At 46.5% G+C, this 57,671-nt stretch carries 44 protein-coding genes; 16 read left to right on the top strand and 28 right to left on the bottom strand.

The features are described from left to right. Positions 1-327: 327 nt before the first annotated feature. The 3 genes from H6F77_RS25585 to H6F77_RS25575 all read right to left on the bottom strand — a co-directional run bounded on the left by H6F77_RS25585 (position 328) and on the right by H6F77_RS25575 (position 2,790). The gene (locus tag H6F77_RS25585; RefSeq protein WP_190491750.1) at positions 328-1,155 is read right to left on the bottom strand and encodes a cyanophycinase; all 828 of its coding nucleotides are present in this window, start codon (positions 1,153-1,155) and stop codon (positions 328-330) included. Between the two features lie 285 nt (positions 1,156-1,440). Continuing rightward, positions 1,441-2,286 (bottom strand): cyanophycinase, encoded by an 846-nt coding sequence (locus H6F77_RS25580; RefSeq protein ID WP_190491749.1) that lies wholly within the window; start codon positions 2,284-2,286, stop codon positions 1,441-1,443. Positions 2,287-2,592: 306 nt separating this feature from the next. Beyond that, positions 2,593-2,790, bottom strand: a complete 198-nt coding sequence (locus H6F77_RS25575; protein ID WP_190491748.1) for a hypothetical protein — start codon at positions 2,788-2,790, stop codon at positions 2,593-2,595. Positions 2,791-2,967: 177 nt separating this feature from the next. Here H6F77_RS25575 and H6F77_RS25570 point away from each other — a divergent pair, with 177 nt between their 5' ends. Further along, positions 2,968-4,884 (top strand): acetate--CoA ligase family protein, encoded by a 1,917-nt coding sequence (locus H6F77_RS25570; protein WP_190491747.1) that lies wholly within the window; start codon positions 2,968-2,970, stop codon positions 4,882-4,884. Positions 4,885-5,052: 168 nt separating this feature from the next. Here H6F77_RS25570 and H6F77_RS25565 read toward each other — a convergent pair whose 3' ends face one another. The 16 genes from H6F77_RS25565 to H6F77_RS25495 all read right to left on the bottom strand — a co-directional run bounded on the left by H6F77_RS25565 (position 5,053) and on the right by H6F77_RS25495 (position 18,066). Beyond that, on the bottom strand, positions 5,053-5,964 hold the full coding sequence (locus H6F77_RS25565) for a DUF4394 domain-containing protein (RefSeq protein WP_190491746.1): 912 nt from the start codon (positions 5,962-5,964) through the stop codon (positions 5,053-5,055). A gap of 130 nt (positions 5,965-6,094) precedes the next feature. Beyond that, a complete protein-coding gene (locus tag H6F77_RS28620) occupies positions 6,095-6,229 on the bottom strand; it encodes a hypothetical protein (protein ID WP_255515883.1) in 135 nt (44 codons plus the stop codon). Between the two features lie 44 nt (positions 6,230-6,273). Continuing rightward, on the bottom strand, positions 6,274-7,926 hold the full coding sequence (locus H6F77_RS25560; RefSeq protein ID WP_190491745.1) for an alpha-amylase family glycosyl hydrolase: 1,653 nt from the start codon (positions 7,924-7,926) through the stop codon (positions 6,274-6,276). A 321-nt stretch (positions 7,927-8,247) separates the two neighbouring features. After that, positions 8,248-8,871 carry a Holliday junction branch migration protein RuvA gene (gene ruvA / locus H6F77_RS25555; protein WP_190491744.1) on the bottom strand — a complete coding sequence of 208 codons (624 nt, stop codon included), beginning with the start codon at positions 8,869-8,871 and terminating at the stop codon, positions 8,248-8,250. Further along, positions 8,868-9,620, bottom strand: a complete 753-nt coding sequence (locus tag H6F77_RS25550; RefSeq protein ID WP_190491743.1) for a sucrose-phosphate phosphatase — start codon at positions 9,618-9,620, stop codon at positions 8,868-8,870. Before H6F77_RS25550 ends, ruvA begins: the two co-directional genes overlap by 4 nt. A 357-nt stretch (positions 9,621-9,977) precedes the next feature. Beyond that, the gene (locus H6F77_RS25545; protein ID WP_190491742.1) at positions 9,978-10,700 is read right to left on the bottom strand and encodes a rhomboid family intramembrane serine protease; all 723 of its coding nucleotides are present in this window, start codon (positions 10,698-10,700) and stop codon (positions 9,978-9,980) included. Between the two features lie 195 nt (positions 10,701-10,895). Then, positions 10,896-11,228, bottom strand: coding sequence for a cytochrome c6 PetJ (gene petJ / locus H6F77_RS25540; RefSeq protein WP_190491741.1), 333 nt, complete (start codon positions 11,226-11,228; stop codon positions 10,896-10,898). Positions 11,229-11,391: 163 nt separating this feature from the next. After that, on the bottom strand, positions 11,392-11,811 hold the full coding sequence (gene petE / locus H6F77_RS25535; RefSeq protein WP_190491740.1) for a plastocyanin: 420 nt from the start codon (positions 11,809-11,811) through the stop codon (positions 11,392-11,394). Positions 11,812-12,018: 207 nt separating this feature from the next. Further along, entirely contained in the window at positions 12,019-12,510 is a 492-nt protein-coding gene (gene psbV, locus H6F77_RS25530) for a photosystem II cytochrome c-550 (protein ID WP_190491739.1), read from the bottom strand. Positions 12,511-12,598: 88 nt separating this feature from the next. Then, positions 12,599-12,805 carry a translation initiation factor IF-2 gene (locus H6F77_RS25525; RefSeq protein WP_190491738.1) on the bottom strand — a complete coding sequence of 69 codons (207 nt, stop codon included), beginning with the start codon at positions 12,803-12,805 and terminating at the stop codon, positions 12,599-12,601. Positions 12,806-12,924: 119 nt separating this feature from the next. Continuing rightward, complete coding sequence (gene accD / locus H6F77_RS25520) at positions 12,925-13,836, bottom strand: acetyl-CoA carboxylase, carboxyltransferase subunit beta (protein ID WP_190491737.1); 912 nt, start codon at positions 13,834-13,836, stop codon at positions 12,925-12,927. 106 nt (positions 13,837-13,942) lie between these two features. Then, on the bottom strand, positions 13,943-14,170 hold the full coding sequence (locus tag H6F77_RS25515; RefSeq protein ID WP_190491736.1) for a hypothetical protein: 228 nt from the start codon (positions 14,168-14,170) through the stop codon (positions 13,943-13,945). A gap of 127 nt (positions 14,171-14,297) precedes the next feature. After that, positions 14,298-15,107 (bottom strand): prepilin peptidase, encoded by an 810-nt coding sequence (locus H6F77_RS25510; RefSeq protein ID WP_190491735.1) that lies wholly within the window; start codon positions 15,105-15,107, stop codon positions 14,298-14,300. A 162-nt stretch (positions 15,108-15,269) separates the two neighbouring features. Continuing rightward, positions 15,270-15,533, bottom strand: a complete 264-nt coding sequence (locus H6F77_RS25505; RefSeq protein WP_190491734.1) for a hypothetical protein — start codon at positions 15,531-15,533, stop codon at positions 15,270-15,272. Positions 15,534-15,625: 92 nt separating this feature from the next. After that, positions 15,626-16,711, bottom strand: coding sequence for a 3-isopropylmalate dehydrogenase (gene leuB / locus H6F77_RS25500; protein ID WP_190491733.1), 1,086 nt, complete (start codon positions 16,709-16,711; stop codon positions 15,626-15,628). Between the two features lie 491 nt (positions 16,712-17,202). After that, positions 17,203-18,066: a DUF4388 domain-containing protein gene (locus H6F77_RS25495; protein WP_190491732.1), complete on the bottom strand. Its 864-nt coding sequence runs from the start codon at positions 18,064-18,066 to the stop codon at positions 17,203-17,205. 403 nt (positions 18,067-18,469) lie between these two features. Here H6F77_RS25495 and H6F77_RS25490 point away from each other — a divergent pair, with 403 nt between their 5' ends. The 5 genes from H6F77_RS25490 (at position 18,470) to H6F77_RS25470 (ending at position 26,261) form a co-directional block, all read left to right on the top strand. Beyond that, positions 18,470-19,420 (top strand): ABC transporter ATP-binding protein, encoded by a 951-nt coding sequence (locus H6F77_RS25490; RefSeq protein ID WP_190491731.1) that lies wholly within the window; start codon positions 18,470-18,472, stop codon positions 19,418-19,420. Positions 19,421-19,502: 82 nt separating this feature from the next. Continuing rightward, positions 19,503-21,062, top strand: coding sequence for a hypothetical protein (locus tag H6F77_RS25485; protein WP_190491730.1), 1,560 nt, complete (start codon positions 19,503-19,505; stop codon positions 21,060-21,062). A gap of 59 nt (positions 21,063-21,121) precedes the next feature. Beyond that, positions 21,122-22,603, top strand: a complete 1,482-nt coding sequence (locus tag H6F77_RS25480; protein WP_190491729.1) for a hypothetical protein — start codon at positions 21,122-21,124, stop codon at positions 22,601-22,603. A gap of 137 nt (positions 22,604-22,740) precedes the next feature. Beyond that, positions 22,741-24,447, top strand: coding sequence for an ABC transporter permease (locus H6F77_RS25475; RefSeq protein ID WP_190491728.1), 1,707 nt, complete (start codon positions 22,741-22,743; stop codon positions 24,445-24,447). An 86-nt stretch (positions 24,448-24,533) separates the two neighbouring features. Then, positions 24,534-26,261, top strand: a complete 1,728-nt coding sequence (locus H6F77_RS25470) for an ABC transporter permease (RefSeq protein WP_190491727.1) — start codon at positions 24,534-24,536, stop codon at positions 26,259-26,261. Positions 26,262-26,328: 67 nt separating this feature from the next. On the opposite strand, the gene H6F77_RS25465 is transcribed toward H6F77_RS25470, so the two are convergent. The 3 genes from H6F77_RS25465 to H6F77_RS25455 form a co-directional block, all read right to left on the bottom strand. Beyond that, positions 26,329-27,222, bottom strand: coding sequence for a succinate--CoA ligase subunit alpha (locus tag H6F77_RS25465; protein WP_190491726.1), 894 nt, complete (start codon positions 27,220-27,222; stop codon positions 26,329-26,331). 97 nt (positions 27,223-27,319) lie between these two features. Next, positions 27,320-28,615, bottom strand: a complete 1,296-nt coding sequence (locus H6F77_RS25460; protein ID WP_190491725.1) for an ATP-grasp domain-containing protein — start codon at positions 28,613-28,615, stop codon at positions 27,320-27,322. A 185-nt stretch (positions 28,616-28,800) separates the two neighbouring features. Further along, positions 28,801-29,709, bottom strand: a complete 909-nt coding sequence (locus tag H6F77_RS25455) for an SDR family oxidoreductase (protein WP_190491724.1) — start codon at positions 29,707-29,709, stop codon at positions 28,801-28,803. 344 nt (positions 29,710-30,053) lie between these two features. Between H6F77_RS25455 and H6F77_RS25450 the strand changes: the two genes are divergently transcribed. After that, positions 30,054-31,883 carry a hypothetical protein gene (locus H6F77_RS25450; RefSeq protein WP_190491723.1) on the top strand — a complete coding sequence of 610 codons (1,830 nt, stop codon included), beginning with the start codon at positions 30,054-30,056 and terminating at the stop codon, positions 31,881-31,883. A gap of 238 nt (positions 31,884-32,121) precedes the next feature. Here the strand turns inward: H6F77_RS25450 and H6F77_RS25445 are convergent, their stop codons facing one another. Then, entirely contained in the window at positions 32,122-32,904 is a 783-nt protein-coding gene (locus tag H6F77_RS25445) for an ABC transporter permease (RefSeq protein ID WP_190491722.1), read from the bottom strand. A gap of 319 nt (positions 32,905-33,223) precedes the next feature. On the opposite strand from H6F77_RS25445, the gene H6F77_RS25440 reads away from it, so the two are divergent. Then, complete coding sequence (locus H6F77_RS25440; protein ID WP_190491721.1) at positions 33,224-34,399, top strand: DegT/DnrJ/EryC1/StrS family aminotransferase; 1,176 nt, start codon at positions 33,224-33,226, stop codon at positions 34,397-34,399. Positions 34,400-34,461: 62 nt separating this feature from the next. On the opposite strand, the gene H6F77_RS25435 is transcribed toward H6F77_RS25440, so the two are convergent. After that, a complete protein-coding gene (locus H6F77_RS25435) occupies positions 34,462-35,211 on the bottom strand; it encodes a DUF561 domain-containing protein (RefSeq protein WP_190491720.1) in 750 nt (249 codons plus the stop codon). A 301-nt stretch (positions 35,212-35,512) separates the two neighbouring features. On the opposite strand from H6F77_RS25435, the gene H6F77_RS25430 reads away from it, so the two are divergent. Further along, the gene (locus H6F77_RS25430) at positions 35,513-36,616 is read left to right on the top strand and encodes a serine/threonine-protein kinase (RefSeq protein WP_190491719.1); all 1,104 of its coding nucleotides are present in this window, start codon (positions 35,513-35,515) and stop codon (positions 36,614-36,616) included. 128 nt (positions 36,617-36,744) lie between these two features. Here H6F77_RS25430 and H6F77_RS25425 read toward each other — a convergent pair whose 3' ends face one another. After that, positions 36,745-38,349 carry a hypothetical protein gene (locus H6F77_RS25425; RefSeq protein ID WP_190491718.1) on the bottom strand — a complete coding sequence of 535 codons (1,605 nt, stop codon included), beginning with the start codon at positions 38,347-38,349 and terminating at the stop codon, positions 36,745-36,747. 278 nt (positions 38,350-38,627) lie between these two features. Further along, on the bottom strand, positions 38,628-39,386 hold the full coding sequence (locus H6F77_RS28125) for a hypothetical protein (RefSeq protein WP_190491717.1): 759 nt from the start codon (positions 39,384-39,386) through the stop codon (positions 38,628-38,630). A gap of 66 nt (positions 39,387-39,452) precedes the next feature. Here H6F77_RS28125 and H6F77_RS25415 point away from each other — a divergent pair, with 66 nt between their 5' ends. From H6F77_RS25415 to H6F77_RS25400, 4 genes are all read left to right on the top strand, one after another. Continuing rightward, positions 39,453-40,034, top strand: coding sequence for a hypothetical protein (locus tag H6F77_RS25415; RefSeq protein WP_190491716.1), 582 nt, complete (start codon positions 39,453-39,455; stop codon positions 40,032-40,034). A 15-nt stretch (positions 40,035-40,049) separates the two neighbouring features. Further along, positions 40,050-40,637 (top strand): Uma2 family endonuclease, encoded by a 588-nt coding sequence (locus tag H6F77_RS25410; protein WP_190491715.1) that lies wholly within the window; start codon positions 40,050-40,052, stop codon positions 40,635-40,637. Positions 40,638-40,891: 254 nt separating this feature from the next. Next, entirely contained in the window at positions 40,892-43,783 is a 2,892-nt protein-coding gene (locus H6F77_RS25405) for a CHAT domain-containing protein (RefSeq protein WP_190491714.1), read from the top strand. A 235-nt stretch (positions 43,784-44,018) separates the two neighbouring features. After that, positions 44,019-45,572 carry a DUF1565 domain-containing protein gene (locus tag H6F77_RS25400; protein ID WP_190491713.1) on the top strand — a complete coding sequence of 518 codons (1,554 nt, stop codon included), beginning with the start codon at positions 44,019-44,021 and terminating at the stop codon, positions 45,570-45,572. 198 nt (positions 45,573-45,770) lie between these two features. Here H6F77_RS25400 and ppc read toward each other — a convergent pair whose 3' ends face one another. Then, positions 45,771-48,893 carry a phosphoenolpyruvate carboxylase gene (ppc, locus tag H6F77_RS25395; protein WP_190491712.1) on the bottom strand — a complete coding sequence of 1,041 codons (3,123 nt, stop codon included), beginning with the start codon at positions 48,891-48,893 and terminating at the stop codon, positions 45,771-45,773. A gap of 218 nt (positions 48,894-49,111) precedes the next feature. Then, entirely contained in the window at positions 49,112-49,315 is a 204-nt protein-coding gene (locus H6F77_RS25390) for a hypothetical protein (RefSeq protein WP_190491711.1), read from the bottom strand. Between the two features lie 291 nt (positions 49,316-49,606). Here H6F77_RS25390 and H6F77_RS25385 point away from each other — a divergent pair, with 291 nt between their 5' ends. The 3 genes from H6F77_RS25385 (at position 49,607) to H6F77_RS25375 (ending at position 57,408) form a co-directional block, all read left to right on the top strand. Then, a complete protein-coding gene (locus H6F77_RS25385) occupies positions 49,607-52,747 on the top strand; it encodes a DUF1574 family protein (RefSeq protein WP_190491812.1) in 3,141 nt (1,046 codons plus the stop codon). A gap of 129 nt (positions 52,748-52,876) precedes the next feature. Beyond that, a complete protein-coding gene (locus H6F77_RS25380) occupies positions 52,877-54,448 on the top strand; it encodes an MBOAT family O-acyltransferase (protein WP_190491710.1) in 1,572 nt (523 codons plus the stop codon). Between the two features lie 11 nt (positions 54,449-54,459). Then, the gene (locus tag H6F77_RS25375; RefSeq protein WP_190491709.1) at positions 54,460-57,408 is read left to right on the top strand and encodes a glycerol-3-phosphate acyltransferase; all 2,949 of its coding nucleotides are present in this window, start codon (positions 54,460-54,462) and stop codon (positions 57,406-57,408) included. Positions 57,409-57,671 lie beyond the last annotated feature (263 nt).

Below are 57,671 nucleotides of genomic sequence, written 5' to 3'. Positions count from 1 at the left end.
TTAGGTGCAAGCCTAGATAGAGAAGATAAGAGAATACTTATCAAATATAAAGCAATAAAAAATGCTAGCAATATCACAATGGCTTCCTCTGCTATCTAGTGCTTGCCTTGGTGTAATGTTTATTATTCTTGCTTATTATTATGCTGCAAGTTTTGTATAGTCAACCAACTAGGCCAAATACATCGAATAAAATCCGATCAATTTAGATGAACGAGTTTAGCAAATTAGAAAAAAATGGCCGATGTGCGATCGCGATCGCACATCGGCCATTTATTCAGACATTGCCACATCTGCCTCTTACCCATAGCGATTTTCCCCGCTCATCATTTAAGCCGCTTGAACAGCGACCTTAGCAAGAATAGGCGATCGCGTTTCTAAATCAAATCGATATCCTTGTGGCAGAATGTGTAGCTTGGCGCCGCAAATTGCCATAGCCTCATCCTTTAATAATTGCTCCAAATTGCTATGAGTAATCTCTGCCACATCGATAACAGTAACAGCACCTTCCCCAATAACTTCAAACTCTTTACCATCAACAAGCACAGCCGTATTTTCATCAATGCCTAATCCCAATACGGCTGACTGAATAACCAAGGCTGAAATTAAGCGTCCCAATCTTCCGCACTGTGCGAAATGCTGATCCACTACCACTCCTGGGAGAAAACCCATACCAGGCTGCATTTCCACAACATTAACTCTGGGATTTGTCTCCGATTCACCTTCAACGATCATCATGTCTGGCATCACAGCAGCTCCAGCGCTTGTACCTGCTACTACCATGCCTTCAGAAAAGCGTTTGTGAATAGCAGCATCGATCTCTGTGTCCTTAATTATGCTAGCGATGCTAGCTTGGTTTCCTCCAGTAAAAAATACGCCTGTTGCGTTTTCAATTGCTAATAGCGCACTGGATGAGCTTGCATCTTCGCGGCACACAGTATCAACTATGCGAACATATGCAACCCCTAACTGCTCAAACACTTTGATATAGTTTTGTGCAACTTCGCGAGAGAGTTCTATAGCGGCTGTCATCACGACAATTCTGGCTTTCAGTCCTCCAGCACATCGAAGGAACTCCCGCAGGATCTTGCATTCCCCCGTTTTGTCTTCCGCACCGCCAATAATCATCAACTGTCCGCGTGTTTGACTCAACAGCATTTTTTAAATCTCCTGTTCGCTAGATGTTTATCAACCTGACAATCTCGGCACTTATCAGGAACGGCGGCTACCACCTCGCTTAAAAATTTGTTGGCTCTTCTCACTCAACACACAGAAGGGCGGTGGTGATATCGCCACTATTTATGTTAAGCGAGTATGTGAGAAACGATACAAAAAGTCTCTATAAGATCATTCTCAGGGCTTATATTTTTGTGATAAATAGGAAAAGCCCAAAGAGCGATCGCTCTTTGGGCTTCTACAATCAAATCAACCAATATTATTAGATTAGGCAGCAACAGTCGGTTGCATTGAACTTGGAGCTACGTTATCCAGGATAGGCTTTCGGGTTTGCAGGTCAAAGCGATATCCGTCGGGAAGAATATGCAGTTTGGCTCCGCAAATTGCTAAAGCCTCATCCTTCAAGATTTGACCCACGTTGGTATGAATAAGGTCTGCCACATCTACAACAGTAACAGCACCTTCCCCAATAACTTCAAACTTGTTATCGCTCACTATCACCGCTGTATTCTCATCAATACCGAATCCCAAGACAGCAGGTTGCTGTGCCAAGGCTGAGATTAAGCGTCCCAAGCGCCCGCGCTGCAAGAAGTGCTGATCGACCACTATCCCCGGCAGGAAGCCCATACCAGGCCCCATATCCACAACGTTAACGCGGGGATTTGTTTCAGAGTCGCCTTCAATTATCATGATGTCTGGCATCATGGCAGCTCCAGCGCTTGTGCCTCCGACAACGATTCCTTCTTGATAGCGTTTGTGAATAGCAGTATCAATCTCGGTACCTTTAAGAATGCTGGTGATCCGAGCCTGATCTCCTCCAGTAAAAAAGACCCCAGTAGATTTTTCAATCGCTTCTAGGTAAGAGGCGGAACTCGCATCTTCTCTCTCAACGGTGTCAACGATGCGGACATCCGCAGCGCCCAACCGCCCAAATACTCTGATATAGTTTTCTCCGACTTCGCGAGGCAGTTCTGTAGCCACTGTCATCACGACAATACGAGCCTGGGTGCCGCCGGCGCGGCGAACGAATTCGCGCAGAACTTTACAGTCTCCCTCTTTGTCTTCAGCTCCACCAATAATCACTAACTGCCCTTTTATCTCGCTCCCAGCCATATTATCTCAACCTTGTAGTAATTAATTTCAATTAAACAGGACTAGCTAAATGACTAAAACAGCCAATCGGTAGATATTTATACATAAAGCTAAAGCTTTATATGTTAAACACGGTGGTATAAAAATTATTAATGAAGAGCGAAGATATTGTCTTGGGTTCAGCCCAGCCCCAACAACGTATTGTATAGTTTACTTCCCAAAAATTTCACTAACTAGAAACCCGCTTTCTTTGAGAAAACGGGTTTGGGTAAGTTTAAGTACTTTGGGTAAATAGGGAAAGCTACACATTCCAAGGGGAATGTCTAATTAACGCGCCTGCCTAAGTAAGTTGCCTAAGATAGCGCGTGCATATTCTAGAGGAAAATGCTTAGGTTTCCCATTACAAACAATTTGGTACTCCGAGCTTACTGGCCCATCGCCATAACCAGAAATAAGTTTCCGGTGGAAAGCTTCCTCAGCAAGTTGTCGCACTTCATATCTGAGATCAGCTTTGGTGCTATTCATAGACTGCTGTCTCCGCAATGCTTTCTTCTATTTATAAGGAGTTTGGGTTGCTATTACACCTGTCGCAAGTCATAGGTCTAAGTAAATTAATTTGACTATGCCCTGCGATAGCTGAAGAATTCCTCGAACAGAGCTAAAGTACATTCTCCAGAGTAGTTACGGAAAAGGAGGGAATCAATGGTGCAAAACAAAGTAGCCGAACCATACCGCGTCAATGCTAGAAAAACCGACGCTTTTGATATTTTCAACTTCAATCATTACATTGGCCCTAACCCATATTTGGATAGGGCTGCATTAGTATTTGATTTTGCTTTCACGGGCAATTTGGATCCGCGACCGCTGGAAGATTATGTAAAAATTATTAGCGATCGCTATCCGCACTTGCGCGATGAGACATACGAATCCTATGCCCAATTGTTCGCTCGCAGCATCTCAGAAGTGGGTAAGCTCGATATGGGTTTGCACCTCGATCGCTGGAGTGTAAAACAATATGAAAACTATGTGAGAATTAGCGTTCAAGCAATCCACGCACGCACAACGAGGGGCGTAGTTTACGGCGTTTGGGACTGGTTTGAAGCAATTACTCGCGATCGCGACTTTGAAGTAGAGTTAGAAGCTCAAATCAGGATGCTTCAAGATCAATTCCGCTCATCTGTCTACGGCGGGCCAACAGTGTATGCTTTGTTACGCACAGCCGAAGAGAAAGGGATTCCTGCCTTTTATCTGTGGGATGAAGGACTGATGCAATATGGCTACGGGAAAAACCTGATTCGCGGCGTAGCAACAACATTTGATTGCGACAGCCATTTGGATTCAGACTTCACAACACGCAAAGATGACTGTAAAGCATTTCTAGGTACTTTGGGCTTCCCAGTTCCCAACGGTGATATAGTCAGCTCCGAGAAAGATGCCGTAGCAGTAGCTAGAGAGATTGGCTACCCAGTAGCCATCAAGCCCGTTATCGGTCACAAAGGAATTGGGGTGACGGCTGACGTGCAAGATGCAGAAGAAGTTAGATCTGCGTTTAGCAGGGCACTCAAAGCGATTCCTGAAGATCAGCCAAAGCAGATAATTGTCGAAAAAAGTATCAAGGGGTCAGATTTTCGCTTGCTGTGCGTTAACGGCAGATTTGTAGCAGCGACAGAACGCCGTCCTGCTTCGGTTGTGGGTAACGGACGTTCAACTATTGCTGAGTTGATCGAGCGCGAAAACCGCCAACCAGCACGTCTGGATACGCCTACCTCGCCTATGGGCAAAATCCAGTGCGACGAAGCGATGGAACTGTATTTGGAAGAACAGGGATTGTCATTAGACAGCGTAATTGAGAGCGATCGCACTGTCTCTCTTCGCAAAGTCGCCAACCTCTCCGCTGGAGGTCTGAGCATAGATGCAACGCACAGCGTTCACCCTGACAACATTGTTTTAGCGCAAGACATAGCACAGCATTTCCGCCTCACTTGCCTTGGGATTGATGTAATAGCCGAAAGCCTTTCAAAATCTTGGAAAGAAGGCAATTTTGGCATTCTCGAAATCAACTCTGCACCGGGCATTTTTATGCACCTTAACCCTGCTCTTGGTGAAAAAGTTGACGTGCCCTCTCATATCCTGGAAACATTCTTTAAATCAGGGTCAGATTCGCGCATACCGATCGTCACCTTTAACCGGATTTCAGTTCACGAACTCCAGGAAACTATCGACCATATTCTTTTGCAACACCCCGACTGGACTATAGGCGCTGTTTGTCGCGAGGCAGTTTTTGTTAATCGTTCTGAAAAGATCCTCAACAAGGATTACAACACCAACGTCAGAAATTTGCTTCGCAATCCCAAACTTGACTTGCTAATTGCCGAGTATGACGATAGCGTGCTAAAAACCGATGGAATGTTTTACTACGGTAGCAACATGGTAGTTCTGGATAATCCAACGGAAACTGAGATGACCTTGGCACGGGACATTATCGACGATTCGACCGTAGTTGTTAAGGAAGGCAACAACGTTTCAATCAAGCACAAAGGCTTGATTGAACAGTACGCGCTAGGAGAAGGAGAACCCTTCACCCGTGTCTATTTAAAGGAAATTCCCACCGTACTGTGAGCTACCCTAACGGTAAATTGCTGATAGGAATTTAAGAGCGTTATTAGCCTGGAGAGGTTAGCACTCAGGAGCCTGCGGGAACTTAAGGGCTAATCTCTCATTGCTGGCGATCGCTCAATCGACTAGGGAAAACACTTGCCAGATTACTGCGATCGCCCACAAACGCTCCTAGTTGGGCAAATTGCCACGGCGGCGGGAGCGACCAAGTAAACCAAAGACACCCAACCCGATCAACGAAGCAACAGTACCAGGTTCAGGGACGGAAGTGGCAGCGAGACCGACGAGGTTAACGTTACCGTTACCCACCGTGCCTAGTGTTGTGGCAGCGCCTGTAGATAAGTTGATGTTGTATAGCGTCGAGCCGGAGGCTGCGAAAGCAGTATTGTTGCCACTGCTAGGCGAGAAAATGTCAAAACCTCCCGTCGAGCCAAAGTCGATGCCGAGGGAGCCTATTGTTTGTAGAGTGCCATTATTGGGCGGGTTTTGCAGAACCAATACGTCTAGAGCAGAGTCAATACCAAAAAGTTGGGTTGTCCGACTTACCGAGGCTCCGCCAGGGAAGGAATTTGTATAAGCCGCAGCGGTGATGTTCGGGTTAGTTCCGGCGTTGGCGTCCCCAGCCGCATAAGCTAAGGTTCCATCTGTAATAACCGCTCCCGTATCTACGTTGGTGCGGAGGTTCTGGTCATTGGCCCCATTAAGGCGCAGGCGGTCGGGTACTGGGTTGAAGTCAAATCCTGACTGGAGTCCTGCATTGAAGGCAGTGGACAGGGTACTCACGAAAGTAGCAGTACCAGTGGAGTTGTCAATGGTGTAAAGGCGGTTGGTGTTGGTGACGCCGTATAGCAAGCCGTTGGCTGGACGAAAGTCAATACCAAGTAAAGTGCCCTCAACGCCAGTAACCCCAATAGTTTTAGTACTGCTGGTGTCGCTGGGGTTGAACAAAACTAGAGTGTTATTGTCTGTTAAACCAGTCAGCTGGATGGTGGCTGCATTTGCGGGGTTGACGACGCCTAGTAGATCTAGTGTCGTTGCTACAGCCAGCGTGCTGATGATTGTAACGAGTTTATTTAGTTTCATGGGTAATTTTCTAAGTGGTAGTTGTTTCTAGTTTTGTCGGCAAAATTCAAGCCACCCTAAACCTACGCAAATTTACATAGGTTTTTGATGGTCTGCCAGGTTTACGTCGTTACTACCCCTCTAGATTTCTTTAAAAGTCGAAATTTACATAATCTTTAATTAAGCAGCCTGTTTGTGAAGGAAGTGTAAAGTTTTGATTAAGTGCTGCTTTAAAATACTTAGATTGGAGAGCGATCGCCAACCGCCGGAAAACTTCGGCTGTCAAACCGATGTTTCCCGGCGGGTGTCAATTAATTCAATTTTGTGGCTTTACTGCCAAACAAACACTTGAGCTTCGTAACTCCCCAAGTCTAGTCTGATGCCATCTTCGGCAACTTCGACATCATAATTTCTCGTCCACTCGTGCCACGTCCCAGCTTCTGGAAAGTTTGGAATGTGATAACCACCCAGGAAATTATCTGAGAAGTTAGCAACGACTACAACGCGAGAACCTTCACCATTCCAGCGGCTGTAGGCTAACACCTTAGTTTCAGGATTTTCGTGGATAAAATCAATGTTTTCGGTGTAAAGGGCGTGATTTGTTTTCCGCAGGTGAATTAAGCCTTTGATGAAATCAAACATACCGCGATTGAGTTCATGACCGAGTAGGGTCCAATCGATTTTAGCTTGTTCGGTTGTTTTGTATTTGTACTCGCCAAACTCTTCACCCATCCACAGCAAAGGGACTCCCACTGCTGTCATATTGATGACAGAACCTAATTTTCTGCGCTTAAAAGCTTCTTCATCTAAAATGCCGCGATCGCCCAATTCTGCTAACACATGGTTGTGATCGTGGTTAGTTAGGTAATTCACAACATTTGTAGCTCCCATGAACCCTTGGCGCTTGCAATCAATTACATCCTTAAGGCGCTCTAAATCAAACGTATCTCCGCAGATATGTTCCAAAACGCAGTGATAGAAACTGTCGTGCCAGCAGCCATCCATTGGCCCATCTACATTAGTGATGCTGGGATTTTCAGGTATGTGTTCGGCAACGGTATAAAAAGGTTTAGGGCCAGCGGCTTTTTTAGCTTCCTGAACTGCCCAGTGCATGAAGTCATAGTTGGCAATTTGTCGCGCTGCGTCGAAGCGAATGCCGTCAATGTGATACTCTTGAACCCAAAAGCGTAGAGTATCCCCAGCAAATTTACGCGCTGGGAAAGTATCTAAACTTTCATCGTAAAACTCGTAGTTAAACTCTGGCCCCCAGTTGTTATCGGGGTCGCGAGGCGAGTGGTGAAACCAATAGTCGTGGTCGATTTGCGTCAGAGGGCTTTCTGCTTCTGAGTGGTTATAAATACCATCCATGATGATGCGAATACCGCGAGCATGGCACTCATCAATTAGGTTTTTTAATTCTTCAGTGGTGCCATAGCTAGATTCTGAAGCAAAGAAGTAGCGAGGGTTATAACCCCAACTATGATCGCCTGGATACTCCTTGACTGGCATTAACTCAATGGCGTTAATTCCCAGTTCGCATAGATAATCTAATTTTTCAACAACGTGTTTGTATTTACCGCGTGCGTAAGGATCATCTTCTCCGCCAGAGAAGTCGCCAACGTGCAATTCGTAAATTACTAATTCGCGATCGCTCGGTAGTGGCTTATCGTCATGTTTCCAAACGTAGGTATCAACAATACGTTCGCCGTCTTTGATTCTTACGTTACCGTTTTGTGTGGGATTATCAATATCTGTGGCGTAAGGATCTACTACATCTACCCATTGATCTGGTTCAAAAAACCACGATTTAGATTGTACGCGGAATTTATATTGATAAACGCCATCTTCTAATTCAACTTTGGTACGGAAATAACCATCTTTACCTTTTTCCATGGGGATTTCTTCCCAGTTAGAAAAAGAGCCAATTAAGGATGCTCCTTTGTTGTATGGTGCAAATAAATTAAATTCAATGGGACTTGCCATAGAAGTACTTGAAATTTGACGTAAAAAAGGACAACAACGGTATTTTCCTGCTTTCAAGCTAGCTAATGTATCGTTCTGGAGGCATAAAATAGCTTGAGGTGGAATAATTCTTAAGAGATAAGAGTTAATCAGCCTTAAAAGCTGTTTAAGAGAAAATTCTGCTGATAAAGCCTGAAAATAGTCAATAATGCTAGATAACGAGTGATAGAATCTACTGCCAATAAACGAGCGTGCATAAATATGGGGGCGGAGTTTAGCCCCGCCCCCAGACAAGTTATTGTGGTGTGTGAAGTTTGCTTTTTTGCTAATTTTTAAGTGAAATTACTGGCTCAAGTAGGCGATCGCTGCTCTGATCCAATCTTCCGCATCTTTGCTCTTAGCAACTATTGCATCCTGACCTACAGCAGAAATTGCCTGCGCCACCTCAGCAGTGCTATATCCCAAAGCTAGTAGTGTCATATCCACATCTTCTAAAATCCCTGGCGCGGGTGCTGTTCCCGCAGGAGTGCTTAACCCTATGGAAGTGCGCCATTGTGCTAGCTTGGTTTTTAGCTCCAGCGCCAGTCTTTCTGCTGTTTTGTTACCGACACCAGGAGTTTTGGAGAGGGCGCGGGTGTTGCCATTAACGATCGCCTGAACTAAATCTGGCAACCCAAGAGTATCTAACAGAGCGATCGCCATATTTGCACCAACCCCACTTACGCTCACCAACTGCCGAAACAAATCGCGCTCCGCCGCAGAACCAAACCCATACAGAATGATTTGGTCTTCTCTAATTTGCAAGTGCGTGTGTACTTGCGCCGTTTCTCCAATCGATAACACTTGGGTCAGTCGCTGCGGAACTTGCAGATCGTATCCAACTTGGTTAACTTCTAGGGTGAGGGTGACGCGATTGCCGCTACTTTGTTGGACGAGCGCCACCGTTCCTTTGAGATAGCCGATCATGGCAAAAAGCCAAAGTGTTTTAAGCCTTCAAGGATACCACCCGCACAAGCCCCAGCAGCCATATAACGGTAATCCGTCTGGTTGGCTTCGTACCACTGTCTGAGTTCAGGCATAGCATTGCCGACGATAATGCCTCGCGGTTCTCCTACGCTAAGTAGGGCAATGTCATTTCCAGAGTCACCACACACCACCGTCCGCGTGGCATCGATTCCCCAGACTTTTCGCAAAAACTGCACTGCCAAACCTTTGTTACCGTTGCGCGGAAGAATGTCAAGGTCTCTGCCGCCACTGTAGACCAGTTGAATGTCTAAGCCCCGTTGTTTTAGAAGGGAGTCTAGGCGGGGCAGCACTTCTACTGAAGCTTCCTGGCTAAGGTGATAGCTGACTTTGAAAGGGCGTTGCTCTGACCCTGGTTGGGGTACGAGGTCAGCAAAACGAGCGCCTGTAGCTAACACCACTTCCCGGTTCCAGCCTGGGGAAAGTTGTTTAGACCAAGCTGGGTCGGGGTTGCCGTCTCCCTCGTTGTAGTAGATTTCTGTACCCACTGCCGCTATCAGGGCATCGGGCACTAACAAATGCTTTTCGGCTAGGAGCAGACGATAGAGAGCGAGGGAACGACCCGTCGCATAAACAATTTTTGTCCCTTGTTGCTCGCGATGCCGATCAAGCTGCTGGTTGAGTTCTCCCAAAGCTTGGTCATCGCCCACTAGGGTATGGTCTAAATCTGTTACAAATAGAAATTTGGCCACAGCAATCTCGCGTATCACTTGGAATCATCCCACTGGATTATTGTCCTATAAGAGCGCAGATCGCAGCGTGGGTTATATCACGTATTGTTTTTACAATTGCTCTTTGGTGTCAACAGCGACGATATGCAAGGTAGCTGCACGCGATCGCCCCTGTTCTAGGCAGGGTTGTTTTATTTCCTTCCTAAAATCGCCTTGTCGCTAAATATCGCTTCAGTTTTTGTTTTATCCAACAATTGGTCTACGCCAACTTCACGCTCGTGGGTTAGGGCTGTTTTGTATGGTGAAGGGTAGGCTAAAGATGCTTTAGCCTCGCCTCAGCCACTTCAAATCAAGGGCATCTAGAATCCCTATGAGGATTTAAACATTATTGTAATTATCTCCCCTAGCCCCATCACCGGAAAACAATCCTAGAAGCGGCCCTAAGATAGCTCCGAAAGCGAATCCGCCAGCATGCGCCCAGTAAGCAACTCCACCACTTTCCATGCCGATGTTTGTAGGCACATTCAGGCTGGCGACGCCATACAAAGCCTGCTGTACAAACCACAAACCCAAGAAAAGGTATGCGGGGAGTCTGGGAAAGGTGAGGAAGGGGCCGAGGGGGAGTAATGTAAGAACGGCTACTTTGGGGTATCGGATGATGTAAGCGCCCATAACGCCAGCGATCGCTCCACTAGCTCCCAATGAAGGAATTGTAGAATTTTGGGAAAAGAACCACTGCGCTAATCCTGCCAAAACACCGCAAGCAATGTAAAAAACCAAATACTTAACGTGCCCCAACCGATCTTCAACGTTGTTGCCAAAAATCCATAAAAACCACATATTCCCCAAAACGTGCGCCCAGCCACCGTGTAGGAACTGCGATGTTACCAAGCTCAACCACTCCGGGACGACCTCATTTCCCACTGCCGGACAACTACTTGAGAGTTCGCAGGGAACTACGGCAGCAAGGTGCATAAACCTGTCTAGTTGGGGCTGATTTAAACTCAGTTCATATAGAAAAATCAATAAATTTACAGCAATCAGCGCGTATGTGACATACGGAGTAATAGTGGTGGGATTTTCGTCTCTTAAAGGAACCACAGACTTTTTTCCTAACTATCCAACAGTTGACAACAGAATAACTTACTTGATCTTTAGCTGTCTTTTCATCTGTGGATAGATCTCCTATGCCCAATCTCATACCTCTCGCGTCATAGATGATGGTAAGTATGCATAAAAAAACCCCTCTTGATATAGAGGGGTTAGTGCATCGCCAAGGAAGAAATCCTTGCCACTTTACCAGCCTTTTTCGGACTTCTCTAGAACGTAGGTGGCTACGTCTTCAATTTCTTGAGGATTGAGACGACCACCAAAGGCTGGCATAGCATTCTTCCCGTTATACACCTGCTTGGTAATTGCCTCTAGCGAGTTCATAGCATACTTGTCGAGGGCTTCCTTCTTCAAGTTTTTGTTTGCCATAATCACGTTGCCACCGCCTATGTGGCAAGCCGCACAGCTGTTGCTGAAAATTTTGGCACCATTGTCTGCATCACCTGCTAGAGCTGGACGAGTCCAGGAAAATGCAAGCACAGCGATCGCTAACATTACAACCGATAATAGCTTTCTCAACCTGAATCTCCTCTTCTCAATACTTAACAGCCAATTTTGACAATCCCTTATAGGAATATTCTATGATTCCTTAAGGTTTTTCTATCGATCTGACTAGCACTGAGAAGAAATTATCAACACAGGGATAATTCAGATTGAGTTGCTCATCGAGTTGATGTATGTTCTAGCCTTCGACTGTGATTTTACCAATCATGCCTGCGCCTTGGTGGGGTTGGCAAAAGTAAGTGTAGGTTCCTGCTGCCGCATCTGCTGGGAAGGTTGTCTCGTAAGTATCTCCAGCCTTATTCAGAAGCTTGGGATGAGACAGTTTGGTTGCCAGATCCTTATCTCCGTTTGGTACTTTCTTGTTGTCAAAGACAACATTGTGGGGAGCGAGTTTATTATTCACCCACTGCACAGTATCTCCGGGCTTAATTGTCACATTAGCGGGTACAAACTTCAGTCCCCCGTTATCCGACCCCATTTTAACGGTATAGGTTTCTGCCGCTGCTGGGGAAGCTGACAATACAAAGCTGCCTACTATCAACAAGATTGCAGACAATACTACAGCCATTCTTCGTGAAATTGCAGCCATGAATTTCATGGTTTCCTCTTCCCTATCTATAGTTAACTTCTTAATTTTATATTATTTAGATTTTTTTATGTTTATAAATTAGTTAAACGAGCTTTTTAGCCCACTATACTCAGTAATTATTTTGGGTTGGCACAGGAACTACAGGAGGGGTAGTTCCTATGCTTTGTGGTTTATCTTAACTGGGGAAAACATCTGCGTGAATTCCCCACTGAGACACTAGCGCACGGCTTTACCGCCACCCCACTGTTCGCCCACAACTTTGGGTTGTAGGAGAATATGACCGGCGATCGCGTACAGATCGTCTTCGGTGAGATTTCTCATCTCAGCAAAAATATCTGCGCTCTCGATAGCTGGGTGCAGCTCAGCGATGTTAGTTTCCCCGTCATAAGTGGTTGGATGTTTCATGTAATCCACCAGGGAGGCGATACTATCACGAGGAGGAGTTGCGAGAGCCAAGTCATTGGGGCCTAGTCCCACGTTGAAATCTGTCTTGGTAACGCCCCCCGTATGGCATTTAGCGCAAGCGTAGTTGAACAGGCGTTTGCCTTCCTTGACTTGTTTGAGGCTCAAGGTGACTTGTTCGCCCTGCTCGTTCAGTTTCACGGTGCGGGTGGCTTCATCCAGTTCCAGCGCCGATGCACTGCTGACAACAAGTTGAAATGTAAAAAATACAGTGGCCACAGCAAGCCAGATGTATCGCTTAAGCATGGTTCTCCCTAAAAATGCGATTAGTTTATTAAACGCACAACACAGCAAGGCTCCGATCGCTGCCTATACCCCAAAGCACAACTAATTATCAGGCAAGGCTATCCCCACCATCGGTGTCTGAGTGCTGTCTTTGAGACAAGATTTTAGACATAATTGCCTTTGCGTCCTCCAGAGCCAGACGGGTCTTTTCGGTTTTATAGGCAATTCCCAGGCGATCGCACAGCTGGAAAACTTCCTCTACACTGAGGTTGTAGTCGGCGGCGATTTCAGCAATTGACAGGTCTGCAAAGCCCATGGTTGTGTACTGACATTAGCGCGATCGGAAGCCAGTTTATATGAATATCATCCCACGTTGGGGTACGCCTGCGGTTGCGATCGCGCTTGTTTGGGATGGGATCGATCCCCATTCTAAATTTAAGCTCCCAAGTGTACTGTTTCCGTTCTGGGAACGACCATCGGGGAAGCCGGACTCGGTTGGTGCAGGCGAATCAGACTTGCCAAAGTTTTCTTTAACTGGGTGCGAGGCACGATCGCGTCTACAAAGCCGTGGTCTAACAAATACTCCGAAGTCTGAAAATCGTCTGGTAGCTTTTCTCTAAGTGTTTGCTCGATGACGCGACGCCCTGCAAATCCAATAGTTGCCTTTGGTTCTGCCAAAATTAAGTCTCCCAGCATGGCAAAACTGGCTGTCACGCCGCCAGTCGTCGGGTGAGTCAAAACGGGGATGTATAGGAGTTTTGCTTCTCTATGTAACTCCAAAGCACCTGATATTTTTGCCATCTGCATCAGGCTTAACATCCCCTCCTGCATTCTCGCCCCACCTGATGCACAAACAATCACGACTGGCAAGCGATTTTTTGTACCGCGTTCGATCAGGCGGGTGAGTTTTTCGCCAACGACAGATCCCATACTGCCGCCCATGAAACGGAAGTCCATGACACCGAGGGCTACAGGCAAGCCCTCAAGTTGCCCGATACCAGTTTGCACGGCGTCTACCAGACCAGTTTTGTCTTGAGTTTCGCGCAAGCGATCGCTATATGGTTTGCGATCGCGGAATTTTAACGGATCGGTCGGACGCACCTGCTCATCCAAAGCCTTCCAAGTACTAGCATCAATCAGCTGGCGGATGCGTTCGTCGCTGTACACCCGCATATGATGGTCGCACTCCAGGCAAACCATATCATTAGCTCGCAGGTCTTTAGTGTATGCCAGCACCCCGCAAGCCTCACACTTAGTCCACAGCCCATCAGCAATTTCGCGTTCTTGGCGCTCTTGACTAATCTGACCGGATTTGGGGCGATTTGCAAACCAATCGAATAAAGACATTTGTTAATGGGGAATGGAGAATGTTTAATTGTCTGCTGTCTTTTATCAAACTACCAGGAAGAAATTCACCCTTCGCCAATGACACAATTAGTCATTAACAATTCGATTAAATTTCTTTCGCTTCGGCCTGGTCGTCCTCAATCGGACTCAACAGCAGCAAAGCAGTCCACCGATCCTTGGATAGAACTTGCAAGTGGGCTGAAGTCCCTTGCCCGAAATATGAGGTAATTCCCAAGTCAAGAACCCTACTAGGGATATCATGAGCTGCTAGTACCTGCTGCATTAATTCAGCTTCCCAGCGGGCACAATTACTTTTTATGGTTATCCAAGACACGGGTACATCTTATCAATACGGCAGTATCCAGGTAAATCAGGGGCGTCATATCGATTTTGGATTGGGGTTTGGCTGGTAAAACAGAAGATATGAGAAATTTTAAGCTTTTGGCAATTGGAGGGGTATCTTACTGAGTGAGAGGGAAAAATAGCCCCAAATAGGCTTCCAGAATCGCCTCTCCCCAAAAAGTTGCCAAAACTGCACCGATTGCTAGACATGGCCCAAATGGAAATCGTCTTTCCAGCCAGCCCAGCGCGATCGCCCCCCCACCACCAAACGCACCCACCACACAAGCCAGAAACCCAGCCAACAACAAATACTTCCAACCCAACCACGCTCCCATCATCGCGGCTAAGTAGGCATCTCCATCCCCCATAGCTTCTTTTCTGAAAATTATTGACCCTAAAACTCTGATTGTGTCAAATACCCATATACCGACAACAGCACCGACAATACCCGACATCAAATGATGCGCTATGGATGCAGGCGCCCCCGCCCCCGCCGCAGCTTGATATACCAAACCAGCAATCAAGCCGGACTTAGTAAGTACACCGGGCAAAGTCATCGTGTCTAGGTCGATGAGGGATAAAGTCAGCAGCCAACTGAAAAAAAACCAATAACCTATGGTTGCCAAGGAGTAGCCAAAAGCCCAGAAAACCATCAGAAACAGCACTCCCGAGGCTGCCTCTACCAAGGGATAGCGGCTGGAAATTTTAGTTCGACAATGACGGCATCGCCCGCGCAAAAACAACCACCCTAAAACCGGGACGTTATCGCGCTTTTCCAGTCGATGCATGCATTGGGGACAGCGAGAAGGGGGCCAAAGAATCGATAAATTATTTGGCAGTCGGTAAACAACCACATTGAGGAAGCTGCCAATAGAAGCGCCCAGAGCGAAGACAATTACAGCAGCAGGCAAATCTATCCAAGTATCCATAGATCTTTTAGTGGCTGACGGTGATGGTTGGAGTTAATTAACTAAAATTTTGCACCAGTCGTCCGGGATTAAAAACCACTAGCGATCGCCTGCAAATGTTCATCATGAACATTATTATCGCAAAAATCAGCTTGCCCCAAACGAACAATGAACCATCAACCACTAATAGATTTCAGACTCAATTTGACTAAAAGGCACAAAACATTCTTGGGGTAAAAGGACTGGTTTCCCCGAAAAAATGAGCTTACCCCGGTAAGTATAGCGGTGAATAGCTACCCCAAGAGGACGCTGTAGCCGTTGGGGATGGACTTCCGAGTAAGTGCGATAGATCTGTCGAGCTGCTCTAATTAAAGCGGGATCTAGCAAGAGGGGCAGATCCATGCGGTCGTTCCGATTTTCTATGCGTTGCTGTGTTGTGTATACCACCCACCTACCCCTATTATTAACGCTCGACTTTAGTGTACCTATGAAATTACGACAAGGGTACAGTAAGTTTTGTATGTTTGTGCATGAGATCGCTAGTCTTCCAGTGCCTTAATCAAAGAATCACCCATTGCGCGACACCCTAAAAGATTCATCCCTGCGGACATAAGATCCCCAGTGCGATCGCCTTTATCCAAAACTTTTAGGACGGCTTGCTCAATTTTATCTGCTGCTGCTGGTTGGTCTAACCCATAGCGCAGCATCATCGCCGCACTCAACACCTGCGCTAAAGGATTAGCCTTATCAAGTCCTGCGATATCTGGGGCTGAACCGTGAACTGGTTCAAAAACGCCGGGGCCAGAAGCACCTAAACTAGCAGATGGTAACATGCCGATACTGCCTGTAAGCATAGCAGCTGCATCAGAAAGAATATCACCGAACAGATTGCCAGTCACAATTGTGTCAAACTGTTTAGGCCAACGCAGCAGTTGCATCGCCGCGTTATCTACATAAAGGTGAGATAGTTCGATATCTTGGTATTCCTTGGATAACTCGGTTATGCGATCGCGCCACAACTGCGACACTTCCAACACATTTGACTTATCCACAGAGCATAGTTTCCCGCCCCGTTTCCTTGCTGTCTCGAACGCTACACGGCCAATCCTGTCAATCTCAGATACAGTGTAAGCCATAGTATTGACGCCGCGCTTCTCACCCGTTTCCGTCTCAAAAATTCCTCTGGGTTTGCCAAAGTAAATTCCCCCGGTGAGTTCGCGCACCACCATGATATCGACGCCCTCGACAACTTCCCGCTTCAGCGACGAGGCATCAATCAATTGGGGTAATATCTTCGCAGGGCGCAAATTTGCAAATAAATCCAGTCCAGCACGCAATCCTAGCAATCCGGTTTCTGGACGTTGATGGCGCGGTAGGTTATCCCATTTATAGCCGCCGATAGCAGCTAGCAAAACAGCATCGCTGTTGCGACAAGTTTCTAGAGTTTCAGCGGGTAGGGGTTCCCCAGTAGCGTCAATCGCCGCACCCCCCATCAGACATTCTTTAAATTCAAACTGAATATCAAATTGTTTGGCTATGACTTGCAGCACATCTACCGCTACTGCCATAATTTCAGGGCCAATGCCATCGCCAGGTAAAAGAGTAATGCGGTAGTGCTGTGTCATAGTTAAATAAAAATTCTTGCGAGTTATTAATATACATGGCAAGTGTACCCGAAAGACAAGTGGGCGATTTTACCTAATTAACTATATCGGTCTGACGATTTCCCCGAGCGCTATTTTCGCCGTTATCACTTGTCAGAGTTTCAGATCCCCGGCTTCTCCAAGAAGTCGGGCATCTCACATTCACCAATTATTTAATACCGCTCTATCTGGCTTCAACAACTCTATCTTCTGAACCCCGCGCAACGGACTATTGTCCGTTGCGCGTCTAACCAGATACTTTTGAAGAGCAGTTGAAGAGGCAGCATTTGGTTAGACAAATACAATTAATATATTATGATGTTACGGTGCAAAACACAAGTAATTTACCATTATTTTTTCTTATTACTGATAAATAACTAAGAGAAGCTTGGATAGAAGAACAAGGCGATCGCATCTTTATTTCCCACTCATCATACCTTCATTTTTAAAAAGTGGTTTCAATTTTGCACAAATTAGGCAAAACCCTGTTTGAGCTTTCCTTGCACCATCCCGAATAAGTTTTGTAGATACGAGCGATCGCTATTCGTTTGGGCAACAAATGGAGTAACAGACACAGGTGAACTACTAATCAGGGAGGTATCAAAATTTGATGAGATGGGGGTGACTTCTACCACCAAACCTGCCATCATTAGGCGAAAGGCAATCTGTTGAACTTTGCCTGTTGTTAGACTTAAATTTTCAGCGATCGCTTCTAACGAAATTTTTCCCTCAGCCAACTCCCAAACTTCACGCTCTAGTATGTCTAACTTGAAGTTAGGCTTGCCTAAATTTGTACGATTTAAAGCTGAAATCGTCGCTGGTAGGTTGTCTGACAGAGAACCCCAGTCTCTAAGTACCCGCAAACCCATTAAAGTTGCTCTTGCTGCTGACAAATTTAACCCCGTCATTCCCGTTTGGGGTAAAGTCGCCATTGGATCGAAATCAGCCTTACCTTCTTTAAGTTTAAACAATCCACAAACTGGGTGGATTACTTGAGCATAAAATAACACCTTCAATTGTTCCGAGGTTAGCGCATCTTCAGCCCTCATAAACATTCCCAGAGGTGCATTTTCAGGACAGCGAGAAACAAGCTCGGTAATTGTTTGATGCGAAAGCCAGTTTCGTTGTTCAATTTTAGATATCAACCCTTGACCATCCGCATTAGTGTCTAGGGCTAAAATGCATCCCCGCTCTAGCCAAATATAATAACTTTCCCCTCTTTGCTCGTTTTCATCTCTGGGTGTATGAATCGTCAGCAATCCAGTTTTATAGTTGAAAGCGAGGAAATGAAAAATTTCTGCTAAAGACACTTCCGATAATTCACCTTTAATAATCATAATTACCTCCATTAGATTTTAGATTAGATAAACAATATGTATGGCGGATTAAACGCTTTTTAACCTCGTCGCTTCCGTATTGTTATTGTTCAAGATTTTAGTTAGGGGAGTGGTGATACAATTTCGAGATAAATGGTGATATTGAATTAAACAAGATCGTGATGTTGAGGAGAAGTTAGGGTGATACGTTGTTAGAGATTGCGTGACGTAGGTCACAAAACCCGCTTTTCAAGCCGGAGGGAAGTTCTCACAATAAAATTTGCAAGCAATAGGGGACGGGCGCGATCGCTCTCATCTCAAGCCATGCCTACTAGAACAAGTTGCAATTTGCGAAACAGTCGTGCCAACTGCTGTAGGGAAAGGTTAGGCTATTGGTCAACTTACTATCCAACCGACCGCACTCATGGCAAATGAACTGGCAATCCGTACATGCGGACTCACTAAGCAATTCGATCGCCACATTGCTGTCAACGATGTCGATTTAGAAATTAAAGCCGGAGAAGTCTACGGGCTGATTGGACCGAATGGAGCCGGAAAAACATCGCTGATCAGGATGTTAGCTGCGGCTGAGGAGCCAACTATCGGCGAAATTTATATAAATGGCGATCGCCTCCTGCGCGATGAAAGCAACCCCACCCTGAAGCGACGGCTTGGCTATCTCCCCGACGACTTCCCACTTTATGACGATTTAAATGTTTGGGACTACCTAGAATATTTTGCCCGTCTCTATCGCTTGCGCGAACCCCGTCGCAGTTCTCGCCTTAGAGAAGTGTTGGAACTCGTCCAACTTACCAATAAACGCAATAGCATTATTTCTACCCTATCGCGGGGGATGAAGCAGCGGTTGAGTCTTGCACGTACTATTATTCACGAACCGATTGTTTTGCTATTGGACGAGCCTGTTTCTGGCTTAGATCCAATTGCCAGAATGCAATTCCGCGAAATTATCAAGACGTTGCAAGAAGCTGGGATGACAATCTTGATATCGTCCCACGTACTCAGCGACTTAGCAGAATTGTGTACTTCAGTGGGAATTATGGAACTGGGTTATCTAGTAGAAAGTGCGTCGCTAGATGAACTTTACCGCCGCCTCAGCCGCCAGCAAATTTTTGTGTCAACTCTCGGTAGGTTAGATGCACTGACGGCGGAACTAAAAAATAACCCGTTAGTAGAAACTTGGGAAGTATTGCCCGGACAAGAGCGCGTGCGGATTAATTTTGCAGGAGGGCCAGAAGATTGTGCAATCCTGTTGCGATCGCTCGTTTCCGCTGGTATTCCCCTAACAGAATTCCACACAAGTCAAGAAGACCTGGAAACCATTTTCCTCAAACTTGGACACCAGCAAGCATCATAAATTTCAGATTTTAGATTTTAGATTTCAAAACTAATCCAAAATCTAAAATCCAAAACAACCTTAATTTTGGAGATTAATTTTTATGCGTCTGAATTTGATAGAGCGGGCGGGTGAGTGGAATCCGCAGATGTTTCGGGAGTTCAAAGGGCAACTCAAACGCCGCAACATTTTAATTACAGGTTTTGGCTCCTTTGCTTGCCAATTCATTTTGGTCGGATTGTGTAGTGAATCCTTCATTGGAGCTAGCGACAACCTGGAATGGGAGATTCGCTGGCAGGGTTTGTGGCAAATTCTAAACTGGATGCTGCCCGCATTACTGTTAGTCGGCGGCGTCTACATGATAATTAACGATTTAGCTAAAGAAGAGCGTCGAGGTACGCTTAATTTTGTCAGATTGAGTCCGCAATCTAGCCAAAGCATTTTGTGCGGGAAAGCGCTAGGAGTGCCGATATTGCTATATTTAGCGATCGCTTTAGCGCTGCCTTTGCATTGCATTTCTGGATTAGTTGCTGGTATTCATTTGGTAGCGATCGCGGCTTTATATACACTTTGGGGTGCAGCTTGTTGTCTGTTCTACAGTGCTGCCATCCTAATAACATTACTAGGCGCAGCTCAAGGTAACAATCAAGCTTTAGCTCCAGCAGGCAGTAGTTTAGCTTTAATGTTGGGATTGCCTTACATCAGCTTTCTTAGCTTTATCTTCGATAGTCCCGACTGGAAGTATGTAGTGGTCGGCTTGCATTGGTTCTTCTTGCCTATAGGCTTTTTACCGCCGCTTGGTTATGGATGGCTCGTGTGTACTTTTAGCGCTGCGACTTACTGGGTTTGGCAAGCCATAAATCGTCGTTTCCGCAACCCCAACTCTACGCTTATTAGCAAGAAACAAAGTTATCTGTTAGTCGCTTCTTTTCAACTTTGGCTGGTAGGGTTTGTGCTGCCAGGATTAAGCTCAGGTGAACTAGATCCTCGAATAAGTATAGGTTTTGCCTTCCTGTTCGCTATAAATCCTGTAATGTTCTTAGTTTTAATCTCTGCTTTGTCTCCAGGGCGTCAGGCATTGCAAGATTGGACACGGTACAGAAAAGTAGAAAGTAAAAATGCAAAACAAAAAAGAAATCTTTCTGCTGTTTTGGGTTCTTCCCTCGTACAAGATTTAATCTGGGCGGAAAAGAGTCCGGCAGTAGTAGCGATCGCTATTAACCTACTCATCTGCGCTGTCATCTGGATACCTTGGATTTTACTCTTGCCTCAACATGAGTGGAATGCCAGCTTCACCATTCCCAAGGCTATACTATCTTTGCTGCTGACAAGCAATATTATTTTGATTTTGTCAGCCATCTGCTCCCTGATGATGTTGATAAAAACTCAGAAGCAGAATCTCTATGCCTCTGTCGCATTAGCCGCGATCTTTTTACCCCCGCTTACATTACTGTCCCTATCTCTTACCCCTGAAAAAAGCCCTTTGCTATGGTTGTTTACAGCTGTTCCAGCAATCGGTTTGCAACACGCAAGCATGACAGCCGTTTTTCTAGGAATATTGAGCCACTGGGGAATTTTTGCCTTGTTAACCTTGCAACTAACGCGGCAAATGCGACGAATTGGTGCGTCTGATACCAAAGCACTGCTAGCAGGAAATAGGTAATAGCACTATTGTGGGCAATGCCTTCCCGATTACAAAATTTTTACAAAGGGAAAACATCGATGAGCGTACCATTCTTAAAGGGAATTGGTGACTGGAACACGCAACTATACCGCGAACTCAAAGGCAGACTCACGTGCCGCAACATTTTTTTTACAATTGTTGGTTCCTTGGCGTGTCAAGGCATAGTGTTCGAATGGTACATCCATAAGGGGAGCGATTCGAGCCAGCCCCAGGAATTGTGGTGGTTTCATATGTTTTGGCAAGATCTCAACTGGATATTGCCCACATTAATGATAGTCGGCGGCGTCTACATGATAATGAGCGATCTGGTTAAAGAAGAGCGTAGAGGGACGCTTAATTTGATCAAGCTTAGTCCTGAATCTAGCCAAAGTATTTTGATGGGAAAAATAGTGGGAGTGCCGATATTACTATATTTGGCGATAGCCCTAGCACTCCCAATAAACTGTTTTCATGGTCTAGAGATTGATGTTTCTTTTGGAATGATCGTAGCTTTATATATCCACTGGGGTGCAGCTTGTTTTCTGTTCTACAGTACTGCCGTCTTGATTGCATTAATAGGCGCATCTTACCGCGGCAGTCAAGCCTTACCCCTGTTAGGCAGCGTTTTAGCATTCACGTTGGCGTCGCCTTACACCAACTTTCTTGAAGCTACTAAATATCGGTGGTATAGTTCGGCAAACTGGCATTGGTTATTCTTGCCTATAGGCTCTCAGCCGCTGCTTTTGTATCTATGGACGCTAGGCACAATAGGCGTTGCAAATTACTGGATTTGGCAAGGCATAAAGCGTCGGTTTCGTAACCCGAATGCCACGCTTTTGAGCAAAAAACAAAGTTATTGGGTAGGCGCTATTTTGCAAATTTGGCTGCTAGGGTTTGTAGTTCCAGATAACGAACAATTTGGGTTTTCTACCTTGGCGTTTAGCGTAAATTCTATATTTTTCTTAATTCTGATTGCTTTGTTGTCTCCAGGGCGTCAGGCATTGAAAGATTGGGCACGCTACAAAAACATAAAAAGTAGGCAGGAATGGATATGGGGTGAAAAGAGTCCAGCAATGGTAGCGATCGCAATCAATCTGGCAATCGCCTTACTTCCCCAAATTCCCGGGATTTTATTGTCGGGTGCTGAATTAGATGATAAAACTACAGCAATTTTAAGCTTGCTCTGCTTTGCGAGTTTAATAATCATCTACGCCGCGATCGCTCAATTAATTCTCTTAACGAAAGCAAAAAATCCGATGTTCTGGGCAGTGGGTGCAGTAGGATTGGCGATCGCTCTACCCCCGATAGTTGCCACCGTGTTGTCGGTTTCACCAGAACAACAATTTGTATTGTGGCTGTTTACACTATCTCCAGCGATCGGCACAGACTTCACGCCTACGACAATTTTTGTCGCACTCCTGAGTCAGTGGAGCATACTGGTGTTATTGAGCTTCAAATTAAATCAACAATTGCGGCTGGCTGGCGAGTCTACCACTAAAGCATTGCTAAACGGTCGGCAGTCTTTGCCCAGGGAAGCTTGAGTTAGAAATAGGGAATGGGAGAGTTTTGAGTTTTGTTAGCGTAGCCAAGTAGCACCTTTTGAATTAATAACTTATAACTCTATGCCCCATGCCCGATGCCCCATCCCCAACCCCCTTTGTAATTAAGGAAAAATCTCATGACTATAGCCCCGCTAGACAAGTTGGGAGACTGGAATCCCCAACTGTTGAGAGAACTGAAAGGGCGACTTAGGCCGCGCAACTTACTAATTGCGTTGCCTATCTCCTTGCTAGGGCAGTTGCTACTGCTGATGAGCTTCGCATCTCAGTTGCCTTCTGATGATGCTACTGCGTCTAGCGTCTACAGCAAATATTGTCTAACCCGCTCTAGCCAGTACGGCGAGTGCGTCCGAGATGCTTTGGGCCATTTTCCCGTTAACTGGCAGCAGTGGTGGTTAGATGTATTTGTCTGGCTGAGTATCTTTGGCTTTATAGCGTTGTTGGTAGTCGGCACGCATCTGCTGATTAGCGACTTGTCGCGGGAAGAACAACGCGGCACGCTCAACTTTATTCGTCTCAGCCCCCAGTCTACAACCAGCGTTTTGAGCGGCAAACTACTAGGCGTGCCGATTCTACTTTATCTGGTTGCTGCCCTAGCTCTGCCTTTGCATTTATGGGCTGCCTTTCAGGCTGAAATTCCTGCGAATATGATTTTGGGCTTCTACGGTGTTGTAGCGGCCAGTTGCGCCTGCTTCTACAGCATCGCCCTGATCTACGGCTTGGTCAGTGCTGGAATAGGCGGATTTCAAGCTTGGTTGGGCAGCGGTGCGATGCTGTTATTGCTGTACATCTTGACAGCCTTGACGATGGGCGGAGGATCGGCACTCAGCAATACTTCAGGAGACTGGCTGCATCTGTTCTCTCCCTTGGCTTTGCTGCCATACCTGATGAATGCCAGCATTCCAGTAACAGAAACTTACTCGGCATTTTCTCAGCTATCAAAGTTGACATGGTTTAACCTGCCAATAGGTGCTAGTTTTTGGAGCATGGCTAGCTTTAGTGCGCTCAACTGCGGCTTGTGGGCATACTTAGCGTGGCAAGCGCTGAAGCGTTGTTTCCACAACCCCAGCGCTACCTTACTCAGCAAGCGGCAAAGTTATTCCCTAACGGCTTGTTTTGAAGTGTTGATTCTTGGATTTGCCCTACAAACCAGAACAGGGCACGATCGGGTAAACGAGTTATTCAATAACTTCACTTACATACTGGTTTTAAACCTGTTTTTGTTTGCCTTTTTAATGGCGGCTTTGTCGCCTCACCGCCAAGCGCTACAAGATTGGGCACGCTATCGGCGCGAGAGGAAGTCTTCCCGGCTGGTTAGTAGGTTGCAAAATTTAGTATGGGGTGAAAAAAGTCCGGCTCTCGTGGCAGTGGGATTGAATCTAGCGATCGCTGTCTCAATGTTAGTGCCCTGGATATCGACTTGGCCTGGTCAACGCGGCATCCAAGCGCTTGTAGCGTTGTTGCTGAGTGTAAATTTATTCTTAATTTACGCCAGCATCGCCCAGCTCATGCTATTTATGCAGACGCAAAAACGGGCGCTATGGGCTGCTACTACAGTAACCGCATTGATTGTCTTGCCACCAATAATCTTTGGCTTGCTGTCGCTGTCGCCTGAGAAAGTGGCTGCTGTATGGCTTTTTTCTGCCTTCCCTTGGGCTGCTGTAAAAGAAGCCACCTCGACAACAGTTATTATGACCGTCATGAGTCAGTGGCTGATGCTCGCCTTGTTGAACATCCAGACAACGCGACAACTGCGGCTTGCTGGTGAGTCTGCTACCAAAGCCTTAATGGAACACTCAGCACGTTCCGGTCAGCGCTCAGTATAGTGAGTATGGAGAAATTATGAATTATGAATTATGAAACTTTTCATAATTCATAATTTTCTTCCTGCCGAAGCTAAAAAATCAAAATTATGGAACTAAATTGGATAGACCGAGTGGGCGACTGGAATCCGCAACTATTGCGAGAAATCAAAGGACGCCTCAATTTCCGTAACATAGCGATCGCAGGTGGTATGTCCCTTCTGGGTCAAATGTTACTGTTGTTTATTTTCTGGAACCAACTGCCCGGTGAGAGTAGTTCCGTGACAACCTACAATAGATTCTGTACGGGCAACGGCCAACAATGCCTCATAGATGTGGCTGGAAATTTTGAAATTAACTGGCAGCTCTGGTCGTTAGATCTATTCTTATCGCTCGGCCTTGTTAGCATCTTCGCCTTGTTAGTAGGTGGGACGTATATGCTAATCGGCGACCTAGCGAATGAAGAACGTCGCGGTACGCTCAACTTCCTTCGCCTCAGCCCCCAGTCCACAGTAAGCATCTTGACTGGGAAACTGCTGGGAGTGCCAATTGTGCTGTATGCAGTAGTGCTTTTGGCTGTTCCTCTAAACTTATGGGCTGGCCTGACTGCCCAAATTCCCCTTGGTCTGATTTTAAGCTTCTACGTCGTCCAAATTGCCAGTTGTGCGTTTTTCTACAGCGCCTCACTGCTGTTTGGTTTGGTTAGCGCCGTTTTAAGTGGGTTTCAAGCTTTCTTGGGGAGTAGCTTGGTATTAATTTACCTGGGCATCAGTTGCTCGAAACTGATGCCTTACTACTCCGGCGTAGTCACCCATACTGCTGTAGATTGGTTGACTCTGTTTAGTCCCTCTTTTATACGTCCCTATGTAGTTTTTCCAGTTTCGTCAACGTTAGAAGCGGCAAAGAATTATTTTCCTTATGCCAATTTAGAAATGTTGCGATGGTTTAACCTACCTGTAGGTGCCAGTGCTATAGGTGCTGTGAGTTTGCTGCTAGTGAATTATACAGTTTGCACCTACTGGGTTTGGCAGGCTCTAAAGCGACGCTTTCCCAATCCCACTTCTACACTGTTGAGCAAAGGGCAAAGTTATGCTCTAGTGGCTTGCTTTGAGGTGGTGTTTCTCGGATTCGCCCAGCCAATAGTGCTTAGTGATGGTTATACAGACGGGTGGTTCAAGAATTTTATCTGGCTGCTGGCCTTTAACCAAGGTTTGTTTTTAACATTAATGGCAGCTTTGTCGCCTCACCGCCAAGCTTTGCAAGATTGGGCACGGTACAGAAAAGTAAAAAATACCAAGACAAAAGGTATTTTTGGGTTTTTAAACTTGCCTTCCTCGTGGAAAGATTTGATTTGGGGTGAAAAAAGCCCTTCAGTTGTAGCAATTGGGTTGAATCTGGCGATCGCATCTACAATGTTGCTGCCTTGGATTCTGATTTGGCCTACCCAAGATAATAAGATGTCCGCCATTTTGGCGTGGCTCTTGAGCGTAAACTCACTCTTGATTTACGCCAGCATCGCCCAGCTAATGCTGTTTATGAAGACGCCAAAACGCGCTGTGTGGGCGATCGCTACGGTTGCTGGATTGATGTTCTTGCCACCGATAATCTGCGGTATGCTATCTATCTCAACTGACACGATGCCTGCTTTGTGGTTGTTATCTGCTCTCCCTTGGGGAGCTGTAGAACACGCAGGAGCGACAACCATTATTATGACGGTATTAGGTCAGTGGCTCGGTTTCGCGTTGTTGAATATTCAGACAACTCGACAGCTGCGACTCGCTGGCGAGTCTGAATCGAAAGCAATATTAGCTGGCCGTCGTTCTTTGCCTGCCAGCTAAAAAGACGAAAGTTTTGAGTTTTGAATTAATCACTCAAAACTCAAAACTTTTAGCAATTAGTAGCCATTTACTTTTTGAGCGCCTTTTTCACCAGGTCTGGAATTTGGGAAGGGCGCTCTGCTACTGGGATTTTTGCTTGCTCGAAGGCGGCAATTTTGCGGCTTGCCGTACCTGAGTAAGTCACTGGCCCTGATAACTGCGAAACAATTATCGCACCAGCATCGCCCAAAACTTTGTCTACTGGTGTATGTCGTCCGGCGATATAGACAACTACAGGTTTATCCACAGCTTTGGCAATGTATTCCGCTGCTGCTTCTTCGCCCCCCCCGCCTGTCTGCCCAACCCAAACGATCGCCTTGGTATGTTTATCTTCAGCTAAAAATTGCAGCCATTGCACAAAAGAAGCACCTACAATCGCGTCATTGCCCAAGCTGACTCCAATGGACTGCCCCAACCCAGCTTTAGTTAACGCTAGGGCTACTTCCCCAGTAAGGGGTTTCCCACTACGGCTAATAATTCCGATGTGGCCTGGGGTGTAAAATTCACTTTCGTGAGTGCCAAGCAAAAGTTTTCCAGGGATAATAATCCCAGCACTACCTGGCCCCAGGACGATGGTTTTAGTGGCCTCTGCCTTCCTGAGCAGGCAAACCATATCCAGGGGGGGAATACCAATTGTAGTCAGGATAATCTGCTTAATGCCAGCGGCAATTGCTTCTAGTGCTGCATCCAATGCTGAGTAAGGCTGCACGAAGATAATTGTACTGTCAACTGCTCCTACAGCAGGCAGTGCCTGTTCTACGAGATCGAAAACGGGGATGCCATGCACAAATTGTCCGCTGTGTCCGGCACTGATACCAGCGACGATATTTGTACCATAGGCTTTCATTTGGGCAGCGTATAGTGAACCCAGCGGTTCTGTGATGCCCTGTATGATTACTTTACTTTCTGGCGTTAATAGCAATTTTTTAATTCGGTTGCCACACTTATCCTAACTGTATGGTATCTGGTGAAGGGGCTATGGGGCACATAGCTGTTAAATATTGGCGCAGGGAATTGAATCATAAGTTTTTTGTCGATCTAGCCAGAGAAACGGTTTGAGCGATCGCCAAATCTAGATTATCCTCCCAGTGTACGGGCATTGCAGCAAGTTGTTCTCTTTCGCTAGCTTCGCCGTAAGAGTCTTTTACTGACTCTGCTTGGGAATTTCCCCCAACTATCCGCACAACAAATTGCGGTATATTACTGGGAAACGCTAGCCGGCGATCGCGTCTGGGTGGCCGTTTTTTCTGGTCTTCTATGTGGCGCCCATCGTCGCCGTTGAGCGTTCTACCCGCTTTTCGTTGTAGATAAGCTGCAATTACTCCTGTCACTTTCTCACAGAATGTAGCGCCCCCCAGAATATTCACCAACACAACTTTGACGCCTTTAGCTTCACTTACCTGCTCTAGCGATAGTTCCAGCTGTTCTATTCCTGGGTGGGGTGTCGCATCCCACTCCGCATTCGTACCCAAAATCAGACAATTTGCTGGCTTTGCTCCAGCCTCATAAAGCAAATCCAGAGTCGCCATCATCAAACCAGTTCCGTTGCAGAGAATCCCAATATTGCCTTCTCTATTCAGCCAATTTAGCTTGCAGTCGTTGGACGCACTCGCCGCTTGGCTCCAACTTAAAGATTTTTGATCCTGCTGAGTATCTTTTTTTGCGCCCACTAAAGCTAAGTCTGGATGGCGTCCCAAGGCGGCGTCGTTGGCGGTAATTTTACCATCCAGGGCCATTACTTCGCCTGTGGGGCTGATACCCAGAGGGTTGATTTCCACCAGCTCCAAATCTTTCTGGACAAACAGGTGGTACATTTTTTCTATAATTTCACTGACTGATGCGATCAGCTCTCCCTTGACCCCCATTTTGAGTGCTAGACGACGCGCATAGAAGGGGGAAAATTCTTGATCGACCACGACTTGTTGGAGGTGTTCCATCACCGCTTCTACGTTGATGCCTCCTTGTGGCGAACCTAGCAGGACTGGGCGACGTTGTGCGTAATCTAGCACTACGGCTAGATAAAATTCGCGATCTGCATTGTATTTTGCTTCAGCCAGCAGCACTTGGGGATATTCGCCCAATATGGCTAAGTTAAAGATTGTCCTTGCTGCGGCGATCGCATCTATCGTATTCTCGGCAAACCTCACACCACCCGCTCTTCCCCTTCCACCTGCACGCACCTGGGATTTAATCACGACAGGATAGGGAATTTGCAAGCCCTTCAAGTCTCTGGCATTGTCAATTCGTTGTGATGGCAAGACAGGTATGCCAACTTCTCGAAATAATTCTTTTGCTTGATATTCAAGTAAATCCATAGAGTTATTATTTATTGCTTGTTAGTTGGTAGCTAGGTTTGTGGAAATAAATTTTAAATTTTACTATGGGGATTGGGAATCTAACCTGCGTTCCCCCCTAGCAAAAATTTTATTTAATTCCCCCTACCTGCTTACTTTTTAGTTGTTGTTTGGTAGTCTAACAACTAACAACTAACAATCTCAATCTATTTCCGGCTACTTTTCCATTCTTGTGCGACTAGATTGATGCCGTAGAAACGCTGCCAGAAAATATCTACCAATCTTGTGGGCAACAATTTAGTCATTAAAAACAGCAGCAATTTCCCATTGCTAGCGGCGACGTAGCGGGGTCGGGGATGACGGGCATTGAGCGATCGCACTATCACATCCGCCACTCTTTCTGATGTCCACGCTCTACTACTCGTTAGTTTCTCCAGCCCTTTTAACTTCTCAAACGCTGCCCGATATGGTGTATCGTGCGGAGCTGCTACCGCTTTCTCAACCCCATCAGCTGCAACCTCGAAAAAGTTTGTGCTTACTGGCCCCGGTTCAATCACGCTGACTTTAATATTGAATGGTTCCAGTTCCATTCTTAAGGTGTCGCTGATTCCCTCTAAGGCAAATTTAGAAGAGCTATACAGACCCCCAAAGGGAAATGGTATTCTTCCTCCTATAGAGCTAATATTAATAATTCTTCCGCCACCCTGCTCCCGCATCCCTGGAATTAAAGCCTGAGTCAACGTTAACGGCCCGATTAAGTTTACCTGAAACTGCCGCTGTACGGCGTCAGGAGGAATTAACTCTACTGGCCCCATCTGTCCGTACCCAGCATTGTTGACTAGGGTATCGACGCGACCGAAATGCTTTAGAGCCGCACTCGCCAAAGCTTTGACCTGTTCAACTTGAGAAATATCAGTAGGCAATACCAAAACATCTGCACCTGCTTTGCGGCAGATGTTAGCTACCTGTTCTAGTTTTTCCTGACTTCGAGCTGCCAACACTAACTGAATTCCGAAATACTGGGCGGCTAGACGTTGCGCTAGGGCAGCACCAATTCCCGTCGAGGCTCCCGTAATCAGGATAACTTGTTCGGATAGAGGTGGAGCGTAGGTCATAAATAGGTGTTAATTTTTATTTCCGGTGTTATTCGGCAATGGTTGTTTAAAATAACACTCACCTTTACACTTCTTATTATTAACGCGAAATTAGGCGTTTTTCCTCTGCCGCAGAGTAGAAAGTTGCCTAGCATCTTTTGATTGGACTTAACCAGACACCAGTAGAATATCTCTAATTAACACAGTTGCAGCAAAATTGAAAGCATAGAAAAATAGCAACAATAATATAAAACTCCGGCGCAGGCGGGTTGGCCAGAAACATACATGGGTAATTACAGCTAACTTGAACGGCACGCACCCGCCTCTACAACTAAAAACTCTCAACAGTAAACTGGGGTGGACGGATGAAAACAGCGACAAGACTTGATGATTTACAGGTTTTAGGGTCTTACTTGCAGGATCGCCTGCACGCGGAACTACCTAATAATGCCAGGTTCCAGATAAAATGTGCGCTCAAGGATGGGGCTTTGATGGTTATGGCTCAACATCCTGCGGCAGTGAGGCCAGATACACAACAAACTTTTGGAGTTTTGGAACAAGCGATTCTCGCCGAAGACCCAGAATTAAACTTGCCAATACAACTGTATCTGAGAGTAGACGGTGAAAAACGCCCCTATTCTTTTCACAAGTTTGTTGTAGATGCTAGGGATAAAGAGGCTAGCGACAACCAGCAGCAAACTGTGAAAGAGAGTTTGCACAATCCATTTAACTGGGGTCAGACATCTGAAACACACAGCAGTTCTGCTGATGTTGAAAATGAGGAAGAGACAGAAGACGAACAAGATGAAGTTGCGACCGAGGCAGACTCATGGAATGAGCCAATTGCTGAGTCAGCAATGTATCCAGATGAGGAACAAGAAGAGGTATCGGCAACGGCTAAAAATCAGCCAAGGCGACCAGACCTAGCTTCGGCGGTCGTTTTCGGTGGTATCAGTATGTTTGTTTTCTTGGGCAGTTTTTATGCTTTGACTCGTCCTTGTGTTATTGGTTCGTGCAAAGAAATTTCAGATGCTCAACAGTTGAAGCAAGAGTCAACGCAAACTCTAACGTTTCCCGCATCTGGACAAGCAATTTTGCAAGCGCAAGAGCAATTAAGGGAAGCGATCGCGGGACTGGAAACTATTCCCTTTTGGTCTATTCGTCACAGAGAAGCCCAAGACCTTTTGAAAATTTATCGCGTGCAGGAAGAAAAGCTTGTTGACGTGGTAGCGGCTCTACAGAAAGCTTCTAAGGCGGCGGATAAAAGTCAAAATCCCCCTCATTCAGTATCAGAATGGACAGAAATTCAAAAGCTGTGGCGAGAGGCGATCGCAACTTTGGAACAAATTCCCACAAATAGCAGCCTCAGACCTTTGGCAAATCAGAAACTAACTGCGTATAGGGCTAACTTAGCAGTTATTAATAAGCGGTTAGCTGCCGAAAAACAGTCGAGCCAACAATTAGAAGCTGGTAAGCAAGCGTCTAGAGTGGCAGAAGCTCGGATGGGCGTCGCTCAGTCGTTGGAAAACTGGCAACTGGTTGACGCTTCATGGCAGACAGCGCTAAATCGGCTCGATAAGATTCCGCCCGCAACAAGTGCTTATGAGGAAGCGCAATTGCTGATGCGGGTCAATAAGGGTAAACTTTCCGTCGTGCGCGATCGCAAAGTTCAAGAGCAATTCTCTGCCAATACCTACAAGCAAGGCTTGCTTCTAGCGCAAAACGCTAAAAATTCCGGAGCTATCAATCAGTGGTCGCAGTCAGTGTACAACTGGCGCAATGCAATTCAGACGCTCAAGCAGGTTCCTAACGGTACTTTTTACTACAGCAAAGCTCAACAACAAATTTCAATTTACACGCAAGCTCTCAACCAAGCGCAAGTAAAACTACAGTTAGCTAGTATCGTTCAAAAAGCTAATAGCGATTTGAAACAAACCTGCGATGGAAAGCCTCCTATTTGCAACTACACGATATCAAATAATACGATCAAGGTACGTCTGACACCTACCTATGCCCAGAAGGTACGCAATGCGGCGATCGCAGCTAAGATGAAGGGCGACTATAACGCCCAAGTTGGGATTGTGCGTCACGTCTTAACGCTAGGAGAAGCTTTGGAAGCGATTAGCGATAATGTCCGAATTCCTCTTGAGGTTTATGGGCCAGACGGAGCCGCAATTCAGAAGCACGCTCCATAATACCGATCTTTCCCTACTCCGCATCGGGATCGAAGCAGAGCGAGCGCAACCTTTGAGCCAACTGTTGCGATCGCGCCTCTGCTCTTTCGGCTCGTTCCCGTTGCTGCTCTTTCTCCAATCGTTCTCTTTCGGCTCGTTCGGAAAGGAAATTTCAGACATAACAATGAAGTTATTTTTAATTTTTCCTTTTCACTTTTAATCTTTCCAAACTCGGCGTCTGAACGTCTCAAGATTTCAATCAAAACTTCTTTAGTTGCAAGTTTTGATTGAAAAACTGCCTCTGGAGTCCTTGGGTAACTAACAGAGTGGCGCTCAGGCTGGTAAAGGCAACCATAATCATAATTACTATCTGGTAAGCCGCTGCTTGAAGTGGATCGGTACCGCTCAAGAGTTGTCCGGTGATAATCTCAGGTAAGGTGACAATACCCACCACCATCATGGTGTTGAGAGTGGGAATAAGTGCTGCGCGGATGGCTTCCTTTCGGTATTGCGCGATCGCACTTTTCGGAGTAGCACCCAAGCTCAAATGTGTTTCTATTTCCAACTGGCTAGCTGCAATCGTGCTGGCGAGTCTCTCTCCGCAAAGTGCGGCGGCGTTCATAGCATTCCCCAGTACGCTCCCCGCCAATGGAATGAGGTACTGCGGATCGTACCAAGTTGTTGTAGGCTGAATCACTAAGAAAATGGTATAGCTCAGCGTGAGAGCGGCACTAATGAAAATTGAACCCCAGACTATGGGAAACAATTGGGGAATCTTCTTGCTAATGCGATTGCGAGCAACAATAGCATCGGCTGTCAAAAGCAGTATCAATATTCCCAAAACTATCCAAGGATTATTTGAGGCGAAGACAACGGCTAAGATGCAACCCACGCCTAACAACTGAACAACTGTTCGCACTGCTGCGATCGCTAGTTGTCCCTCTAATCCCAGCTTTTGCCAGCTAGATAAACCAATGGCGATCGCCATCATTCCCAAGGCACAGGCTAGGTCTGTAAAGTCGAGTTTGATTAAAAAATCCATTGCTCGCGTTTTCTTTTCATTAATAATTGGTAATTGGTAATTAAGAATTAGTCGGATGTTGAGCGCCTAAAAAAGGTTTACTTTGCAATAAACAATTAAACTGGCTCATAACTCATAAAGCATCATTACATATGCCGGATTCTCCATTACCAATTGCCCATTACCAATTACCCATTACCAATTGCCTATTTTCCTTCTTGCTATTTTCTGAAACAATTTTGAGACAGCGCCATTCTCAGTACACCAGGTAAGCGGATACTCGGATTCCCTTTATGGGCAAAATTTGGTTGTATGTAATAAAAATTTGTGGTGTAAACGAGTGAATAACGTTCCTCCTCTTGACTTGGCGCGGCAGTACAAACTTATAGGTGAAGACGTAAGTGCGGCTGTACTCGGCGTGTTAGCCTCTGGTCGTTACATCGGTGGTTCCCACGTTGAAACCTTTGAGCAACAGTTTGGTGCTTACGTTGGCGTTTCAAACTGTGTGGGGTGTAACTCTGGCACTGATGCCCTTTACCTCGCCCTGAGAGCCTTAGAAATTGGGTCTGGGGATGAAGTAATTACAACGCCTTTTACTTTTATTGCCACTGCTGAGGTAATTACTGCCGTTGGTGCGACGCCAGTGTTTGTGGATATAGACGCCCAAACGTTTAACTTGGACATCAACAAGCTAGAAGCGGCTATTACCAACAAAACTAAAGCTATTTTGCCCGTTCACCTGTTTGGGCAGCCTGTGGATATGAGCGCAGTTATGGGTATAGCGCAGTCGCATGGTCTAGCAGTAATAGAAGACTGCGCCCAAGCTACAGGCGCTCAATGGGGGAGCAGCCGCGTAGGTAGCATTGGGCATATCGGCTGCTTTAGTTTCTTTCCCACTAAGAATTTGGGTGCTTGTGGGGATGGAGGAGCTATAACCACTAACGATCCGGCGATCGCGGCTAAGGTGCGGATGCTCCGAGAGCATGGTATGAAGGCTCGCTACTATCACGAAGAAACGGGCATCAACAGCCGCCTAGATGCCGTGCAAGCCGCTATTCTGCAAATCAAGCTGCGACATCTCGATACCTGGAATGCCCAGCGTAGCAGTGTTGCAAAGCGCTATCAAGAATTACTCGGACTGGTGCCAGGAATTGTGACACCTCAAGAAACCGTTGGCGGTCGTTCTGTATGGAATCAGTACACAATTCGCATACCGACTAATTACGTTCCTACCCAAGAGCCAGGTAAGGAGGGGGATGGGAAACAATCTACCTCATTGCCCGTAACCTATCGCGACCAAGTGCGTAGCAAGTTGCAGCAGTTGGGGGTGAGTTCAATGGTTTACTATCCCCTCCCGTTACACCTTCAACCTGTCTACAAGCATTTGGGATACCAACCAGGTAGTCTACCAGTGTCTGAGCAAGCCTGCTACGAGGTTTTAGCCCTACCGATGTTCCCGGAAATTTCAGTTGTAGAGCAGGAGCAGGTGGTATACGGTTTGAAGGATTGTTTGTAAGGCAAAAGGTAAAAGGCAAAAGAAACAAAAAAATATTTACTTTTGCCTTTCATCTTTTCAACTTAGGCGTGGATGCGATCGCGGCTTACAGTCGCCAAAGCTTCTACTAAGCTGCGGACAGCTGCAACCATTGCAATTTCGCTATTGAGCTGATTGATGGCTGAACCGACGCCAACGCCAGCAGCACCAGCAGCTAGAGCCAGCGGTGCTGTTACGCTGGATATGCCAGAAGCACACAAGACGGGCACCGATACGGCATGAGAAATTTCATAAGCGGCGGCTAAAGTAGGCGCGGCTTTTTCAATTAGTCCTAGCGTCCCCGCATGAGTTGGGTTGCTGCTGGTTCCACCTTCAGTTTGGATGATGTCTGCTCCAGCTTTAACAAGTTCCTCAGCTAGCTGCACCTGTTGGTCTAGCTCTAGAATGTGGGGTACTGTGACAGATAGGGTGATGTTGGGGAGGAGCGATCGCGTCTCTAGTGTTAGCGCCAATACTTCAGCAGCCTCAAACCGCCGCCCTTGGGCATAAAAACTATCAAAGTTGCCAATTTCAATCAAATCTGCACCTGCTTCGACAGCAGCAACAAAGCGCTGCGGCTCTACGGCTGAAACGCATATAGGCAAAGTTGTCAAGTTACGAACTAGACGCACTAAGGCAGGGTCAGCAGCTATATCAACAAAGGTCGCACCACCTAGCTGGGCTGCCTTTACTGTAGCGGCGACGCTCTGGGGGTCGAAGTTATTTAAGCCGCTGATAATTTTCAGGGCACGTCCCTGGTCAAGGGCTTTTTGTAGTATGTTAGGCATGGTCATAGTTCTTTTGTTGCTCAAAATTTTCTCAGGATTATTTTGACATCATAATCGCCAAGATTCCCCAATATGCATCAAGTATGATGTGTATCTCCACTGGGTACTTAACACAAAGAGTCTTGCCGTCAATTATCCAAAATTGCACCTTTCCAAGCTGCTACCCTTGCCTCTAGAATTTTGAATCCTTTATAAGGGTGAAGTTTTGGTGCTGTTGATTTTGGTAAAAATAGGGTATTAAGGTAATATGGTTGCCTAAACTAGAAGTATATCGGAGATAAAGCACGCCTCGCGCCATTGGTGAATCATGAATTTCCAGCCAACAAACCTGTCTCCTTTTCACTCTGATGTACTACAGCAGACGACACTGGGGAAGCTGTGCGGCCAAGATCGGCTATTCCGCGATCGCTATGAAGTCCTGCGGATGCTAGGCCGAGGCGGCTTTGGCGTCACATTCTTAGCCAGGGATGTGTATTTGCCCAGCCAGCCGTTATGCGTAATTAAGCAGCTGTGCCCCAAGGTTAGCGATCCTATAACTTTGCAAAGCGCCCAAACGCGATTCGAGCGCGAGGCGAAAACACTCAGCAAGTTAGGCAGCCATTCTCAAATTCCCATGCTGCTGGATTACTTTGTCATGGAAGGGGAATTCTACCTAGTTCAAGAGTACATACGGGGTGCAACCCTAGCTAGGCTGGTCAGACGCTCTGGCCCCATCTCAGAAGGGGCACTCAACCACTTCTTGCGGGAAATGCTGCCACTATTGCAGTACATCCACCAAAATCAAGTTATTCATCGCGATATTAAGCCCCAAAACATCATCCGTTGCGAGGACGATGGCAGGCTGGTGCTAATTGACTTCGGCGCGGTTAAAGAGGAAATCTCGCAAATTGGCGAGAGTAAAACTAAGGCGCCAACAACTCAATTCATTGGTACGGTTGGGTTTGCGCCCCCAGAACAATTTTCGCTGCGACCTGTGTATGCGACTGATATCTATGCGCTAGGGGTGACTTGTGTTTACTTGTTGACAGGTAAAGCACCACTAGACTTTGATAACGATCGGCGAACGGGCGAGCTTTGTTGGCGGAGTGCTATTAAGGTGAGCGACTCATTGGGGCAAGTTCTCGACAAAATGCTCAAGATTTCTCTACACGAGCGCTATCAATCGGCAGTAGCAGTTCTGCGGGCGCTCAATAAGGATTTGGCTGTGGATAATCTATCGCATTGCATGACTGTTCGGCGCCGCCCAGAGGATGAGTTAGACAACAGGAAAACGACAACGATACTGAACTATCGCTCTCCGGTTGTAAGAAATGCGATCGCTATGCGCGAGCGAAAATCCCGCATTCAAGCCAAAAATATGCAAACCCAGAACCAGAAAATGAATAGCTTGGCCAGCACTTCTGGTAATTAACTAATAAAGCAACTAGCAATCATAGCGGTTCTAGCGTTAGAGCGATCGCACAACCTAACTCCCTAGCCGACGCACAGGGCCATCGGTAAGGAGGAAAGGCTGTTACTTACTGCATCCAATAAACTCGCTCAGCGATGAGGCAATAACTGTAACGGTGGTGTAGCTGGTCGATTTGCTCGTGGGGGCGGTGTTGATGGATTTGAGCGCAACTCCTGGTAGAAGCCGAGAACTTTCTGGGCATAGGTTGCCGTTGGAGTTTCTTGATAGCTGGCACCGTCGCCACTCATCCACCAAGCAGCAGCGCGTTGCACAGCTACAGACTCGTTATTCCCACTGTCTCTATATTGATCCCGCAGGACATCCCGCATAACACACACAAGGATTCCCCTTGCTGTAACTGGGCTAGAGGCAAATTGTGTAGGTGTAATTTCACGTTGAATGCATTGTTTAGACCACCTGGGTATGTTGTCTGGTTGAACTTGCCACTCGCCGTACAGCTCATTGTTGGGAGTATCCATCTCTGGCACAGCACGTCGTAGCGCTTCCACCAAGGCCACTACCTGGGCGTCAGATACTTTTACTGTAGAAACAGCCGCAGTCCGAGTTGGTGGTTGATTTGCCGCAACTGGCGGTTTTGGTGTTGCCACAGGTGAGGCAATAGGAGTTGGTGGTTTTGGTTTTGGCTGAGTTACCGCAACTGGCGGTTTTGGCGTTGCCACAGGTGAAGCAATAGGAGTTGGTGGTTTTGGCGTTGGCTGAGTTACTACTCTAGGAGTTGGTGGTTTTGGCGTGGGTTGAGTTACTACAGCCGAGGCTGAGGGTTGTGGAGTTGGCTCAGTTACAATATCCGGCACTGAGGGTTGTGGAGTTGGCTCAGTTACAACAATTGGGGCTGATGGCTGTGGCGTCGGCTCAGTTACAATATCGGGCATTGATGGCTGTGGCGTCGGCTCAGTTACAACAATTGGTGCTAAAGGTTGTGGCGTTGGTTGAGTTGCCACAGTAGGAGTGGAGGGCTGTGTTGTTGCCGTTGGCGTTGGAAGGTCTGGTATCACCTCAGTTACCACAACCGGAGGGTTGGGTATTGGGAGTCGCTCGATCGTGGCTTTGGGCGGACGAGAGGCAGTCTGCTTTGGGGGACTCTGCCTGACAGGTTTGGCCTGGGAAGAGGTAGAGAGTGTTGCGGATGCCTTGGGGCGCAACTGCTGGTACAGTGCTAAAACTTTTTTAGTATAAGGGGCGGTTTGAGTATTGTTGTAGCGACTGCCGTCACCCGTCATCCACCAAGCAGCAGCGCGTTGCACGGCGATCGCTTCGTTGTTGCCAGAGCGTGCATACTGATCGCGCAGGACATCGCGCATAACGCACACTAAGATTGTTCGTGCTGTCCCCGAGTTGGCCGCAAATTCAGTTGGTGTTAGCGATCGCCCCGTACATTGTTTAGACCAACGGGGGATATTGGAAGGTATAATTTGCCACTCGCTGTAAGCTCCGCTGTTTTGCGTACCTGTCTTTGGGGCTGCTTGCCGCAGCGCTTCCACCAGCGCCCCTACTTGGGGGTCTGAAACGGCTGCTTGTGCTGGCCGCGCCTGCGTTTGCGCGTTGGTAGCCTTCGCATCTGCACAAACGCTACCAACACACGATCCGATGCTAAAAATTAGTCCCCACAATAGTAATCGCATGATTTGCCCTTTTTGGAAGTCAGAACCGCATCTTTGATGATAGGTTCCCATTGCGCCATGTTGGAAGTAGAAGAGCGATCGCCTCTTTTATATACTTACCTGATGACTGAATTCAAGCCTTACAAGCCCCACCCGGAAGCAACGGGGCGTTAGATAAAAGCGATGCCATTGCCCGACCAAAACACCCGCAGCCTCAATTCTTGGGCTATACGACTTGTAGAGACGCGAGTCATCGGGTCTGCCTTCGCAGGCTTAAGTAGATGGACATAATTAAACGTTAAATGCCGAATTGCGGCTAGCAGACATAAAAAGGCAAAACCTTCTGCCTTTTACTTAGATACTTGAGGGCTAAGAATCATCAACTGGTCGCCGTTGCTACTTTCTTGAATCATTAAAACTGGTGGGCGCTGGTTGCTATCAGCTTTTGGAGGTAGCGCCAGGAACAGATAAAATTGACCGTTGTGCTTCACGAGTAAGCGCCAAACAACGGGCTTGGCTGGATTTGCGGTATCGTTGGTTTCTCTTCCCCGCAAACTATCTAATAAACCTGCATCGCCAATAATCCGGAATTCAGGTAAGGATGGTTTGGCGAGCAGATCGTCAGGTTTGCGGCCTAATCCTACTTTGCCTATAGGAGTTACAAAAGTAACAACAGGTCGGTTGGAAGTATCATTAACGGCATCCCGCCAAGCATCTGCTTCACCTTGCCATCGAGCTAGCCAAAACAGAGCAATTAAGACCCAAATTACTATTATTGTCTCATCTAGAATAGAGTTTTTAAAACTGATGGGAATAAATTTTTGTTTCTGAATTACTCGTAAAGTTAATAGAATCAGGCTAACAGCGATCGCAGTAACAAAAACTGTTTTGCAAAATGCCCAGAAACTACCCACGAATACCTGGATAGGAACGAAAAGAAATGATTCTAAGGGTAAATCAAGGGTTGTCACTTCTAGCTGAAAGAAGCTGAAGTAAGACCAGCGATATATCCAGCCTGTAAAGTAGAGCGCAGCACCCAGCAAAGTTAATATACTGGCAAACTTGGCTAAAATGCTGGGTTCGTTTGTGGGTTGGGGAGTCTGGGACACAAGCAGTCTCCAAATTGGCCTGAGCTACAGTTAAAGTGTAAGGCACTACAAGTTGCTGTTGCAGATATGAAAGTATTTTTCAAGGTGTTGGTTGTTGCTCTGTTTGCTGCAATTATTGGGTTAGCGGGGTGCGATCGCCAACGGTTAAGCGATCGCAACAAATCGGCTGAGGCGATTAATGTACAAAAAGATGCACCGATTCCCGTATTATTGCCAACTGTGGCGGAAGTGGTGCTGAAGAAGGGTGAGCCTAAGTCTGGTAGATTGACAGCGATAGATGGGAAACAGTTAAAGATTGAGGGAAGCGGTAGAACTGCAACAGTTGCGATCGCAGATGTTGAAAAAGTGACTTTTAAAGGCGACATCCAGTATTCCAGTAATGTAAAGATGCCGATCCGGGGTGAGGATAAGTCATCTACAAGCGATCGCGAAACTTGGTCGGAAATTCCGCTGAGTGATTTTACACTGCAAGATCCTAAAACTGGTGCAGCTAAAGTGAAACTAACTGCATCTGGGGTTGTTACAGACAAAATTTTAGGAATTCAAACGGCGACACATCTCGTGTTCGTGGTAGATAAAATGTCGTTTAATTCTACTTCCGGGAAAATGACGATCGAGGTACTAAAGTTCGAGCGGCAAGGTAACTAAATTGAGTAAGAGAATATGCAAACCCAAACACAACAACGCTATTACACTCCAGAAGAATATTTGGAACTAGAGGAAGCTGCTGAATACAAAAATGAGTACAGAGATGGAGAGATAGTTCCAATGACAGGTGCATCAATCAATCACAATCGGATAGTGCGAAATTTTGCCAGGATTTTAGATGTTGCGCTTCAAGGCCACCCTTATGAGGTTTTTCTCAATGATTTACGCTTGTGGATACCGCGTTATCGCCTCTACTTCTATCCAGATGTGATGGTAATTGAGGGAGAGCCAGTGTTTGATGGTACGCGCACAGATACAATTACCAATCCAAGGGCGATCGCCAGTGTTTTATCAAAATCAACTAAGAACTACGATAGGGCGGAGAAGTTTGAATATTATCGGTCACTTCCTGAATTTAGGGAATATATCCTGATTGACCAATATAAATTTCATATAGAACACTTTGCCAAAACTGCCGATGGGAAATGGCTGTTAACTGATTATGAATCGAGTGATGCAGTGTTAGCGCTAGCTTCGCTAGAGTTGGAAATTCCCTTGAGTGAAATTTACGAACGAGTTAATTTTGATATAAGTGAAGAATGAGATAATTAGACGGGGCAGCATATCAGTTTTGCAAGCAACAAACCGTAGGTTGGGTAGAGCGATAGCAGACCCCAACAGAACACACCAGAGGGTTGGGTTTCGTGCCTCAACCCAACCTACAAAATACAAAGGTGACAGGCTCACATCAGACGGAGAATGCTATGAGTAAATCTTAGAACGCCTGCATCACCTAATCTAATAGTGCATCGCTTTCTGAAGAATTTTAAAACATTTGCGCGATATCATTCAACATTATGAAACGACTCCTCAGCAGTATTTTGGCGGTAGGCATTAATTTGGCTCCTCTGAGTGTGACGCTGATAGCTCAACCTAGCTGGGGACAAACTCAAGATTCTTACAAGGAAAGACTTTATACACTTATCATCCAAGCAGGTCAACAGCAGGAGCAAGGGCAACACCTAAAAGCGGTAAAAACATGGCAGCAGCTTCTAGAACTTGCCCGAACAAGGCAAGCCAAGGATCTTGAATATTACGCATTTCTATGGATTGGTCACAACTATGCCAATGATGGTCAACCCGAACAAGCACTAAAATACTACGATCAAGCTCTCACTGTTGCTAGAGGATTTGTTGAACGAGGTGAAGAAGCTGATGTTTTAAATAGTATTGGTGGCGTTTACAGCACGATTGGACAGCCGCAACGAGCGCTTGAATTTTTCAACCAAGCTTTGCCAAACTCTATAAAAGTTGGCGATAAACTTGGGGAAGCTGCCACATTGAATAATATAGGTGTTGTTTACCTAAAGACGGGGCAACCCCAACTGGCATTAGAGTTTTTCAAGCAAAGTTTGCCTATTCTCAAAGATATGAAAGATCGCGATAAGGAAGCTGGAGCGCTGAATAATATCGGCGAAGTCTACCGCTCCATCGGACAATTTCAACAATCGTTGGACTACTACAACAAAGCTTTGACAATTCGCAGGGAAGTAAAAGATCGGAGGGGGGAAGCCAGCACGCTGAATAGTATTGGTGGGTTCTACAATGACATCCGGAAACTAGACCGAGCGATTGAGTTTTACGTACAAGCTGTGTCGATATACAGGCAATTGCGAGATCGTTCTGGGGAAGCTACAGTCCTAAATAATATCGCTTTAATCTCCAGGGATATTGGGCAAACCCAACAAGCTTTAGAACTATACAGCCAAGCCTTGCAGCTAGTCAGAGACATTAGGCAGCGGAGGGAAGAAGCTACGACGCTGAATAATATTGCAGGCGTCTACGATGACATCGGGCAACCGCAACGGGCATTAGAATTATATAACCAAGCGCTAGTTATCTGCAAAGAAGTCAGCAATCGCTCTGGGGAGGCTGCAACCTTAAATAATATTGGTATCGTCTACAAGAATATTGGGCAACCACAGCGGGCATTGAAAGTTTATAACCTAGCTTTGTCGATCGTCAGGGAATTGCAAAATCGCTCTGGGGAAGTTAACACTCTAAGTAATATTGCCGCACTTTACGAACATATAAACCAACCGAATGAAGCTATCACCCAGTATGAAAAATCTCTCGACATTAGCTTAGAAATGCGGGGTAGTTTACAGCGGGAAAACAGAAAAAGTTTTTACCTGGATTACGCAGGAACAGCGATCGCCCTCACCTCTCTCCTCATCGACCAAAATCAACCCGCTAAAGCCTATGAATGGATTAACCGCGTAACTACTGCCGAACTTGTTGACTACACTCGCCTAGTTAACGCTAAAATTGCCAACCCAGAAGCACAGAAAGCAATTGACGAGTGGAACCAAAAAAATCAGCAACTTCAATTTTTATATAACCAATTACAAGATAATTTTTCCAACGAGCGTTCCCGACAAATGCGGGAAGTAGAGGCTGAAGTTTTTAAGCAAGCTGAAGATATATCCCGCCAATTTCCTGAAGTAGCCGAATTATTTGAAACCAAACCCACAGATATTGCCCAGCTACAATCCTCTATCCCACCAGGAACCGTAATTGTTCACCCCGTATTGCTGACAGGCGTGAACAATCTACCGAATAATATTGCTATTTTTGTATTGACTAAAGATAAAGTAACCGTTACTAAAAAAACGATTAATTATACAGAATTTGATAAACTGGTCAAAGATTACGGCGACCAATTACAAGACCGCAAAAATACAGACTACCCCGTAACCAGTACGAAACTTTACGACATCCTACTTCGTCCCGTTGAAGACAAAATTCAGGCACAATCGCCTACTCAACTGAGCATAATTACATCTGGGAAACTGCGCTATATCCCCTTTGAAACCCTACGCGATTCCCAAACTGGCAAATACCTGATCGAGAAATATCCTGTCAACTATCTCACGCGCCTTTCTAATCGTTCCTGGCAATCTGTAAAAACGTTGAATGCAGCATCTCTAGAAGGTATTGCTGCGATCGCTATTTTAACTATCCTCACTTTCTGGGTTTGGCGCAAGTTTGGTATCATCGCTAGTGGCTTATTGGTTATCGTCTTAGGTAGTGCCGCATTTTTGATTATTCTTGGGCGTACTCCTCGCGTTTTAGCACTAGGAAATCCTGTCCCAGTTAAACCGTTTGCTCTGAATGCAGCAGAGGCAGAAGTTAACAGTATTACCAATATTTTTACAGCTTTGCCGGGTGAAGTCTACATCGGCGATCGCGCCACTCTCGACACCTTCAAAACCCAAGCACCCCGCTTTGCTTTCCTGCACTTAGCGACTCACGGCTGTTTCCAACCAGAAGGCTGCTGTCTGCGGGAATCTAAAGATTGCCAAGAATCTGGCAAGTTAGATATGCAGTCGAATACTATTCTATTTGCCAATAATCAACAATTTAATATTGCTGATGCTGCTTTGTTGGGATTAAAAAACACTGAACTTTTGACCCTCAGTGCTTGTCAAACTGCCCAGGAAGCTAACTCTAATGGTGAAGAAATTGCCGGAGTTGCCTATATCTTTGAACGCGCTGGTGCTAAAGCGGTTATTGCCAGTCTTTGGAGTGGCGAAGACAATGCGATGAAAGATGTTATGGTTGCGTTCTATCAAAACCTGAAAAAAGGCATGGACAAAGGTGAGGCATTGCGTGGGGCAAAACTCAGCCAAATTAACAGCCATCCTTATTTTTGGTCGCCTTTGATACTAATTGGCGATGCGCGGTAAATGCATTTGCTGGGCGATCGCTGCTATGTTAATCTCTACAGCAGTGCGATCGCTTTTTATGAAATTTCCTGATAATGAATTTTATCAAAATTCGCCCTAAGTTTTAGGGTTGCGATCGCTAACCCTCAATAACCGTTCGTGCTAATGACAATTTCTATATTTTTCGCTATATTTGCCACAATCATCCCAGGAAATACAGCGGTACGCAGGCACATTAGTAAAAATTTCAGCCAAAATGAAAAAAATTGCATTTACCCTTCTTCTTTGTACATCGTTTGCTGGCGCAATCGGGGCGTTAGTCACCCAAGCAGCTTCCCAGAATATAGCTTTTGCAGGCAGAACCTATTATGTAGATCCCAATGGCAGCGACAATAATAATGGCTCGAAGTCTTCACCTTGGAAAACTGTAGCGTTTGCTACATCTCGTGCCAAGAAGGGCGACACAATTCATATGAACAGGGGAACTTTTGTGGAAACCCGAACTATCGATCTACCACCAGGCGTAAATTTGGAAGGCGAAAGTAGCGAAACTACTGTTTTAATAGCAAAGAATTTATCAGGCGATCGCACTTTAATTCGCTTGGATTCAAACCGTGAATTAGGCAACCAACGTCTAAGAAGATTTTCTATTGATGGACAGAACAATTCATTAGAAAGGGGAATCTCTATCACCAACCGTCACAATGTAAAAATTGACGATATACATTTAAAAAATATAAAATTTACCTGCTTATTTGTAGGAGGCGTAGACAATCGTCAGAAAGAGGGTACAACTCCCCCTTCTATTTGGGTAAAAGGAATTTCTGTTACAAACACTCAAATTACTAATTGTGGCGAAAATAAAGGCGGTTGGAGTTCAGGGGCATTAATGATTGCCGCTTTAGATGGGGCAAGATTCGATAATATTACCATCAATAACCCCAAATTCGGTCACGGGATTAAACAGTTTAAAGGAGGGTGGTTTAAAAATATCAAAATAACTAACAGCACAATCAATGTAGCAGATAAAGGAAGTCATAATAGGCGGGCGATCTCTATAGAACTGTGGAATACTTTTGACGACAGTGAAGTTTATAAAGTTAAAACAAACAACTGGTTTTCCTTTGGCTATGGAAACAAAGGATCGGGTAAGCGCAGCGTCAAAGTTCATGATAACCAAATTATTCAATCTGACACTGGTGAGGAGTATCTCGCTATCGAAGCTGCGGCGTCAGATATGGAAATTTATAATAATTACATTAAAAACCCCGGTTCTTATGGAATTGCTATCTGGGAAAGGGGCAGCCCTTCTAATAATTTAGTGCATCACAACGTAGTTGTCAGCGGCAATAATAGACATGGATTCATAGTACTTAAACCCGCCGACAGACAATATATCAAAACCACCAAAATCTATAATAATACGCTGATTGGGTTCAAAACTTCGGCTATTAATCTCAGCAACACTCAAGGGGTGGTTGATGGTTTAGATATCCGAAACAACGTGTTTACCGATTCAGGATATATTATGATGGGAGGCGATACCAAGACACTGAAAAATGTTACTTTCTCTAACAACTTGTTCTATAACCCAAGAGTAAAGTTGACGGGTGTATGGACTAATTGGGGAGCAACTAAACCTACCAATTTTATAATTAGAAATAATAAAGCTGGTAATCCCGGATTTAATAACTCTGGTTCAATTCCCCGGCCATTTTATGCACCATCTCGCAAGAGCATTCTATTGGATGCTGGGGTAAATGTTGGACTGCCATTCACTGGATATGCGCCGAATATAGGTGCTTTATAAGATGGGCGAAATACCCGACTTCTCTAAGAAGTCGGGTATCTGAACCGATAGCGATCGCTCTGTTAATGTCTCAGCCAAAGCCACACCTAAAGAGGTGTTATCGAGGTGGATTTTACAGCACGTTTTTATTCAATATCTGTACTTTAGATTTTAGATTTTGGATTGGATCTAGAATCCAAAATCTAAAATCTAAAATCGTCAGCCTGTATTTCGCATCCCAGCAGCAATACCGTTGATAGTCAACAGCGCCCCGCGCAACAACTCGCCCTTACTATAACGAGACTGGATGACGGCGGAAGCTACCTGTTTGCCATGATGACGCAGGCGCTTCAATAAGGAAACTTGCAAGAAACCCAAAGGCACAATCGTACCGTTGCGTAACTGCACAGACCGCTGGAGGACTGGATCGCCATCCAAAAGGCGTTTGTTTCCAGCGATGGAGAGGACTAAATCGCGGGTGAGGTGGAATTCCTTGATAATCTGCTCGTACAAGGCTTGAAAACGCTCTTGGTCTTCAGGTCGCGATAACTCGCGTACATAGTGGCTAGCCATCTGCATATCCACCTTTGCAAGAGTCATTTCCACCTTGGAGATAACCATCTTAAAGAAAGGCCACTTGAAATAAAAATAGCGCAGCAGCTTGAGGTGTTCCTCTGGTTCCTCATCCAAAAACTCTTGTAACGCCGTACCCACCCCATACCAACTCGGTAACAAGAAGCGGCTTTGCGTCCAACTGAATACCCAAGGAATGGCTCGGAGACTGCTTAAATCTTTTTTCCCGCCGCGACGTGCTGGGCGGGAGCTAATTTGCAGTTGGCTGATTTCTTCGATGGGGGTGACGGAGTGGAAGAAATCTACTAAGTCGGGATTTTCGTAGATCAGGTCGCGATAGTGGCTGCGCGATCGCGTGGATAACTCCTCCATGATTTCGTTCCAAGGCTGAATATCATCAAACCCCGTTCGCAGCAAAGAAGCTTGAATTACAGCCGTAGTTACCGACTCCAGATGGTATAAAGCCAACTCTGGTAGCGAGTATTTAGAAGCAAGTACCTCACCCTGTTCCGTAATCTTGATGCGACCGTTGATGCTGTGGCCAGGTTGAGCGAGGATAGCTTCATAAGAGGGGCCACCGCCGCGACCAACGCTTCCGCCACGTCCGTGAAAGATGCGTAGAGCAACGCCGTACTCCTCAGCTATTTGCTGCAAAGCTTTTTGAGCCTTATGGATTTCCCAGTTACTGCTCAAGAAACCCGAATCTTTGTTGCTGTCGGAGTAACCCAACATCACCTCTTGTAGAGAAATTGTATGGGATTTTTCTACACTGCTATAGCCTCCCGAAAGAGCAGCGCGATACAAGGGCAATTCAAATAGCGATCGCATCACCGTAGGAGCCTTCTTCAAGTCTTCTACGGTTTCAAACAGCGGCACTACCTGTATGCTGCTCGTGCCTGTTGCAGGGTCGTACAGGCCGCATTCCTTAGCCAGCAGCAACACTTCTAGAACATCGCTGGCTTCGTGGCTCATGCTGATCACGTAAGTTTGGCAGATTTCTGGGCCAAACTCCTGCTGCATTTTCCGCACCGTGCGGAAAGTTTCAATGGTTTCGCAGGTTTTTTCAGAAAACGGCAATTCGCCTGGAATCAGCGGGCGTTTGGTTTGCAGTTCCGTTGCCAACCACAGCGATCGCTCTGCCTCAGATAGTTCGTTGTAAGGCTTAGGCAGAATTTGCAGATATTCCACAACCTCTGCAAGCGCATCCGCGTGTCTCGTGCTTTCCTGGCGAATATCTAAGTGAGCCAGATTGAAGCCAAAGATTTCCACCTGGCAGATTAAATTTTCCAGGTCGCTACAACTCAACCCCGTCTCCTTAAGATTGCGCTGGATTAGTTTAAGCTCTGTCAAGAACTCCAATCCAGAGCGGTAAACACAAGCAGCGTGAGGATCGGGCATTTCGCGGCGGCTGAGTTCCGACTGGCGACGACCTACTGCCGACTCGGGGCTGCGGATTGCCGAACCATTGTAGAGTTGGAGGTTGCGATCGCGCGTATTTTCCAGCCTCGAAAGTATATACGCTAGTTTCAGCCGATAAGGTTCTTGCCTATAACGAATAGCCAGCTTTTCATAAACATCTGGCATCGTCTGCCGATCCTGCTCCAAAGATTCCAGCAGTTCTGGCAAAACATCGCTCCAGTGCAAGCTGAGGCTCAACAAACTCGTCAACTGCCGCACGGACTGGAGATACTTTTCCAGCACCAAATCGCGTTGATAGCAAGAAGTTTCCCAAGTTACTTTAGGCGTAACAAACGGATTGCCATCGCGGTCTGAACCCACCCAAGAGCCGAAGTAGCAGAAATTGTTTGAGGGAGGATTTAGCCAAGGGAAAGCGGCGCCCAGAGCTTTTTTCAGCCTTGTATAAAGTTGAGGAATGGCATCGAACAAAACTTCTTGGAAGTAGTGGAGAGTGTAGTCCACCTCATCGAGGACTGTAGGCTTGAACTGGTGCAGTTCGTCAGTGCGCCACCACAGGCGAATTTCTTCAGTTAGCTGTTCTTGCAAAGACTCTGCTTCCCACGAAGTAGTAAGTCCCAAAGCTCTAAATGCTTCCTCTGCCTGATCCATCTGTTGCAAAATTTTGGCCATGCGCCGCTGTTTGCCTCGGATGGTGTGGCGGACAATTTCCGTTGGGTGAGCGGTGAAAACTAACCGGATATCGAGATTGTCAATTAGCCGTTGGATTTGCTGAGGTGGAACGTTCAGCGCACGCAAGTGGGGGAACAGCCAATGAAAAGTACCCAGTTTTTCTTCTTCGTTCGGGTCATGATGCCAGCTTTTTTCCAACAAATGGGCACCCGGATCGCTCGAAGGTGCTAGCTTGCTCGATCCGTTTTCCTGTTCTTTATTTTCGGCTCCATCCATCGGCACGTTGGCGATACTGGGCTTTGGCGTTCCCTGTGGTTTTAATGCACCCGGATAGCTGTAAGTCGCACGTCGGGAAAGCTGTTGATCGCGCTGTTCGTAGTGCTGTTCGACAATATTAATCAGCTGGAAGTAAAGGGCAAAGGCGCGGGAGGCACGAATAGCTTCGTTGAGGTCAAGCTTTTCGATCACCTTCGGGACTGACGACTCTGGAAAGTCAGTAGCCTGTCCTTCAGGCGAACACAGATCGCGCAGTTGCTTGAGCAGATCGACCAGTTCCTGCCCGCACTCCTGTTGCAGAACAAATTCCCACAAATCCTCCACAACTTTGAGGCGATGGCGCAGAAACAGTTGGGTGGTAGATAGTACCGTAATTTGATCGGATGACTGGAGTAGGGAACTCATACAACTGGTTCTTGCTCAACAAAGATGATCCATTTTAAAGGCTATTGTGGCCGGGAGTCGTTTGTGGCGAACACCAATCAGTTTTTTCTAGGGACTGGGAGACGCGCTAAATCGGTGTATCTACAAAGAAGGGTGTTTTTATCCTCCCACTTTGCGACTTATCTAAGACTCCAGACTTGGCAATTTGGACTTTTAGGCTACTCTCGCCCTTTGCTTGCTTAAGGTGAGTCGTTAGACTGCTGTCCCTTGTGGGGGAAGTGGAGGACGGGCAAGCGATCGCCCCGAAAAACTTCCTCACTTGCCGCACCCGCTGCGTCTAAGCATTCAGCTAGCGCCTTGGTTGCTAGAACGCCAAGTAGTAAGGGACCCGTCGCCAAAGATAGCAAACATTCTGTGGTAAATGGAAACTTGGGCTGCGTCACTGAAATTTCCTCTAGCTTTTTTGATTGGGTTGCATCGCCCTATAACCGCACGCGCCTATAACCGTATCGACTAGGGAATGCGGACACTTCTAGTGTCTAATGTTTAAAGTCTAATCTTTAAAGCCCAAAGTCTGCCCGTGCAGGTTTAACTCTCAAGACAACAAATGTTATTGTCTTACTCGAACGCGCTTTTCCGCCCCAAGATCCGGCTTGCTGGATCTGCGGGTCTAGCCGTCAAGACAACAAATGTTATTGTAAACGTCAAACACCAAAACCGCCCCTACGTCTGTGATGTTGGATGTCAATCAGCGCGACCACACACGCCATAAGTCGTCAATTGCCCACTGGGTTTACCAGGCCATCGGTGAATCTAAGGGCTTGCGTCTGCGAACCCGGTTGCGGGGTAACGACCTGCATATTCTCTGTGAATCAGATTTCCAGTGTCCTTCGTCGGCAACGGTCGTAACCAGGATACTCCAAGCGCTCGATGCTACAGATGGGCAGGTTCCCAGCGACCCTGGTCGCCCCGTATACCAGATAATACTTTACGGTCGCATCGCGGGTCGCCAGCGTCCAGAATGGATAGAGCCAATTCAGCTTGTAGAGACAGCTAGCGATCGCGCCCTCGACGAAGGGCGACTTATGGAAGCGCCATCCGCCCCGGCAAATGGTTTTACTGCTCCATCAGGCGGCGGATCTATACCCACGGCCAATGGTTCGGCTTTGCTTATTTCTAATGAAACTCTTGCCAGATCTGGCTCTACCGAGGCGATCGCCCGCTATCTCAGCGAAGGCTTAAGCCCTATGGGAGTAAGCGTCAAGGTCGTAATCCAGAACCTTCCCAAAGGACAGGTAACAGAAAAATCTCAACCCCCGACCCGGCGTCTGTGGGTTGTCTGCGATTCTGACTACAGCCCCGATCAATCTTTACTGGCCGAAACAGTAGCTTCTAGGTTGCGGAATCTTAATTTGGAGGGATTCTGCGATGCGGCGATCAAGAGCCAAGTGAGTGGTGAAGCCAGCCCTGATTGGGTGCTGCGGGTGGATCTAACTCCTCCAGAAGAAATGCTCAAAGATTGGGCACGTTGGGGAGATATACAGGCGATCGCGCGGCTGCTCAATCAAAAATTAGCTCCACACGACATAGAACTGCGAGCTGTCCTCAAAGATGTCACGTTGCATTTATTTTGTAGCCATACCCTTGACATCACAAATACACCCAAAGCTCCCGATAGGGCAACCATTATAGATGCTCTAGCTCCCGTCCTAGAGGCGATTGAGCCTCAAGGCATTCAGGCAGCGGCGGTTTATGGGGTCGAAGCACATAAGAAAACGCCTGTACCCGACCAGGAAACGCCCATCTGGATCGAGTGGCTGAATTTACCAGCCGCAAAAAATCCCGCTTTAGCCGAAACCGCCCTTGCACTGGCGGCTCAGGGAGACCAAGGAGCGTTGTTATTTTTGCTACAGCGCTTGCTGAATCCCGACATGGATGGGCGGCTTGCCACTGGTGGCATTCGCGTCCAAATCACCAAAAAACAAGACTTGTTGCATATTATGACGGAGGCCGTGTGCTGTCCCGTCCAAAATCAAGTAGGGGCGCCTATCGCTAAATTTGTGCGCCAGTTGGGGATTCGAGGAATAGTGGGCGTGCGAGTCTATGGGCGGCGGGCTGGGCTATCATCACCTTTGTGGAATTACGGAGTTGATTTTGTCAGCAGAGGGCGGCTTCCTCAGCCGGATTTGCAGCCAGTAGAGTTTGCAGCCAGCGATGTAAGCAGCGACGACCCGACGGCGGCTAAGGTTAAAGAAGAGGTCGAAACATCGAGCGCGATCGCCAAAGAAAACTTCAACTCCCGCTTTAACAGGTGGGTTGCCACGTCCAGTGCAATATTCCGCGAATGGCTGTGCTATACGCAATTATTTGTTTCCACAGCATCAGACAATGCATGGAAAACTCCAAGCCGCACCCTCGTCACTAATAATTCTGCTGGCGATGGAGTAAAGACAGTCTTGGTGTGGGGCACGTTGGGTTTATTGTTAACGCTACAGTCTGATTGGTTAATGGGTCAGGTGTTGCAAAGGCAAGAAGAACAGGCAATTTCTGGTAAGCCTGTGCAAAAGGAAGAAACCTTAGAATCTGTAGCGATACCCCAACTGTCTTTGCAAAAACAATCTAGGGGTAATAACGCTAAAGTTTTCAACCGAACAGGATTTACAAAAAATGGTGAAACCAGCGTCATTGTAATAAAAAGCGAGAAAGGCAATTTAAGAGCTTCAGGGCGCAAAAGCGGAGCAACAGCGGCAATTTTAGCGAGTGCGCGATCGCTCAACCCTTCTTTCAACAACCGGATGCTAGATGAAAAGTTGGCTCTCTACCAACAACGCCTGCTACAGAAGCGGGGTAAGCCTCCAGACGTGCTTATAGTTGGCAGTTCGCGGGCAATGCGCGGTATTGACCCTACAGCGCTTTCTGCTGCTCTTGCCGATGCTGGCTTCCCCAATGTTGATGTGTTTAACTTTGGAGTCAACGGCGCTACAGCCCAAGTCGTCGATTTGATAATACGCCAGATTTTGACAGCAGAGCAGATGCCCAAAGTGATTATTTGGGCAGATGGGGCGCGTGCGTTTAACAGCGGGCGGACTGATATGACATACAAAGCGATCGCTGCCTCTCCAGGCTACCAGCAACTAAATGCCGGGACTTTCCCCAAAAGCAATCAAAGCAATATAACCCCAAGTCGCTCTTTAATGGCGGCGCAAGCTTCCTCTTTGGGACAAACAAATTCGCCTGCAAGTGAAGATGCAAGTTTGACATCTAGCTATCAGATGGTTGAGGGAAGCCTTAATCAAGCACTATCTCAGATTTCGTCAACTTATCCTCAACGCGACCAACTCAAAACTATATTGCGCGAAGGTTTTAAACAATTGGCAGCAAATAGAGCGATCGCTCCAAAAGCCGAAAATTCCACCAACAACGAAGAGAATTTGCTCCTTGAAAACGAAATTGATTTTGATGGCTTTCTCCCCTTATCAGTTCGCTTTCTACCCACCTCTTACTATCAAAAATATGCCCGCGTCAGCGGCGATCATGACGGAGATTATGAATCATTCCAACTTTTTGGTAAGCAAGACGAAGCTTTAGACTCTCTCCTCCAATTTGTGCAGGAGCGTGGGGTTCCTCTGGTTTTTGTTAACTTGCCTCTCACCCAAGAATACTTAGACCCAATACGCACGCAGCACGAGCAAAAATTTCAACTGCACATGAGGGAAATAGCGGAACAAAAGGGATTAATCTACAGAGACTTAAGCCAGCTTTGGCCTACTAAAAACGACTTCTTTTCTGACCCCAGCCACCTTAACCGCTATGGTGCTTATGAAGTCTCCAACCAACTAGCTCAAGACCCGATGATTCCCTGGCCTAGTAAATAACATCTAAGGGGGATAAATAAACAATAAAAAGCAAAACGCAAAATTTAAAAAGAACATTTTAGTTTTGCATATTAACTTTACTTCCGCTAGCCAATTCCCAATTCCCCTTTCGCCAATTCGCAATTTATAATGAACTTTCTTTCAATCATTTACGCCCTATTTCTAATCGGTGTACTGGGAGTTTATTGGTCGGTGCGTAGCGTTAGCCAAACTAGGACGAGTGCAAAAGATGCTCCTTCCTCAGCATCCCAATCTAAGCGGATGTGGATTCTTTTGATTGCCAGCCTTATCTTCTATGCATCCTTGCAAGTCGCTTACGTCCCCTTATTAGTTGTTATTACATTCATTAACTTCCGGCTGGGAAAAGCAATCGGAGCAAATGCCGCACTAGGACAGCAAGCTATAGACCAGAGGATCTCCAATGAAGATTGGCAGAAAGTCCAAGCTGTTTGGAATCGTCGCCGCCTGAACTTCTTATGGCTGGGTATAGTCCTCAATATTATTTTGCTGGTGGGCTTCAAGTATGTACCATTTTTCTTAAACTCCATCGCAGGTATTTTTAATTGGCAAATTGCTGAAGATAGCGCAACTTGGGTTGGAGCTAACTTAGTTGTTCCTTTGGGGCTAAGTTTCTTCGTCTTCGAGTGCATCGCTTACTTAATTGATGTCTATCGCGGTGCGCCAGCAACTAAGAAATTTCTCGATTTTGCTGCTTATAAGTTATTTTTTCCCAAACTAATTATTGGGCCGATAACTCGCTTTCATTACTTTGCCTCCCAAATGAAAGCCTTGCAATTTCCCACCCTCGACCAGTTTACTGAAGGATTTTGGTTAATAGCTTGTGGTGCTGTTAAAAAAGCACTTTTGGCTGATAATTTGGCTTTTATTGTCGATCTAATCTGGGGTAACGGCAACTTACAGCGGGCGGGTAGCGTTGATTTGTGGCTGGCGATGTTCGCCTACGGGCTGCAAATTTATCTGGATTTTAGCGGTTATGTTGACTGGGCGAGAGGCAGTGCCATCCTGCTGGGTATAAATTTACCTGAAAATTTTGATTTTCCTTACTTTAGTACCAGCATTGCCCAGTTCTGGCGGCGCTGGCACATGACTTTGGGAGATTGGTTGCGTAATTACCTTTATTTTCCCCTTGGTGGTTCGCGCCGGGGTTTAGGTAGAACTTGCCTAAACCTGCTGATTGTTATGCTAATTGCTGGTATCTGGCACGGAGCAGCCTGGGGATTTGTTGTCTGGGGCGGGCTTCACGGTTTAGCGCTAGTAGTTCACCGACTTACAGAAGCAGTATCCAACAAGTTTAAATTAGCTCAAAATTGGTGGCAAAGTATCCCTGGTGTAGTTGTAGCTTGGCTGCTGACTCAGTTAATGGTCTTTACGTCATGGATATTTTTCAAGCTTCCCAATCTTAAAGATTCCGTTTGGGTAGTTCAGCACCTTTGGGGTCATAATGCTGATATTCAGTTTGCTCAAAAGGTTTACGGTGAAGCGATCCGTTTGGATCAATTTCAGCTGTCTCTACTTTTGATTTTTCTGGTAGCGTTGATGGGTGTGGCCTACATCGTACAACGAGGGCTGAAGTTACAGTTAAATTGGCCTCTCAAGCTGCTGCTAGTACCCATGTGTCTCTATACTGTCTGGGTGTTAGCTCCTACAGGTGGTTCGCCTTTTATTTATTTTGATTTTTAGCTACCAAAATTATGGTTTGGGGAGCGCTACTCATTTTCATAGTCTGCCCTTTATTGGGGGGGCTACCCTTAATTCGCTGGATTATTTATGCTCTCACAGAGCAAAACCTGGCAAGGCTGGGAACTGGTAATGTCAGCGTGTCGGCTGCGTTTTATCACGGGGGAAACATTGCGGGTATTCTGGCGGTGCTTTCCGAAGCTGGTAAGGGAATTGCGGCTGTTTTACTGGCGAGGGGATTATTTCCTAGCGAACCTGCTTGGGAGTTAATTGCCCTAATTGCTCTTGTTGCTGGTAGATATTGGGTGGGTAGAGGTGCTGGGACAACAAATGTTGTTTGGGGTTTTGTTGTCCATGATTGGAGGGTGGCGCTATTTGTATTTTTGATTGGGGGAGTTGGCTTTACAATTTGGCGAGAAAAGCAGCAGGGACGGCTGGCTATTTTAGTTCTGGTAAGCTTAATGGTTGTCCTCTTGCACCCGCACGAACCAGGGCGAATTATCGCGGCGATCGCATTGTGCAGCTTCATTGCTGGGATCTATCAGAAAATTCCCGATGATCTAGACCTCCGTCCCGAACAAGCTTCTACAAATACTCAACCTGTGTTTCGTTTCTTTCGCGGCGATAAAGCCCTAATCTCTCTCGATACACTGCTAGATGCCAATAAAGTAGGCCAAAAAGCAGCGACTTTATCGCAACTCAAGCGCTGGGGATACCCCGTGCCAACTGGATGGGTGCTTGCTCCAGGTGACGATCCTGCACCGCTGATAGAATCTGTAGAGCCTTCCGATCAAGAACCCCTGGTGGTGCGTTCTTCAGCTATTGGGGAAGATTCAGAGTATGCGTCTGCGGCTGGTCAGTATGAAAGCATATTGAACGTAACAAGCAAGGAAGCATTGCAAGAAGCTATAAATGGCGTCCTCGCTTCCTACGATAACCCTGCTGCGGTTCAATATAGACGCGATCGCGATCTTCCAGAAGACGCGATCGCTGTTCTTATTCAAAAGCAAATTCAAGGCGTCTTCTCTGGCGTCGCCTTCAGCCGCGACCCAATTTCTCAGCAAGGCGATGCAGTAATAATCGAGGGATTGCCAGGATACGCTACTTCTGTTGTCTCCGGACAAGTTACCCCAGAGCAATACCGCGTTTTTGTGCCAAAGCAGGCGATTGAGGACAACAGACTCGGCTATTCAGAGGCTGGTCAAGAGATTAGGGATGATGAGGACATAGCGGTTAACCCCCAATCCAAAATCCAAAATCCAAAATCTAAAATCGAACAACCCGCGATCGCAGTTGAAGGAACTGGGGATTTACCACCAGCCTTAATTAAACAAGTGGCAATTCTAGCCAGAGATCTCGAAGCGCGTTATCATGGCGTACCCCAGGATATTGAGTGGAGTTATGATGGTCGGACACTGTGGCTTTTGCAATCGCGTCCCATTACCACCCTCCTACCCATCTGGACGCGCAAAATTGCCGCTGAGGTAATTCCGGGATTAATTCGCCCCCTCACTTGGTCTATAAATCGTCCCTTAACGTGCGGCGTTTGGGGTGAAATTTATACTCTAGTTTTGGGCAAAAAAGCGCGTGGGTTGGATTTCAACGAAACTGCAACTTTGCACTATTCCCGCGCTTACTTCAATGCGACGCTACTAGGGCAGATTTTCCGCCGTATGGGTTTACCGCCCGAAAGTTTGGAGTTTCTGACGTTAGGCGCTAAGTTTAGCAAACCGCCGTTAGGTTCGACTTTGCGGAACGTACCGGGATTAATGCGGTTACTGGGTAGGGAACTGAGTTTAGAGAAGGATTTCCAGAAAGATTACAAACGCCTGTTTGCCCCAATTTTGAGTAAGCTTGCGAGTCAACCGCCTTCGACATTATCGCCACTAGAGTTACTCGAACGGGTGGACGAGATTCATTCGGTACTGAAGCGGGCTACTTACTACAGCATCATGGCTCCCTTGAGTGCAGCGTTGCGTCAGGCGATTTGGCGAGTCAAGGATACAGAGTTGGATAATAGCCAGAGTCCGGAAGTTGCTTCGTTGCGATCGCTCCAAGAACTCGCTGCTGATGCACGCAACCTCGTCCCGAATTCTGATGCAGATCTATTTGCAAATCAGTCTATCTCAGATCGCTTCGACCAGTTTCTTGAGCGTTATGGCTATCTCAGTCAAGTGGGAACTGATATTGCTGTCCCCACTTGGAAGGAAGAGCCTCATGTGGTTAAAGAAATGTTCGCTGAGTTTTTTAAGCAAAGCGAACCGCACAGACGCGGAGAAAGCAGAGGGAAGAGAGGAGGGAAGGTGCGGCTTGTGCAGGGTCGTCTTAATCTTAAGGGGCGGGTGACTGAGGTTTACAGTCGTCTGTTAGCGGAACTGCGCTGGTGTTTTGTGGCGCTGGAGAATGTTTGGCTGGATGGGGGTTTGCTTGCTGAAGCTGGGGATATCTTTTTTTTGGAATTCTCTGAAATTCGGCATCTTGTTGCTGGCGGCGATGAGCAATTAAGCAATCGCATCTCTCAAGTGCAACAGCGGCGCGATCGCCTCGAAGAAGACCGCAATTTAGACCCTGTGCCCCCTTTAGTTTACGGCAATGCACCCCCAGCCTCAATCTTCAACTTTCCAACTCCCTCTTTTGAAAATATCGAACTTTTGCAAGGAATTGGTGCAAGCCCCGGACAGGTGGAAGGCATAGTAAAAGTCCTCCGGAATTTACAATCAATTCCAGATATAGATCGGGATACTATTTTAGTTGTGCCTTACACAGATTCTGGTTGGGCACCACTATTAGCGCGTGCTGGTGGGTTGATCGCGGAAGTGGGCGGGCGTCTTTCTCACGGTGCTATTGTGGCGCGTGAATATGGCATCCCAGCAGTGATGGATATCCACAATGCGACTCAGATATTGCAAGATGGCCAGCGCGTGCGAATTGATGGCTCTAGGGGAATAGTGGAAATTTTGTAATTATAAAAACAAGCTAATTAGGCTTTACGGTTGAGGTAATTTTATTATGGTTAATTTCGGATTAAACTCAGCTAGCATTCTGGGTATTGTACTAGCATTGATTGGCTTATCGCTGGTTCCTTTACGGTTAGTGCTTCGCCAACCTTTTAACGGGACTTAAACAGATTTCAAGCCCAAACAAAGCCCAAAGCTGCGATATTCGCGATGAATACGTCCCGATTGTGGTTCAGCCACTCGACAAAACGGAAAGACATTGCTGTCCG

Origin of the sequence: Microcoleus sp. FACHB-831, assembly GCF_014695585.1 — a bacterium.
Lineage (GTDB): Bacteria > Cyanobacteriota > Cyanobacteriia > Cyanobacteriales > FACHB-T130 > FACHB-831.
Note: the sequence above shows the minus strand (reverse complement) of the source record. Positions and strands in the feature narration are given on the sequence as shown.

Coding starts and splice junctions, on each gene's coding strand:
- H6F77_RS25585 (WP_190491750.1), bottom strand. CDS start 1,155: ATGCTGTTGAGTCAAACACGCGGACAGTTGATGATTATTGGCGGTGCG.
- H6F77_RS25580 (WP_190491749.1), bottom strand. CDS start 2,286: ATGGCTGGGAGCGAGATAAAAGGGCAGTTAGTGATTATTGGTGGAGCT.
- H6F77_RS25575 (WP_190491748.1), bottom strand. CDS start 2,790: ATGAATAGCACCAAAGCTGATCTCAGATATGAAGTGCGACAACTTGCT.
- H6F77_RS25570 (WP_190491747.1), top strand. CDS start 2,968: ATGGTGCAAAACAAAGTAGCCGAACCATACCGCGTCAATGCTAGAAAA.
- H6F77_RS25565 (WP_190491746.1), bottom strand. CDS start 5,964: ATGAAACTAAATAAACTCGTTACAATCATCAGCACGCTGGCTGTAGCA.
- H6F77_RS25560 (WP_190491745.1), bottom strand. CDS start 7,926: ATGGCAAGTCCCATTGAATTTAATTTATTTGCACCATACAACAAAGGA.
- ruvA (WP_190491744.1), bottom strand. CDS start 8,871: ATGATCGGCTATCTCAAAGGAACGGTGGCGCTCGTCCAACAAAGTAGC.
- petE (WP_190491740.1), bottom strand. CDS start 11,811: ATGAAATTCATGGCTGCAATTTCACGAAGAATGGCTGTAGTATTGTCT.
- psbV (WP_190491739.1), bottom strand. CDS start 12,510: ATGCTTAAGCGATACATCTGGCTTGCTGTGGCCACTGTATTTTTTACA.
- H6F77_RS25525 (WP_190491738.1), bottom strand. CDS start 12,805: ATGGGCTTTGCAGACCTGTCAATTGCTGAAATCGCCGCCGACTACAAC.
- accD (WP_190491737.1), bottom strand. CDS start 13,836: ATGTCTTTATTCGATTGGTTTGCAAATCGCCCCAAATCCGGTCAGATT.
- H6F77_RS25510 (WP_190491735.1), bottom strand. CDS start 15,107: ATGGATACTTGGATAGATTTGCCTGCTGCTGTAATTGTCTTCGCTCTG.
- leuB (WP_190491733.1), bottom strand. CDS start 16,711: ATGACACAGCACTACCGCATTACTCTTTTACCTGGCGATGGCATTGGC.
- H6F77_RS25495 (WP_190491732.1), bottom strand. CDS start 18,066: ATGATTATTAAAGGTGAATTATCGGAAGTGTCTTTAGCAGAAATTTTT.
- H6F77_RS25490 (WP_190491731.1), top strand. CDS start 18,470: ATGGCAAATGAACTGGCAATCCGTACATGCGGACTCACTAAGCAATTC.
- H6F77_RS25485 (WP_190491730.1), top strand. CDS start 19,503: ATGCGTCTGAATTTGATAGAGCGGGCGGGTGAGTGGAATCCGCAGATG.
- H6F77_RS25480 (WP_190491729.1), top strand. CDS start 21,122: ATGAGCGTACCATTCTTAAAGGGAATTGGTGACTGGAACACGCAACTA.
- H6F77_RS25475 (WP_190491728.1), top strand. CDS start 22,741: ATGACTATAGCCCCGCTAGACAAGTTGGGAGACTGGAATCCCCAACTG.
- H6F77_RS25470 (WP_190491727.1), top strand. CDS start 24,534: ATGGAACTAAATTGGATAGACCGAGTGGGCGACTGGAATCCGCAACTA.
- H6F77_RS25460 (WP_190491725.1), bottom strand. CDS start 28,615: ATGGATTTACTTGAATATCAAGCAAAAGAATTATTTCGAGAAGTTGGC.
- H6F77_RS25455 (WP_190491724.1), bottom strand. CDS start 29,709: ATGACCTACGCTCCACCTCTATCCGAACAAGTTATCCTGATTACGGGA.
- H6F77_RS25450 (WP_190491723.1), top strand. CDS start 30,054: ATGAAAACAGCGACAAGACTTGATGATTTACAGGTTTTAGGGTCTTAC.
- H6F77_RS25445 (WP_190491722.1), bottom strand. CDS start 32,904: ATGGATTTTTTAATCAAACTCGACTTTACAGACCTAGCCTGTGCCTTG.
- H6F77_RS25435 (WP_190491720.1), bottom strand. CDS start 35,211: ATGACCATGCCTAACATACTACAAAAAGCCCTTGACCAGGGACGTGCC.
- H6F77_RS25430 (WP_190491719.1), top strand. CDS start 35,513: ATGAATTTCCAGCCAACAAACCTGTCTCCTTTTCACTCTGATGTACTA.
- H6F77_RS25425 (WP_190491718.1), bottom strand. CDS start 38,349: ATGGGAACCTATCATCAAAGATGCGGTTCTGACTTCCAAAAAGGGCAA.
- H6F77_RS25415 (WP_190491716.1), top strand. CDS start 39,453: ATGAAAGTATTTTTCAAGGTGTTGGTTGTTGCTCTGTTTGCTGCAATT.
- H6F77_RS25410 (WP_190491715.1), top strand. CDS start 40,050: ATGCAAACCCAAACACAACAACGCTATTACACTCCAGAAGAATATTTG.
- H6F77_RS25405 (WP_190491714.1), top strand. CDS start 40,892: ATGAAACGACTCCTCAGCAGTATTTTGGCGGTAGGCATTAATTTGGCT.
- H6F77_RS25400 (WP_190491713.1), top strand. CDS start 44,019: ATGAAAAAAATTGCATTTACCCTTCTTCTTTGTACATCGTTTGCTGGC.
- ppc (WP_190491712.1), bottom strand. CDS start 48,893: ATGAGTTCCCTACTCCAGTCATCCGATCAAATTACGGTACTATCTACC.
- H6F77_RS25385 (WP_190491812.1), top strand. CDS start 49,607: ATGTTGGATGTCAATCAGCGCGACCACACACGCCATAAGTCGTCAATT.
- H6F77_RS25380 (WP_190491710.1), top strand. CDS start 52,877: ATGAACTTTCTTTCAATCATTTACGCCCTATTTCTAATCGGTGTACTG.
- H6F77_RS25375 (WP_190491709.1), top strand. CDS start 54,460: ATGGTTTGGGGAGCGCTACTCATTTTCATAGTCTGCCCTTTATTGGGG.